The organism is Dactylosporangium sp. NPDC049140 (assembly GCF_040648435.1).
The window spans coordinates 53,473-110,967 of the sequence record NZ_JBEZDS010000030.1 but is presented as its reverse complement, the minus strand read 5'-3'; the positions used below and the strand labels follow the sequence as shown (position 1 = coordinate 110,967).

Below are 57,495 nucleotides of genomic sequence, written 5' to 3'. Positions count from 1 at the left end.
GGAGATCCCGATCACACCCCGGGCCGGCAAGCCCGTCGAGGTGAACGCGCTGTGGATCAACGGGCTCGCCGCGATCGCCGCCCTCGCCGAGCGCGTCGGCGGCCCGGCGGGTGCGGTGCCGGCCCTGCTCGCCGCGGCCCGGGCGAGCTTCGAGCGCCGCTTCCCGATCCCGGCACCGTTGCCGCCCGCAACGGCACTGCAGGATGCAAGGCCCATGTTCGACGTCGTCGACGGGCCCGGCGGGGACGACCCCGCGCTGCGCCCGAACCAGCTGCTGGCGTGGAGCCTGCCCCGCGGCCCGATGCGCGGCCGGCCCGTCCCCGAGGCGGTGTCCGCCCTGCTCACGCCGCTCGGGCCACGCAGCTTGGCGGTGGGGGAACCGGCCTACGTCGGGGTACACGCCGGGGATCCCGCGCGGCGCGACGCCGCCTATCACCAGGGCACGGTGTGGCCCTGGATGATCGGCCCATACGCCGATGCCCACCTGGCTCGATCTGCGAGAAATCACGGTGAGCTACTGCAGGGTATCGAGGCGCATCTGTGGGAGTGGGGTGTAGGTTCCGTCAGCGAGACCGCTGACGGGGATGCCCCGCACCGGGCCACCGGATGTCCGTTCCAGGCCTGGTCGGTGGCAGAGGTGCTGCGCGTTCGAAGGAATGTCGGCTGACCGTTACACCCCAGAAATGAGATTTGCCGCCCCGGTAACCCTGGCCGGGCAGGATGAGTCTCAAACCCACCCAACCGGTCACACGCTGGGGCTAGAAGGCGTGTGTGTCGGTGCTGCGCGTGGGTACTTGGGCGAGCGTTTTGATCAACGATCTGTGGGGGCGGCCACGTGAGCGAGACCATTGGGACCGGCAAACGTCGACCGTTGCGCATTCTGATGTTGTCGTGGGAGTACCCGCCGGTGGTCGTCGGCGGCCTCGGGCGGCACGTCCACGCGCTGGCCACCTCGCTGGTGACGGCGGGCGACGAGGTCACGGTCGTGACGCGGCACGCGCCCGGCGCGCCGCTGGAGGAGTACTCGGAAGGCGTGCGCATCGTGCGGGCGGCCGAGGACCCGCCCCTGTTTCCGCTGAACACGTCGAACCTGCTGGCCTGGACGATGGCGTTCAACCACACGCTGACCCGGGCCGCGCTGCGGGCCGCTTCCACGGGCGAGTACGACGTCATCCACGCCCACGACTGGCTCGTCACGCACACCGCGGTCACCCTCAAGGAGACCCTGGACCTGCCGCTGGTGGCCACCATCCACGCCACCGAGGCCGGCCGGCACCAGGGCTGGCTGCCCGACGAGATGAACAAGTGCATTCACTCGGTCGAGTGGTGGCTCGGGCACGAGGCCTGCCGGGTCATCGTCTGCTCCGAGTACATGCGTTGGGAGGTCACGCGCCTGCTGGACCTCGCGCCCGCGCGGGTGTCGGTGGTCGCCAACGGGGTCGACGCCAGCGTCTGGCGGGCGCCGTCCCGCGCGGTCAACGCGGCCCGTGCGCGGTTCGCCGCCGACGGGCCCCTGCTGGGGTACGCCGGCCGCCTGGTCTACGAGAAGGGCGTCCAGGACCTCATCGCGGCCCTGCCCGAGCTGCGGGCCCGGCACAACGGGCTGCGCGTGGTCATCGCCGGCGACGGCCCGCACCGCGGCGAGCTGCAGGAGGAGGTCCGCCGGCTGCGGCTGCAGCGGGCCGTCAGCTTCGCCGGGTTCATGGGCGAGGGCGAGCTGCCCGCGCTCATGGCCGCCACCGACGCGCTCGTCGTGCCCAGCATCTACGAGCCGTTCGGCATGGTCGCGCTGGAGGGTGCCTCCGCCGGCGCGCCGCTGGCCGTGGCCGCGACCGGCGGCCTCGCCGAGATCGTCGAGCCCGGCGTCACCGGCGTGCAGTTCCCGGCCAAGAACCCCGACGGGCTCGCCGCCTCGGTCGGCACCCTGCTGGAGGACGAGCCGTTCGCCCGCCGGGTCGCCAAGCAGGCCCGCTCCATGGTCGGCGAGCGCTACGGCTGGCCGACGATCGCGGCGAACACCGCCGACGTGTACGGCACCGCCATCAGCGAGGCGCCCGGGTTCGCCGCGAAGCAGGCGGCCGCGATCCTCGAGCACGGGAGGCCGCAGATCGTCGTACCGGACGGTAATCTGCTGACGCTCTGAGAGGCCTCCCGGATACATCGGAAATATGACCGACCCCGGCCTAGGGATTTGCCGGGGTCGGTCATATTTTGGGTCTCGCCAGGGCGTTCCATCCCCGGTACGGTTTGCCAGGTACAACGACCGGAATCGATCAGGACGGCAACTGGGTGAGCGGCAGCGCCGATGAAGTCCTCGGCAACAGGTACCGGCTGATCGCACCCGTCGGCACCGGGGGCATGGCGGTCGTGTGGCGGGCCCGGGACCTCGTGCTCGACCGCGATGTCGCCGTGAAGCTCCTGGCCGGGGCCCTGGCGAGCAAGCCCGGCAACCGTGAGCGGATCCGCTCCGAGGCCCAGGTCGTGGCCCGCCTGCAGCACCCCAACATCACCGCCGTGCACGACTACGGCGAGGCCGGCGACGTCAGCGCCGGGCGCAACGGCCGCCGCCCGTACGTGGTGATGGAGCTGCTCGAGGGCGAGCTGCTCTCCGAGCGGCTGCGCTCCGGGGCGATGTCCTGGCGCCGGGCCACCCAGGTGTGCGCCCAGGTCGCGGCCGGGCTGGCCGCCGCGCACGAGAGCGGGGTCGTGCACCGCGACATCAAGCCCAGCAACGTCATGCTCACCGCGGCCGGCGCGAAGATCCTCGACTTCGGCGTCGCGGGCCTGGCCGGCTCCTACGACCCGGACGACGAGCGCGACGGCACCGTGTTCGGCACCCCCGCGTACCTGGCCCCGGAGCGGCTGCTCGGCGGCGGGGTCGTCGCCGCCACCGACGTGTACACCGTCGGGCTGCTCGCCTACCGCTGCCTCACCGACCGGCTGCCCTGGCACGCGGACACGCCGACGCAGATGATCGCCAACCACGTGTACGAGCCGCCGCACCCGCTGCCGGAGATCCCCGGCATGCCGGCCGAGGTGGCCCGGCTCATCACCCGGTGCCTGGCCAAGGACCCCGACGCCCGCCCGTCCGCGGCCGAGGTCGCCCGCGTGCTCGCCGCCGCCACCGGCATCCACGTCGTGCTGCCCGGCGAGGACGGCTCCACCACCCAGGAGGTGCACGCGCCGCCGCCGAGCGAGGACACCCCGCCGCCCCGGCGCGCGGAGTTACCGGTCCGGCGCGCCGTCGGCGGCAACCACCACCGGGCCACGACGAGCCGCACCGCCCGGCGAACCTGGGTCGCCGTCGTGGCGACGATGGTCGCGGCCGGCGCCACCACCGGGATGATCATCTGGAAGCCGTGGGCGCCCAAGCCCGGCTGCAACATCGACTTCTACATCCACCCGCTGTACACGGCCGGGGTCGACAAGGGCTTCGAGGGCCGCGTTACCGTTGCCAACATCGGCAACCGCACGCTCGACCCATGGCAGCTGGTCTTCCTCTTCCGGGGCGGCCAGCAGGTCGACCGCGTCGAGGGCGCCGGCGCCTACGAGCCCGGCATCGGCGGGCAGAAGGTCACCGGCCAGTCCCCGCTGCTGCCCGGCAAGGCCGTCACCTTCGGCGTCTGGGGCCACGGCGGCAAGCCCTCCCCGCCGAGCGACTTCGTGCTCAACGACACCGCCTGCGACCTGCGCGTCGAGCAGCGCGGCCCCGAGCAGCAGCTGCCGGCGATCAACGGCAACCAGGACGCGCCGCCCGACGCGTCCCGCCCGCCGACCGGGCAGCCGCAGGGGCCCCCGCCCGGCGGCGGCGGTGGCGCCGACCCGAACAACCCGGACCGGCCCGGCCGCGACCAGAACAACTCCGGCCAGGACCCGAGCCGGGGCCCCGGGCAGCCGCAGGGCCAGTCCGGCCCGCCGGCCTACGTGCCGTCGACCCCGGCCGCCCAGCGCGCCCGCCGCAAGCGGCATGCCTGAGCCGGTCGGCCCCGTCGGGTTCGTGTTCGGCGGCGGCGGGGTGCTCGGCGCCTACGAGGTCGGGATGGCCCGCGCGGTCCTGCACCACGGCATCCGCCCCGACCTGATCGTCGGCAGCTCGATCGGCGCGTTCAACGGCGCCGCCGTCGCCGCGGCCCCGGACGAGCACGTCGCCGAGCGGCTCACCGAGCTGTGGGCCTCGCCGCAGGCGCGCACCGTGTACGGCGACTCGCTGCCCCGGCAGCTGAGCCGCTTCGCCCGCCGCACCCACCTGCACTCCCCGGCCCCGCTGCGGCGGATGCTTGAGCGCGAGCTCGGCGAGGACACCACGTTCGCCGACCTCAAGGTGCCGTTCCAGTGCTGCGCGGCCAGCATCGAGCGGGCCGCGGAGCACTGGTTCTCGTCGGGCCGGCTCGTCGACGCGGTGCTCGCGTCGTCGGCGGTGCCGGGGTTGCTGCCCCCGGTACACCTGGGAAATGAGCATTTCATCGACGGAGGCATCGTCAACTCCGTGCCCGTCGGGCGCGCGGTCGCCCTCGGCGCCCGGACCGTCTTCGTGATGCAGGTGGGCCGGGTCGAACGGCCTCTGCGCCCGCCGCGCCGCCCGTGGGACGTCGCCCAGGTCGCCTTCGAGGTCGCCCGCCGCCACCGCTTCGCGCGCGAGCTGCAGGAGACGCCCGAGGACGTGACGGTGCACGTCCTGCCCACCGGAGGCGGTTCCCCGAAGGACGACTCGCCGCTGTCGTACCGCAAGGTCGAGCTCGCCCGCGGCCGCATCCAGCGCGCGTACGAGGCGACCGGCGCCTACCTCGAGGCACTGGGCTAGATGCCGCCCCGCTGGATCCGCCGGCTCGTGCTGACCCCGCTCGCCCTCGTGCTCATCGTCGCCCTGCTGGCCACCATGCCGCTGTGGCTGCTGCTCGCCGGCGCGCTGGGCCCGCTCGGCTCCGGCCGCCTCCGCGCGCTGCGGGTCGGCTGGATGATCGCGGTGTACCTGTTCCTGGAGGCCGTCGCCCTGGTCGTGCTCTTCGCCCTCTGGATGGGCAGCGGCTTCGGCTGGCGGCTGCGCGGCCCCCGCTTCCAGCGCGCCCACTACGTGCTCACCGGCCGGTTCCTGAAGATCCTGTACCACCAGGCCCGCTTCGCCCTCGGCGTCGAAGTGTCCGTTGTCGGCACCGACCCCGACGTGGCCGCGCCGGGCCAGCCCGAGCTCGTCTTCTGCCGCCACGCCGGCCCCGGCGACTCGTTCCTGCTCGTGCACTCCCTGATCAACTGGTTCGACCGCGAGCCGCGCATCGTGCTCAAGCAGAGCCTGCAGTGGGACCCGGTCATCGACGTCATGCTCAACCGCCTGCCGAACCACTTCGTCACCGTCGCCGCGGACAGCGAGGAGCGCATCGGCGAGCTGGCCACCGGCCTCGACGAGAACGACGTGCTCGTGCTCTTCCCGGAGGGCGGCAACTTCACCCCCGGACGGCGGGAGCGCGCCATCCAGCGCCTGCGCGACCTGGGCCTGACGGCGATGGCCGAACGCGCGTCACGCATGCGCCACGTGCTCGCGCCGCGGCCGGGCGGGACGCTGGCGGCGCTGGACGCGGCGCCGGAGGCCGGGGTGATCTGGGTCGCCCACACGGGCGTGGACAAGCTGCTCACGGCCGCGGACGTCTGGCGCCACCTGCCCCTGGACCTGACCATCACCATGCGGTGGTGGTCGGTCGAGCCGTCGGAGATTCCCGCCGGGCGGGATGAGCGCGTCGAGTGGTTGTACGAGTGGTGGGCCAGGATCGACGATTGGATAGGCCAGCACAATCCCTGACCGGCACGTAGGGGACAATGTTCTGATGCGATTCGGTGTGTTGGGCACGGGGCACTGGGCGACGGTCACGCAGGCGGCCGCGCTGGCGACGCACCCCTCGGCGACCCTGGTGGGCGTCTGGGGCCGCAGCCCCGAGAAGGTGGCGGAGATGGGCTCGCGCTACGGCGTGCCCGCGTACACCGACGTCGACGCCCTCCTCAAGGAGGTCGACGCGGTGGCGATCGCCCTCCCGCCGGCCGTGCAGGCCCCGCTGGCCGTCAGGGCGGCCCAGGCCGGCAAGCACCTCCTGCTCGACAAGCCCCTGGCCCTGGACCCGGCCGCGGCCGACGAGGTCGTAGCGGCCGCGAACGCCGCCGGCGTGGCCACGGTCGTCTTCTTCACCAACCGTTTCATCCCGGCGGTCGACGCCTTCCTGCGCACCAACGCGGAGCTCGGCGGCTGGTACGCGGCCCACGGCACCATGTACACCTCGATCTTCCAGCCCGGGAACCCCTACAGCGCCTCGGTCTGGCGCAAGGAGAAGGGCGGCCTGTGGGACCTCGGCCCGCATGGTCTTTCGGTGGTACTCCCACTGCTCGGCCCGGTCGTCGACCTCTCCGCCGCCGAGGGCCCGCGCGACACCGCCCACCTGCTCCTGCGCCACGAGGGCGGGGCGGCGAGCACGCTCTCGCTGACGCTGGACGCGGCGCCCGAGGCGAAGAGCTTCGGCTTCGCGTACTTCGGCGAGCACGGCGCCACGACCCTCCCCGAGTGGGACGCGAACCAGGTCGAGGCCTTCGGCAACGCCGTGAACGCCCTCCTGGACGCGGCCGCAGGACGCCCCCACGCGTGCGACGCGGCCTTCGGCGCCCAGGTGACGCGCATCTTGTCGGCCGCCGAGCGCGCGCGGAGCACGTCGACGATCGTCACCGTCTGACTCTCGCGGCCGGCCTTTCGTTCTTACGGCCTTTCGTTCTTGCGGCCTTTCGTTCTTACGGCCTTTCGTTCTTACGGCCGTTCGTTCTTGCGGCCGTTCGTTCTTACGGCCGTTCGTTCTTACGGCCGTTCGTTCTTACGGCCGTTCGTTCTTACGGCTTTTCGTCCTACGGCCGGCCTTTGTCGCGGGCGCGTCGGCCTGTCCGGCGGTCGTGGTGCCGGTGGGCGTCAGCGCATCCGCCCCATCGCATCCCGGAGACGGGTAAGGTCCCGGATCCGCCGCTCGTACGTCACGGCCAACCCCACCAGCACCGCCCCCGCCATCGCCAGCGGTGCCCACCGCGGCAGATAGTCCCAGAACAGCAGCACCTCATGCCACGCGAGCACCGCGAGGACAACCCCACCGGCCGCGATCGGCGCCTTGAGCCGCAGCCGAGCCCCAGCCAGTACCACCGCGAGCGCCACCGCCCCGAGCACCAGCCGCCGCCCCGGATCCCCCGGCGTCACCGCCACGAGCGCAAGGCTGGGCAGCAGCCCGGCGAGCAGCCCGGGCCCGAACGCCGTCCAGCTGGTGAGCGCGGCATTACGCCGAGCCGCAAACCACCCGGCAACGAGCGCCGCAAACGCAACCGGCCCCGTGTACGCCTCGGCGACCCCCACCTCCCGCGCCACGAGCACCAGCTCATAGGCGACAAGCTCGGCAAACACGGCCCCAGCGACGTACGCGACCCGCCCCGGCCCGCCCCCGGCGACCCACCGTGGCGCGGCCCCCGAGGCGTGCACACCCCGGCCCGAAGCGGGGAGCGCCCGCAACCCCAGCGCAACCCCCCAAAGCCCAGCAACTCCGGCCGCCGCGGCGAGGTCCCCGATCGCAAGCAGGAACGCCACAACGCCCACCGCATGCGCAACGACATCGAGCACCCGCCCCTCAACCCCGCCGCCGGCGGCCCCGGCGGCGTCGATCGCCGGCCCGCCGCCCTCGCGCCCCCGAAGCAGGAACCCACCGGCCAGCGAGAGCACGGCCGCGCCCAGCACCAGGTACGCAATAGTCGCCAACGGCAGCTCCGCCGCCCGCCCGGAGGCGAACGCCAGCCAAGCGGCCGCAATCCCGGCGATCGGCCAGGCCAGCACGCGCGCCGACACCGTACGCCCGGCAACCCCCACCACGATCCCAGCGCCAACAATGAGCGCGAGCCCGAGGATCGTCGACCAGGACGTGGCCAACAGTCCGGACAACCCCGGCACGATCCCGAACCAGCAGGTCATCCCGGCGACAACGGCCCCGGGTGAGGGCCGGCGCAGCGCGGCTCCGAGCGCGGCGACGATCCCGGTAGCGAGCGTCACCGCCGGCACAGCGGGCCACGGCGCCCCGACCGCGACGCACCCGAGCACCGCCGCGAGCAACACCGGCGGCGCCGCAAAACTCCAGCGCGCCAGCGAGAACCGCCCCGCCACGAGCACCGCAAGCAGGGCGAGCACCGCGAGCGTGACCGCGGATGCCCCGGCCCCGAACGCGGGCGGCCGCCCGGCCCACCATTCGGTACCGTCGGGCCCGAGCCCCACCCCCACCGGCGCCCCGCGCCAGATCGCCCCGAGCCACCCGAGCGGCCGGAGCAGCACCTCAGCCACAGCGGGCAGCAACGAGACCATCGCGAACAGCACCGGCACAACCCCGGCCGAGGCATGCGCACCACCGGCCGCACCGTCCTGCCCCCGCCACCCGGCGCTCAAGCGATCCACATCAGCGCGCACCACGCCGGACCAGGCAACGTCAGCGCGCACCACACCCCCTCCGGCCGCGTCGGCGTATGCGGCATCCGGCCCGGGAGAGCCGGCGCGCACCACACCGGCCGCGTCAGCGCGCACCCCTCCCGGCCCGGCTGCCTCAGCGGGCATTCCTCCCGGCCCGGCTGCGTCAGCCCCAGCCCCCGGCGAGCGGAACCCGCGAGCCGCGAACCAAACACAAACAAGCACGGCCGTGGCGTACGTTCCGAACCAAGTAGCGCCATGATTACCCTCAGCAACGAAGGTAGCCCCGACGGTCACAGCGGCGCCGGCCACCGCGGTAGCGACCGTGCCCGCATTCCAAGCCCGATTGCGCAGCACCAGAGCAGCGCCAGTGACCAGTAGATAACCGAACGTAGCGCCGGCCAGGGCGGGTGGAACAACCCCCGATCCAGCGGTACCAACATCAAGCAGCCAGAACCCGGCAGCCCCCGCAACGGGCAGCGTCAACAAGCCCACGACGGCCGCCGGAAGCCCGATCCCGCGCCCGCCGACCCGCGCCGTCACCACCGCGGCCAGCACCCCGAGCACCAGGTACCCCGCCACGGTGACGCCCGGCGTAACGAGCGCGACGACCGCCAAATGCGCAGCAACGAACGGCAAAACGACAAACGCAACCCACTCCCGGGCCCGCAGCACCACGACCGCGACAATCCCGGCGAGCACAACCCCATCGACGAGCGCCGCGAGCACCGGCTCGGGCGCCGTGAACGCGGCCGGCAAAGCAAAGGTCAAGAGCAGAAGAGCCGCCCACGGTACCGCCCGATGCCGCACGAGCAGCCAACCCGCCCCCGCGAGCAGCCCCAACGCCGCCGGCTCCTGCCAGCCGAAGATGGACGCACCACGCTCATCCCAAACGGACAGTCCATTCGCACCACCGCTCAGGTGCCAGACAGGCAGAGCGAGCGCAGCAGTACGCAACGCGGCGTAGACAGCAAACAACGCGTACGGCAAAGCGAACCCGGAGACGACAACAGCCGCCCCGAAACGAGCACCACCCCGCAGCCGTTCGGGCACAACGAGCGCAACTGCAGCAACGAGCAGCGCCAGCCCCCCGAACGCAACGTACCGCTGATCCGGAACCACCTCAGCCACCAGCCGCGCCCCGGCAACACCAACGATGACGACGGCAACCCCGGCCCCGGCCTGGGTGGTAGCCGGATGCATACCCCCAGTGACAACCACCAGCGCCGCCAGCAACGCCATGACCCCAGCAATCCGCAGCGCAGCCGGAACCCCGTCAACTGTGGCGAGCGAATGCAACGCAGGCGGCAGCGCAGACAGGACGGCAACCCCAGCAGCAACAGCGGCAACCCAGGCAACCGGCCCAAACCCCGCCCGGCCCGGTGCACGCCCCCCGCCCCGGCCCCCAGAACCAGCGCCACTGAGCGAGTCGTGTCCAAAGCCCCCACCCACAACGCCACCACTGCGCACGCCACGTTCATTCAGCCCGCCGGCAACGCCACCACCGCGCACGCCATGTTCGTTCGGCCCGTTGGCAACGCCACCACTGCGCGGGTCATGTTCGTTCGGCCCGTTGGCAACGCCACCACTGCGCGGGTCATGTTCGTTCGGCCCGTTGGCAACGCCACCACCGCGCACGCCATGTTCGTTCGGCCCGCCGGCAACGCCACCACCGCGCACGCCATGTTCGTTCGGCCCGTTCGCAACGGCACCACTGCGCGGGCCATGTTCGTTCGGCCCGTTCGCAACGGCGTCGGTGAGCGAGTCCTGCACGCTCTGACCGTTCACGGCGACGCCGCCGAGCGAATCCTGCCCAGTCCAGTTGCGCGATACGACAGTGGCCAGAGCAACATCAAGCGCCGCAACAACAACGAACACGAACGTCCAACCGGTCGCCCCGAACCCACGGTGGAGCGCAAGCAACGGAAGAACCGGCTGCAAGGCGAGCACAGCCGCCAGCCCAGGAGCCCGCAGCCGGGTAAGCACTGCATACCCACCGCCGACTGCCGCCGTGACCGCAAACGTGATGCCCGCGTACGTGGTGGGGATCGTCCCAGTGGCAAGCCCGACAAGGTCGACATACCAAGCGGCGTACCCATCGAGCACAACCAACAACAACCCGAGCGCGGCGAACGTCTCGCCAGTGGCGCGCAGCCCGCGACGCAAAACCAACGGCGGCACGGAAAGCGTGAGCAGCGTGACAACGGCAAGAATGGCCGCGCGTCCGAGCACCCCAAAGCTGGCCCAGGCCACCGCCGCGAACACAATCGCCGCCGCCCCGAGCAGCAACCCGCCAAGAACGAACAGCAGATTCTGCACAGTCCGCGGCGCCGCCTCGGGCCGCCGCTCAAACCCTCCGACCGCCCCAGCCCCCGAAACGGCGGCCCCGGACCCGTACGGCGGAGAAGCAAGCCCGGCAAAGCCCGCCCCAGACATAACCGCCGGCGAAGCAACCCCCGGCCCAGCCGGCGCGCCAGCCGGAAGACCCGGACCAGAAACGTAGGGAGGCGTGACGCCACCGACCCCGTCCGGAGCGTGCAACGGTGCGGCAGCATCGGGGTTAACCGGAGCGTGCGACGGTGGGACGGCATCGGGGTTAGCCGGAGCGTGCGACCGTGCGGCGGCGTCCGGGTTAGCCGGAGCGTGCGACGAGGCGGCGGCATCCGGGCGGCCTGGAGCATCCGACGGAATGGCGGCATTCGAGCCGTCGGGAGCATGCCACGAGGAAACCGGCGCTGAAGTCTGCAGGGAGGAGGCGGTGGCCGGTTCGCTCAGAGTCGGCGCCGAAGTGGCAGCGGCCGAACCATGCGGCGGAGAAGCATGCGGCGGAGAAGCCGGGCCACGCAGAGCCCGCGCGCTGGCGACAGCACCCTTGACGCGCGCCGCCAGCAGATTGCGTTGCGACACCACCGAGTTGTAGGCGAGCACCGCGGACCCGAGACGCCCGCGCGCGGCTTCCACCTCGGCGTACAGCTCGCGCGTCTGCGCATTGAGGCGCACAACCTCGGCCGCGTCGGGGAAGGGCGGCCGCCCGCAGCCGCCACATCCGGACTCCAGCCCGGCCGACGCGCCGCAGAACGGGCACGGATAGCTCACCATGCCCCTCAGGGTGCGGCCAACTCCGCCCCTGGCGTATCGGTGCGCCTACTCAACCGCACCTGAGTACTCAGCGAGAGACAGGAGTGCGCACCGCAAAGCGAGACGCGCAATCCAATCGGCCGCCGGCCGCGCAACTCCGCGCGACGCGGAGTGAGAGATTCTGCGCGGGGCCGGCCGTGCAAGTTCGCGCGGACGATGGTGCGAGCTGGGTGCATGAGTCTGCACGGTCCGGATGCATGAGTACGTGCAAGCAGGGTGCGCGAGTCTGCGCGGACCACGGCGCGTAACTCTGCGGTCCCGGATGCATGAGCGCGGGCCAGGGTGCGAGTCTGCACGGACCACGGTGGCACTGGGCACACGATTCTGCTCGGACTATGGTGCGTGAGTCTGCGCGAGGCTGGGTGCAGCAGTCTGCGGGGAATCAGGTGTGAGCGGAGCTGCGCGGGGCAGGGCGTGCACGTTTGCGCTGACCACGGTGGGAGTCGTGCGTGGCAGGCGTACAGGTGTGCGTGGCAGGTGTGCAGGTGTGCGCGGAGCACGGTGCGCGAATTTGCGCGGGGCAGGGATGCACGAGTGCACCAACCGTGGTGCAAGCAAGAGTTGTGTGGCAGGCGTGCAGGTGTGCGCGGACCACGATGCGCGAGTCTGCGCGGACCGCGCTGCGGGGACTACGGTGCGCGAGTTTGCCTAGGTTCGTGGACGAGTCTGCGCGTGGTGCGTTTGGCGTGTGGCGCAGGGGTGCGCGAGTGTGCACGCGGGACAGGACGAGCGTTAAGGGGCATGCTGTCGTGATGCGGTTGCTGACCGAGGCCGAGTACAAGGCCACGATGGAGCCCGAGCCGGTTCCCATCGGGCCGGACGACGAGCCGCCGTTCGACTTTTGGCCCTACTTTGATGTGATACCCGAGGCCGATCTCCAGGGGCATGACTTCTCCGGGGGCACGGTCACCTACGCCTGGCACATGCCGCAGGGGAACCTGCAGCATGTTCTGGTCAATTGTGAGCGCAACAACGTGTTCCTCGTGGTCGTGCTCGATCTGACCCGTAACACGGTGCTCGGTCACTACCTGCTGGACATCATGGCGGTTTAGCAGCGGACCGGTCCGAGGGAAGGGATCAGGCCGGCACTCGGAGCCGTCGAGCAAAGGGTTCGGATCACTCCAGCGAACGGATCGGTCCAGCGTGCAGAGTTGTGCAGCGTAGGGGAGCGGTGCAGCGTGCGGAGTGGTGGCGGTGCGCGTCGGTGGCGGTGTTGGTGCGCGTTATGGCTGGGTCAGGCGTCCAGGCCGCGTTCGATCGCGTAGCGCACCAGGTCCACTCGGCTGTGTAGCTGCAGTTTGCCCAGTGTGTTCTGCACGTGGTTCTGCACCGTGCGGTGCGACAGCACCAGGCGCTCGGCGATTTCCTTGTACGTCACGCCCTTGGCGACAAGCCTCAGGACCTCCGTCTCCCGCTCGGTCAGTCGCGGCGCGTCCGGGTCCTCGGCGCGGGTCACGCTCGCCAGCCGGCGGAACTCGCCCAGTACCAGCCCGGCCAGCCCCGGCGTGAACACCGGGTCACCCAGGGCCGTGCGCCGCACGGCCGCCAGGAACTCCTCGCGGGCCGCGGACTTCACGAGGTACCCGGTCGCCCCCGCCTTCACGGCGTCGAGCACGTCCTGCTGCTCCCCGCTCGCCGACAGCATGAGGATGCGCGCCTCGGGGCAGGACGCCAGTATGCCCTGGATGACCTCGACGCCCGAGCGGTCGGGCAGCTGCAGGTCGAGGACCACGACGTCCGGCCGTACCGATCCGGCGATGCGCACCGCCTGGGCGCCCTCGCCGACCGCGGCGACCACCTCGTACCCGGCCTCGGCGAGATCCCGGGCCACCCCCTCGCGCCACATGGGATGGTCATCGACCACCATCACCCGCAAATTCGCCCCGCTGTCCACCCAAGCACCATAAACGCTGAGCGTTGCCGGCAAAGTTCCACCTCGGTACCGTTTCCGCCGCCCGATCCGCCCGCCCAGGTCAGAGACGGACCAGGAGGGAGGATCGGCAAGGAGGAAAGGAGGAACCAGCGCCGGGAGCGGATCGCGCGGCCGGAGCTGGCGGCCAGGCGGCGCCTCAGCGAGGTCAGCGCGGCACGGTCAGCTCGACCTCGGTACCGTTCCCCGCCACCGAAGAAACGCTGACCGACCCGCCCAGATCACGAATGCGCCCCCGGATCGACTGGGCCACCCCCAGCCGCCCGTCGCGCTCAGCCTCCGCCAGCCGCCCCTCCGCGATCCCGTCCCCGTCGTCGCGGATCGACACCGTCACGCGCTCGGCGAGCTCCTCCAGCAGAATCCAGGCCCGCGCCTGCGGCCCCGCGTGCCGGGAGACGTTGTCGAGCGCGGCCCCCACCGCCGCCGCCACCTCGTCGGCCACCGACGCCGGTAGGAGGACGGGCGTGGCCGGAGCGGCGATCGTCACGCCGGCCGAGGCGTACGCGTTCAGCAGCGGCCGCAGGTCGGTCGCGGCGTCGGCGGGCGGGACCGGCGACGCGGCCGCGATCAGCGAGCGCAGCACCGACTCCTGCGCCCCGGCGAGGCGCCCGAGCTCGGCCGCCTCGCCGCCGAGCTCGGCCCCGCGGCGCTGGACGAGGGCGAGCACCTGCAGGACGGAGTCGTGGATGCCGCGGGCCAGGCGTTCGCGCTCCCGGGTGGCCGCCTCCAGCTCCGAGGCCCGCTGCAGGCGCGCCTCGGCGTCGATGGCCAGCCGCGCGATGTGCCCGACCCCGATGCCGGCGAGGATCATGAGCACCGGGCCGTTGAGGGTGGCCTGGCTGACGCCGTTGCGCACGATCACGTCGGCGACGCTGAGCAGGATGGCGGCGATCGCGCCGCGGCGGCGGCCGCCGGCGATGGCCCACGCGACGACCGGGCCCGCGACCCAGGCCATGGGCAGGGTCGGGGCGCCGACGCCGAGGCCGGCCGGGTGCACGATCCAGCGCGACGCGAGCAGGCACGCCGCGGCGACCGCGAGGTCGGCGATGAGCAGGGGCCAGCCGCGCCGCTCGGGGCGGGCGTAGGCGAGGCTGCTCACCGCCGTCCAGACGGCCATCACCACGATGATCACGAAGCCGCCGGGCGGCCAGGCGTAGTGGCGGAAGTTGTTGACCATGAGCACGGCGGCGTAGCCGAGCGCGGCGATCCGGAAGACGAGCAGCGCGCGCCACAGCGGCCCCTCCAGGCCGGGTAGCCGGCGCCGCTCGTCCCCGCCGGTGGTCATGTCAGGCCCAGTGCACCGGCGGCAGCCCGGCCTCGGCCAGCGCCGCGTCGATCTTGCTGAACGGCCGCGACCCGAGGAACCCGGCGGGGTTCATCGGCGAGGGGTGCCCGGCCTCGATGACCACGTGCTGCGGGTTGGTGACGAGCACGGCCTTCTTGCGCGCGTAGGCGCCCCAGAGCACGAACACCACGCGCCGGTCGAACGCGTTGAGCGCCTGGATCGCCGCGTCGGTGAAGTGCTCCCAGCCGTGCCCGGCGTGCGTGGCGGCCTTCCCGGCGCGGACGGTCAGCACCGCGTTGAGCAGCAGCACGCCGTCGGCGGCCCAGGGAGTGAGGTCGCCGTTGGCCGGCGGGGTCACGCCGAGGTCCTCGCGCATCTCCTTGTACACGTTGCGCAGCGAGGCCGGCACGGCCACCCCCGGGCGCACCGAGAAGCTCAGGCCGTGGGCCTGGCCCTGCTTGAAATACGGGTCCTGGCCGAGGATGAGCACCCGCGCCTGATCGGGCGGGCACAGCCGGAACGCGGTGAAGAGGTCTTCCAGCGGCGGGTACACGGGCCCGGCCGCATACTCGGCCTCCACGAACGCCTGCAAGCGCTGCACAACCTCGAGGTCGAGGTGCGGCTTCATCACGTCCCGCCAGCCGGCGGGGAGGAGCTCCAGCAGATCCAACGACATGCACGGCACTCTACGGATAGGGTGCGACATTTTTGGTACCGGCAGTAAAGCGGATTTATCCGGATAAAATTGGACTATGACGCAGGTGGGACCCGTGGGTGGCGGCGGTGAGCCGCTCACGGTGCTGTGGTCGTGGCGGCAACGGCTCGAACAGGCGGACGAACCGCCGAAAGACCATGAACCGCCACTAGGACGCCGATCCCGGGAGCCAAAGGATAGTTTTGCACAAGACGGGCTGAAAGCGGGCGATCAGGGTTATCTGCCGCAGCTGCAGGGCCGCCTGCGGGCCGCGCTCGGGGACGTCGGCGGGATCGTCCGGCGCCTGTCCGAGGTACCACCGCAGCAGCGCACTGTTCTTCACACAGCGATCGCCGACGATCCGGCGGCGGCCTCGCGATCGAGGCCGGCGCGTCCGGGGCGATCCTCATGTCGCCGAGGACGTGCACGTCACCCCGGTCAAGGCGCTGCTGAGCGAGCTGGCCGAGCACCACGGCGAGCGGGTCGTGCACCTGTTCTGGGGCGTGTCGACCCGCGAAGACCTCTACGACCTCGAGTCGCTGCGCGAGCACGCGGCCCGCTGCTCGCACGCGTTCGTGCACGCGGTGGTGGCCCGGGGCCCGGCCCACCCGTACACCAGCGGCTCACTCCCCCCGGTGGTCGTGGACTTCGGCGAGTGGACGTCGCACGACGTGTACCTCAGCGGCAGCCCCCCTCGCCGTCGGCGTCATGCGGAACATGCTGCTGCAACGCGGGTCGACCCGTGGCGGGTTCACACGGTGACGCTGGAGCCGGTCGGCACGCGCTGAGGCAAAGTGCATAAGAAGGCCGTGCGGGAAAGATGGTTCGGTCGCGGCCACGATGCGACGATTGATTTCCGGGCGCAACCGGATGTCACGAGTAGGAAATATCGCAGTGACGCGCCCCGCCGCAGGGTGGGCCGGGTACATCTGTAATCCTGCGCGGAGGCGCCATAAGCGCCGGTCGCGGGCAATGGCGGCCGCGGCCAGGAGCCGGACTGCGGGACGAGACGGGAACGACGCGCATGAGTGAGTACAACATCACATACCCCGACGGCGAGCTCGAGCTCAAGGTACGCAAGGCGACCGAGGGCCCAGGCGGGCTGGAGGTCGGCTCGCTGCTGAAGCAGACCGGCCAGGTCACCCTCGACACCGGCTTCGTCAACACGGCCTCGTGCGTCTCGTCGATCACCTACATCGACGGCGACGAGGGCATCCTGCGCTACCGCGGCTACCCGATCGAGCAGCTCGCCGAGGGCTCGACCTTCCTGGAGTCGTCCTACCTGCTCATCCACGGCGAACTGCCGAGCACCTCCCAGCTGGAGGAGTTCACCAACCGTATCCAGCACCACACGCTGCTGCACGAGGAGATGCGCCGCTTCTTCGACGGCTTCCCGCGCGACGCTCACCCGATGGCGGTGCTGTCCTCCGCGGTCAGCGCGCTGTCCACGTTCTACCAGGACAGCCTGAACCCGTTCGACAAGGAGCAGGTGGAGATCTCCACCATCCGGCTGCTGGCCAAGGTGCCCACGATCGCGTCGTACGCGTACAAGAAGGCCATCGGCCAGCCGATGCTGTACCCGGACAACTCCCTGGGCTACGTCGAGAACTTCCTGCGCATGACGTTCGGCGTCCCGTCCACGCCGTACGAGGTCGACCCGGTCGCGGTCAAGGTCCTCGACATGCTCCTGCTGCTGCACGCCGACCACGAGCAGAACTGCTCCACCTCCACGGTTCGCCTCGTCGGCTCCAGCCAGGCCAACCTCTTCGCGTCGGTCTCGGCCGGTGTCAACGCGCTCTTCGGCCCGCTGCACGGCGGCGCCAACCAGGCCGTGCTGGAGATGCTGCAGCAGATCCACGCCGACGGCGGCGACATCCAGTCGTTCGTACGCAAGGTCAAGAACAAGGAGGCGGGCGTCCGCCTCATGGGCTTCGGCCACCGCGTGTACAAGAACTACGACCCCCGCGCGGCCCTGGTCAAGAAGGCCGCCCAGGAGGTCCTCGGCCGGATGGCGACGCCCGACCCGCTCCTCGACCTGGCCATGCAGCTCGAGGAGATCGCGCTGGCCGACGACTTCTTCGTCTCGCGCAAGCTGTACCCGAACGTCGACTTCTACACCGGCCTGATCTACAAGGCCATGGGCTTCCCGACCACGATGTTCACGGTGCTGTTCGCGCTCGGCCGCCTGCCGGGCTGGATCGCCCAGTGGCGCGAGATGATCAACGATCCGGAGACCAAGATCGGTCGCCCACGCCAGGTGTACACCGGCTACGGCTCCCGGGATTACACCCCGATTGCCGCCCGGTAAAGACCCGCAGCGCCGAGTGCTTCTTGCTCGGTTGTCTACTTGACGGAGATCGACCCCGGCTGTCTCATACATGGGTTGTCTGGGGTCGATGTCCGTTTTGGACATGTGAGCAAACGGAGCCAGCATGAGCGCGCCAACGTTGTCGCCGCTACTGACCGCGGCAGTGCAGGACCGGACGTCGGGGGCCACCGGAGTGGCCCGGCAGGTGCTCGACGGTCTCGCCGAGTTCGTGGGCGATCCGGCGACCCTGCGTGCGATGGTGGCGCCCCTGCCGGGTCTGCTTCCGGGGTACGCGTCGATGTGGCACATCGCCCGGGCGGCCAACGGGGCCGAGCCGGGCCCCGCCCTGCGCGCGATCCGCGAGCAGCTCGACCGCGACGTCGAGCGCTCGGTCGCGGTCGCCACCAGGCTGCTCCGGCAACGGGGCGGCTGGGTTCGTACCGCACCGAGCAGCGCCCTGGTCAAGGCCGCCGTCGCCGCCCTGCCCGCCGGCACCGTCGACGCTCCGGGCACCGAAGGCCTGGCGCCCGTCACGGGCGTCGCCGGCGCCGACGCGATCAGCCCGACCCGGGTGCTCAACATCAAGGGCACGCTGGAGCTGGCCCGCGCCGTGCCCACGATCGTGGTGACCACCTCGCTGAAGCTGGTACCCGAGGACGTCTTCGAGGGCCTGGGCTCCCCCCTGTTCGAGCGGATCCCGCTCGACGCTTTCTGGGCCGTGGTGCTCGACGGGGAGTTGCTGACCCCGGCCGAGGCCGGGCGCCGCGCCGCCCAGCTGTCCTGAGGCTGTCCTGGTCGACGGAATCCCAGGCCGGTCCAGGGGAGCGACGCATAGGTGTTGGTCGATTTCTGGGAGCGCTTCTAAGCAGCCCGCGTATCTGCGATCAAGTCAATAGTCGTCCGTAAATGCGTGCCGACCAGCAACGGGAAACAATCCTTCCAAATCATGGGCGACGGAATCCGTGGCCTGGCAACGGATTGCCCCGGACTGCTCCACATTGGACAGTCGGGAAGACGGCACGATTTAGGGCTGTGCAGAGGCGCGTCCGCGGAGTACATTTCCTGCAACCCAAGGACAGCCGGGGCCGCCGCTTCCCCCGTGGCGGCGGCCCCGGTCTTGGGTTTCATCCGTTGCGGGTTTGCTCCGCGACGCGCCGGGACACCACAACGGCATGACTGCCGTCGATACGCGACCCCCGGAGACCCCGGCGCCTTCGGGCCCGCCGCCCCGCACGGTGTACCTCATCGGCGGCCTCATCCTCGTCGCGCTGATCGTCATCGCCGTCGTCACGGTCGCGGCCCGGCCCCGGCTGACCGGCGGGCGCACCGGCGAGGCGGCGCACACCGTCACCGGCGGCGTCGACGGCCGCGACCACGCCACCCTCGACCTCGTCACCGGCGCCACCTCGGTGACGGTCGAGGCCGCCGACCTCGGCGACACGCTGTACCGCGTCGACAGCGCACGCGGCCCCTCGGTCGACGAGTCCGGCGACCGCATCGAGGTCCATGTCACCGGCGGTGATGCCTCGGTCACGATCCGGCTCAACCGCGACGTGCGCTGGGACGTCCGCTTCACCGGCGGGGCCCAGAGCAACCACGCCGACCTGCGTGACCTGCGCCACCTCGCGGGCGTCGAGTACGTCGGCGGCGTCTCCGCCATCGAGCTCACGCTCCCGGCCCCGGCCGGCACCGTCCCGGTCCGCATCGACGGCGGGGCGAGCGCCGTGCGCATCCACGCGCCCGCGTCCGTGCCGGTGCGGGTGAAGGCCGGCGGGGGAGCGGGCCGGGTCGGCATCGACGGCGACGAGCACAACGGCGTCACCGCCGGGGCCACGTTCGCCTCCGGCGGATGGGACGCCGCGGCGGACCGCTACGACGCCGACGCCGCGGGCGGCGTCTCGACGATCACCGTCGACCGCGGCTGAGCGGAGGATCGTGCTAGTGCGGGTCGGCCGGCAGTTCGACGGGCGCGCCCGACACCGGCGCGTCCTCGGGCAGGTCGGGCAGGCCGAACAGCTCGGTCAGGCCGGTGATCTGCAACAGCCGGTGCACGAACGGTGACGGGCTGCGTACCTCGATGTCGCCGCCGACCTCGCGTACCTTGTTGTTCGCCGCCACCAGCGCCCCGATGCCGATCGAGTCCATGAACGGCACCCGGCGCAGGTCGATGGCGAGCAGCCGGGGACGGTACGTCTCCACGGTGTCCAGCACGACGGAGCGCAGCGCGCTCACGGTGGCCGCCTCGAGCGGGCCGAGCACCTCCACCACGACCGTGCCGCCGGGTACCTCGCCGGACTGGTGGGTCCGGACCATTGCGTCGCCCATTCAGGTCGCGTACCCAGCCCGCCGGAGCGGAAACGTCACGGGTTGGCGGAGATCAACAGCGGGAGCATCAGGCCGTACGCGCACAGCAGCACGCAAGCCTCCGGCCGGGTGATGCGATTACCCCTTTTGAGCAGCAGCCATGCGAGGAGGCCGGCCACGACCATCGCGGTCACCGCCGCGAACCCGAACGGCGCGATGGTGTGGCGGCCGGCCGCGATCCCCACGACCGCCCCGCCGATGAGGCTGTTGAACAGGTTGGAGCCCAGCAGGTTGCCCACCATCAGATCGCCCCAGCCGCGCCGCTGCGCCTGCACCGACGTCATCAGCTCCGGCAGCGACGTGCCGACCGCGACGAGCGTGAAGCCGATCACCGCGTCGCTGAGGCCCCAGCGGTGCGCGAGCGTGGAGGCGTTGGCCACGAGCAGCTGCGCGCCGCCCAGGGTCGCGGCCAGACCCACCGCGCACCGCGCCGCCTCGACCCACCAACGGCCGGGCGCGGGGGGCGGCTCGACGAACGCGGCGACGTCATCGGGCAGGGAGTCATCCGGTGGTACCCGTGACAGCCGCACCAGCAGCATTAGCGCCCCGATGCTGAGGACGGCCAGCAGTACACCCGCCACGAACTTCAGCCCGACGAGCGCGAACGCCCCGAAGACCGTGACCCCGGCGACCATGAGCGGCGCCTCGCGCACCGGCACGGACGAGCGCACCACCACCGGCGAGACCACCGCGACCACGCCCAGGATCAGCGTCACGTTGAGCATGTTCGAGCCGACCAGGTTGCCCAGCGCGAGGGCGGCGTTCCCCCGCACCGCGGCGGTGCCCGAGACCACGAACTCCGGCGTGCTGGTGCCCAGCCCGATGATCACGACGCCGACGATCACGGGCGCGACCCGCAGCACCGTCGCGAGCCGGCCCGCGCCGACGACGAGCTGGTCGGCGCCGACGGTGAGCAGCACCAGGCCCACGATGCCGAGCCCGGCGACGAACAGGGTCGACATCGGCCTCCTCCAGCACCCGCGCCTGGCTCGACACCCTACCGGTCCGGGCGCGCCGGCCCCGACCCGGTGAAAATCCGAAACCGGTTCCGGTGGATTGACCACTTCCCACCGCTGGCGCAAAGGCGCGCCGCGCTCTACAGTTTTCAACGAGACCGGCGTCTTCCCCCGTGGATGCCGGTCTCACCATTTTCTCCGGGCGTTGTGGGGCTGCCTCCACTTTGGACCGCCACGGTAGATTGGCTCCCGGCGGAGGGAGTGATCAGGTGCGTTGTCCACGTTGCGGAACTGAAGCCATTGACCCGGCCGGATACTGCGTCGGGTGCCGCCTGTACCGCGGCCAGACCCCTCCGGTGCCGCAAACCCCCGCGGTGCCCCAGCCGGCCCCACCCGTCCAACCTCCGGCCGCGCCGCAGTGGGTTCCGCCGGCCGGGCCCCAGCCGGGCCCGCCGCCCCCGCCCCGCGCGGTGCCTCAGCCGGCCCCTCCGGCCCCGGCCGGTTTCTACCCGCCGCCGCCCCCGCCGCCTTCCCGCAACCCGCTGCTGATCCCCGGGATCATCTTCGGCATCGTCGCCCTGCTGCTCGTCGGCGGCGTGATCGTCTACGCGTTCGCCCGCGGTGACGACAAGCCGGAGGACCAGGGCCTGACCGGCGGTACCAACCCCGTCGTGGCCGCGAGCGACTCCGCGACCGCCGACGAACCGAGCCCGACGCCGACCGGCCCCCTCGGCGGCCTGCCCGGCCCGAGCGCCTCCGCCTCCGGCACCGCGAGCCCCAGCGCGACCGCCGTGCCGTGCATCCTCGGCGTGTTCCTCGAGGAGCAGCACAACGAGCAGGTGACGGTGCTCAACACGGGCACGTTCCCGTTCACCGGCAGCGGGGCCTACCACCGGTACAACGAGAGCGGCCGGGTCGTGATCGACTACGGCGACGGCATGCACCTGCGCGGCAGCAACGGTTCGACCCAGTTCGAGTACATCTTCGAAGGCTTCATCTCGTACCAGTTCAAGTACGACGGCTCGACGGTGACGTACTCCTCGCCCCGCCCCGACGGCACCGAGACCTTCATCCGCAACGGCCACGTCGACTACAAGGGCAAGCTCGAGGCCCGCGTGCCCCAGCCGATGAAGGTCAACTGCGGCCCGGTCGCCATGAGCCTGTCCAACCAGATCTACACGCTGCAGCTCAAGCGTACGAGCAAGGCGCCCTGACAATTGCTCAAGTGCCCCCCTCCGGTGCCGATCAAGGTCGCGGAGGAGGAGCCTGCATGGACAACACGCTCGCCATGGTCATCGACGATTCGCGCGCGATGAGGGGGCATCCTGAGAAGGATCCTGCTGCCCCTCGGCTTCGAGGTCCGCGAGGCGGCCCACGGCAAGGACGCGCTCGACCAGATCTGGAACGACGACCTCAAGCCGGCGCTGGCGCTGATCGACTGGAACAGGCCGGAGATGAACGGGCTGGAGTTCGTCATGGCGGTACGCAAACAGAAACATCTCCGCCAGATGACCCTCATGATGGTCACCGCCGAGGCGATCATCGACAAGCTCACCTACCTGGGACTCGTCCCCCTCGCCGGCGCCGGGACAGCGGTCAGTGCCTGATCGGCCACGGACGGCGAAAGGCACAACGCTCGGTCCGATAGGCGACGGAAGAACCCCTGTCGCCGAACTACCGTGCGACACATGACGATCGACTTCCCGCACGGCTGGTGGGGCACGGACCTGGGCGCCGCCCGGGCGAGCATCGGAACCTACGAGCTCTACTCCACCGAGAGCCTGCCGGCGGTGGACGAGTCACGCTGCGACGGCACGTTCTCCTGGCTCGTGCCCGACGCCCCGCACGACCCGCTGCGGGCCATGGAGGTCGCGGCCCTCGCCGAGCACATCGCGCTGCCGGAGCCGTTCACCCGCTTCATGAGCAGCCAGGTGCTGATGGACGCCATCCCCTCGTGCACGGGCTGCGACTTCGACCTGGCCCCGCGCCCGGTCCCCAGCCCCGTGGAGCCCACCGCCCAGCTCGTGCGCTTCCTGCGTGACCAGCAGGATGCGGTCATCTGGTACCTGTACCTGCGCCCCGGCGCCGAGCCGTTCGTGATCGCCTCGCCGTGGCTGCTGGAGATCGTCGGCCTCGAGGAGGTCGACCGCTCGACCCTCATCGCCAACATGGTGCACGTCGCCGGATCCTTCGAGCGGTTCATCCACCGGTTCTGGCTGGAGAACGCACTGTGGTTCAGCGTGAACGAGGGCGACGAGTCCACCGACGAGATGAACCTGTACCTCGCGCATTACACCGCCGCTATTTAATCTCTTGCGCCACCCCGCCCGCGCGCCTATCTTTGAATACGTCAAGGCGTCAACAAGCAGAGGAGACCGACGATGAGCGAGCGACTGGCCGCGTCTTCGCTGCTCAGCGCCTTGTCAACAGGTGCGGGCCGGTGGTGTGACTAGGGGTACGACCCGACGTCACGTCAGCCGCTCGGGCCGGTTCCGGGCGGTTTTTTCGTGCCATTTTACATTTACTAATATCGATTAATAATGCCGTGGTGGCCCAAGGGTAGAGGCGTCCTCCTCAAAAGGGGACAGGTGCGGGTTCGAATCCCGCCCGCGGTACGCAAGGTCGTTTGGTTGCGCAGTGCAGATGAAGGGAGGAGGCCCGGTGACCGCGGTTCTCGTACTCAACGCCGACCTCGGACCCCTGCACCGGGTCTCACTCCGCCACGCCATCCGCATGCTCCTGCGCGAGGTGGCCGTGATCCACGAGGCGGAGCCGGACCGGGTGATCGGGGTCTACCCGCTCCCGCGGGTCGTGCGGCTCGTGTCCTACGTCGTCACCCGCTGGCGTTTCACCGGCGGCCCGGCCTGGTCGCGCGCCGGCGTCCACGCCCGCGACGGCCGCCGCTGCGGCTACTGCGGCACCGAGGCGACCACGATCGACCACATCCAGCCCCGCTCCCGCGGCGGCCGGAACACCTGGAAGAACACCGTTGCGGCCTGCACGGGCTGCAACCAGCGCAAGGGCGATCGCACCCCCGCCGAAGCGGGCATGGTGCTGCGCGTGAGGCCGTCGATTCCGACGTGGCACGCGCTGGTCCAGCGCTGACGCAAGGCCCCGGCCGGTCGGCCCTGTCGCTACCGCCGACCGCCCGGGGCCGCACGGGCTCGTAGCTCATCAGGAAGAGCGCCGCTCTTGCAAAGCGGAGGTGACCGGTTCGAGTCCGGTCGGGTCCACGCCCGGGTAGCCCAACGGGAAGAGGCGTCTGGTTCAGGGCCAGAAGGTTGGAGGTTCGAATCCTCTTCCGGGTACTGCGTTTTTCGCGCGAGGAAGGTTGGCCGAGAGGTAAGGCTGCGGCTTGCTAAGCCGTCGACGGGGGCGACCCCGCGGGGGTTCGATCCCCTCACTTTCCGCTGCACAGCACCCTTGGGAAGGCCAGCCGATTGGTGCCGGCACCCGTCTCGAAAACGGCGTTGGGTTAACGCCCGTGTGGGTTCGACTCCCACCCTTCCCGCTGTATTTTTATTTCCAGCTCGCTGCGCTCGCGGTGGGGGAGCTTCGCTCCACCCACACCCCCTCAAGATCTACGCCAGGGCGCTCTGGCGACGGCCAGGTGCGCCGGACGAGGCTCAAGATCTGCGCCAAGGCGCTCTCGCGACGGCGAAGTGTCTGGAAAGAGGCTCAACATCTGCGTCCGGGCGCTCTGGCGGCGGCCAGGTGCGCGGGACGGGGCTCTTTGCGGCGTCTTCGGTGAGCGCATCCGCGTCGTGTGCCGGCTGCACGACGTGGTCACTCGCCCGATCGCCGCCATCTTCCTCTAGACCGGGCCGCCTTTCGGGTGGGCCGCCCGCAACGTCCGCGTGCGGAGGCCCCTTCCGAGCCCTCTGAGGGCCCGCTGAGCGTTCTTGGCGAGCTGTCCGAGGTTCGCATCAGCCTCGGCACGCTCAGAGCCGTACACGGCCATCTCCCGCCACACCGGCAACATCTCTGCGCGCTCCTTCGTCTCGTTTCGTCGCTTCATCAGTACGACGAACAAGCCGAACGGAACCGGACACACTCGCCCCGAGCTTTCTGCACGACATTTCTTGCGCCACGCGCTCGTCGCCGGCCAAGCCCCGGGACGCGCGCTCAGCCCGGCCCGCGCGAACCTGCACCGTTCTGTGCGCGCAGTCCTGCACGGTCTGTCTGCGCGTTCGGTGCGTGCAGGTTGAGCGTTCTGTCTGCGCACATCTGCACGGTCTGTCTGTGCGCGGTCCTGCACGGTCTGTCTGCGCGTTTCGTGCACGTGAGTGAGCGTCCGCCGTCTGCGCGGACGCTCACTCACATGCGTGCGGGTCGAGCGTTCTGTGCGCGCGTGAGCGTCCGCGGACGCGTTTCTGTGCGTGTGTGAGCGTCTGCTGCCTGCGCGGGCGCGCGTTCTGTGCGTGGGTGAGCGTCCGCGGACGCGTTTCTGTGCGTGTGTGAGCGTCTGCTGCTGCGCGGGCGCGCGTTCTGTGCGTGCGGGTCGCGCGTTCTGTGCGCGCGTGAGCGTCTTCCGTCTGCGCGGACCTGCACGTTTCTGTGCGTGTGCGCGTTAGCGCGGTTTGCCGAACGCGTACTTCGTCAGCACTCGAACACTTCCGGCGCTGCGCTGCTTGGCGGCGGCGGGCAGCATGGTGAGCGCATGGATGCGTGAGGACAGGTGCCAGCGCGCGGCCTTGGCCGCCCGGCGCCATCCGTGGGCGTCCATGGCCTCCGCCGCCGAGAGGAAGAATGCCCGCGCCTCGCTGAACCGGCCGCCCGTCACCGCCGATGAGGATGACACGCTCTCGTTGTGCCGCCGGTACTGGAACACGACATCGGAATCGGCCACTAGCGCCCCGCCGCGCGTCACGAGCGCCAGGATGAGCTTGAGATCCTGGATGACCTTGAGGTCGAGGTCGAACCCGACCGCCTGCATCTCGCTCGTGCGCCAGGTCAGCGACGGGAAGTACAGCCAGTTGCCGCGCAGGAGGCTCGCCGCGAGATCCTCGCCGACCATGCGGACGGTGCCGTCGATCTTCGGCGCGTACACCCGCCGCTTCGTCGTGTCCGCCAGTGTGCGCACGACGGTGCCGTCGGTGCCGATGACCTCGACCCCGGGCTGGACGAGCACGGCGTCGGGGTGCTGCTCGATCAGTGCGTGAACGCGTTCGACGTACCGCGGCAGCATGACGTCGTCGCAGCCCATCATGTTCAGGAACGGCGCCTCGGCGCGGTCCACGCACTGCTGGAAGTTGCGCGTGATGCCCAGGTTCGCGGGATTGCGCTCGTACCGCACGCGCGGATGGTCGAGCGCCGCGAAGTACTCGGGAACGCCAGTCACCCGCTCGACCGGGTTGTCATCGAACACGGTGAGCCGCCACCGCTCATCAGTCTGCGCGAGGACGCTCTCCACGGCGATCTTGAGCAACGGCAGCTCACCGTAGTGCGGCAGCATGATGTCGAGCACCGTGCGATCGTAGCGGCCCGCCGGCACGACGAGCCGGGCGCTCCGTCTCGGGCGATCGGGCCAACCCGAACGAGGGGCACGAAAAAGCCGGCCCATCCGTGACAACGGATGGGCCGGCTCGGTGCGTCTGGATCAGTGCCGGGCTCGCCGCGGACCGGCCGGGGGCTGGCCCGCCGCGGCGCGCTTGGCGGCCTGCTGGTCCGGGGAGCTCGGGTCTTCGTCCCAGGCCTTCGCCCGGCGGATCTCGTCGAAGAAGCCGAGCAGCCGGTCGAGTTCCTGCGTGCTCGTCTTGTCGTCGGCCCGCTGGACCTTGCCCTTTTTGTTGTGCGAACGGATCTCCCGGCCGGTGTTGGTCGAGGAGGTGTCGTCCGCCGGGTCGGCCTGCTCGTCCGGCCTCGGGGCCCGCTGCGCCGGCATGCGACCGGTCGGGTCCTCGTGGTGGCGGGTGGGCGGCGTGACCGGGTCGAAGTGGTGCTCGTCGTAGTCGGGGGCGTCGAAGCTGTACCCGTGCGGCGCTCCCGGGCCCGACGGGTGCAACGGCTGGTCCTCGCGGTGGAACGCGCGCGGCGGGGCCACGTGCAGGTCCGGGTGCGCCGGAGCCGGGGCGGCCCCGTTGAAGCCGTTGTACTGCCCGTTGCCGTGGAAGCCGTTCGGAGCCTGCGGCGCCGCGCCGTACGTGCCCCCGGGACCGTGCCCGTTGACCGGAGCGGGACCAGGGCCGTGGCCGTGGCCGTTGACGGGAGCCGCGCCGTGGCCGTTCATCGGACCGTGCCCGTTGACCGGGGCCGGGCCGTGGCCGTTCATCGGAGCGGGGCCGTGGCCGTGGCCGTTGGCCGGAGCCGACGGGCCCGGGGCGATCGGCACGATCGGGGCCGTCGAGTCCGGGGTGCCGTTGCGGAACGCCGCGGTCGGGAACGAACCCGTCGTCTCGCCCGGACGCGGGCGGGGCTGCTGCGCCGGGGGCTCGGCCGGGTACCCACCGGGGCGTCCGGGACGCTGCGACCCATTCGGCGTCAGCGGCGCGAACGAGCCGGTCGGCGACTCAGGCACCGCCGGGAACGCGCCCGTCGCCGGCGAGGCGCCGTTGCGGGGCATCCGCTGGGCGTCGAACGAGGTGGTGGGCGGGTCGGCGGGCGGGAACGCGGGGAACGAGCCCGTGCGCGGGCCGCGGTCGGCGTCCGCCGGGGGGAAGGAGCCGTTGCGCGGGCCGCGGTCGGCGGGCGCGTCGGCGGCCGGGAAAGCGGGGAACGAACCGGTGCGTGAGCCGCGGTCGGCGTCGACCGGCGGGAACGAGCCGGTGCGGGAGCCGCGGTCGGCGTCGACCGGGGGGAAGGCGCCGGTGCGTGAGCCGCGGTCCGAGTCGACCGGGGGGAAGGCGCCGGTGCGGGAGCCGCGGTCCGAGTCGGACGCCGGGAACGAGCCCGGGCGCGAGCCGCGGTCGGCGTCCACCGCCGGGAACGAACCGGTGAGCGAGCCGCGGTCGGTGTCCGACGGGGAGAAGGCCGGGAAGGAGCCGGTGTGTGAGCTGTACCCGCGCTCGTAGTCCTGCTCGTGCGCGGCCGAGCGGTTCACCGTCGGGTGCGCGCCGGACGGGTGGCCGTTGGCGGGCCGACCGTCGACGAGGAACGGGCCGTTCGCGTCGCCGTGGCGGCCGGTCGCGTGCCGGGGCGCGTCGGGCGTGACGGCCGGGAAGGAGCCGCTGTTGGTCGGCGTGGCCGGGGACACCAGCTCGACCTCGCCCGGCTCGGGCAGCGACTCGAGCAGCCCGGTCGCCAGGATGAACACGTTCGGGGCGGCGCCGCGCGGTACCGCGATGTAGGCCCGCTTCCGCGCGTCGATCGGCAGCTTCTCGAGGATCTCGGCGATCGTGTGCGCCGGCGGCGGGATCTCGGCGGCGTTGGGCGCCCCGACGAGCACCGCGCAGCGGTTGACGTCGACGGGCAGCTCGCGCACCCAGTCGGCCGGGTCGTTGAGGTGCTCCGGGCGCACCCACAGGCCGGCCTGCACGACCTCGAGCACCCAGCCGGAGCCGAGCGAGAAGGTGGCCTGCCCGGCCGGGGTGCCGAGCACGTCCGGGCACGGGTTGATCCAGTCGACCGGCCGCGGCGCGCCCGTGCGGGGCGCGTGCCAGAGCTCGCGGGCGAAGGTACGCCAGCGGGGAAGACCTTTGTTGTCAATGGTGACGACGGCGCGCTGGCCGGCGGGCGCGCACAACGGCAGGCCGGTGCGCACGTGCACGGCGCGGCCGAGCACGTCGGCGACGACCGGGCCGACCGGGCCTTCGGCGATCGGGTTCTGCCCGTACGGCGTGAAGACGCACCGGTCCGCGGCGAGCGTGGGCACGGCCGTGACGGCGCGGGCGAGCTCGTCGCGGTGCAGCGGCTCGTCGCCGGGGTGGCCGAGGATCATCGCGGGGTTCTCGGGATCGGTCGGCACCGAGTACGCCAGGTCGGTCACGCTGCCCACGCGGCGGCGGTGGAGCCACAGGCCTGCCGGGATCTGGTCGAGCACGAGGTCGCCGGGCAGTTCCGGCATCTCGGTGCACAGGTCCGACTCCCACGCCGGGGCGGGGAAGCGCCAGCCCACCCGGACCGCGGGCGTGCCGGTGCGGAAGCGCCAGAAGCCGCCGGGCCGCTGCTCGCCGCGCCCGACAGGGGCGAAGAGCGAGCCGCCGGGTACCCCCAGCAGCGGGCCGGCCGCGGCGATGACGTCGATGCCGAGCCGCATCGCGATCATGTGCGCGGCGGCGGGGCGGTCGTTGGTGGCGCAGGCGCCGTCCCAGGCGACGAAGCGCATGGCGGTGAACCCGCGGGGCAGGCCGTTGGCGAGGACCTCGGCGAGCTCCTCGATCATTGCCGGCTGCAGCTTCACCGTATGGGAGCTGATCACCACCGCGCATTCGGTGGAGCCGTGGGGGGAGACGACAAGCGCCGCCGAACCCGCGCTGGGCTCCTCACCGGAGTGGACGACCGCACCGGCACCGAGCCAGGACACCTTCATCCCGGGCCAGTGACGCAGCCGCACCTGCATCGCCGTGCTCATGCGGACCTCTCAGCACTATGGAGCCGTGCCCCGCCGAAGGCGGCTGCCGTCCGCGGCATCACCGTCCCGGCGCCTGGCCGCGTACGGCCTGGCTCGTCCGGTGTGCGGGCTGCGAGCGGGCAGCAACGAGTCAAGATCGCCCTCCGTCGGGTGTGCCACGAGCGGTGCGGTGCGGAGGGGGTTCCACACCGATCACCGCAGGGCGGCTCTGCCGGATCGTACCGCGCTGAGTGACGGACGCAACCATCCCGTTTGTCGGCGGACCCGCTAGGAAACGCCAACCGGCCGGTCGATTGCACCCGATTTGGTGGCCTTGATGGTGACTTCTCCGGAGAGTTGCTCATGCTTCGAGCTGCAGTCCGCCGAATACTGGCTGTCACCTTCGGGCCCGTCCGGCGCCGTGCCGTCATGGTCATCGGGATCGTGCTGTTCATCGTCGCCGCGTCGTCGCTGAGCGCCTGCAAAACCTCTCCAATCGGTACTTCCGGGGCGGGCCCGTCACCGGGCCGTTCTCCTGCATACCCGCCGAGCGGGGTGCTCGTCCTGTATGACACGGGCGGGCAATACGGCTCGCTGGGCGAGCTGTATGCCGTCCAAGCAGGGAACTTGGCCTCTCACTTCGATGCCTGGCAGTCGATGCCAGTGACGAACTACACGTCGGGAACGGCCCGGAAGTACCAGTTGACGATCTATATCGGATCGACGTATGACGAGCCGCTGCCCGAAGCCTTCCTCGCCGACGTGGCCACCGGGTTGAGCGTGCTGTGGCTCGGGGGAACGTGTGGCAGTTGATCAGGAAGTACCCCTAAATCGGTTTTCAGACAGCGATGATCGACGATGCCGTGCCGACCGGGATCCGTTACCGGGGCGTCGGGCTGACCCGCAACGCGAACGCCGGGGGACTGGTCCACGCCGTGCTTTCCCAGGGTGTGTACTCCACGACGCCGGCCGCGGCCGCGATGCCCGACGGCACGTCACGGCCCTGGGCGGTGCGGGTCGGCGGCCTGACGTACGTGGCCGAGGTGCCCTTCACCTACGTCAGCTTCGACGACCGGTACCTCGTCATCGCCGGCCTGCTCTTCGACCTGCTGGCCCCGAAGACGCCGGCGCGGCACCGCGCCCTGGTGCGCATCGAGGACGTCGGCCCGCACTCCGACCCGGCCCAGCTGCGCCAGATCGCGGATTATCTGCATTCTCGCAATGTTCCGTTTGCCGTGGCGGTATTCCCCGTTTACGACGACGCGGCCGGCCTCTATTCCGGCGGCGTGCCCGTGCACCGGACGCTGAGCGGAACTCCGCAGGTCGTGGACGCTTTGCGGTACATGGTGCAGCTGGGCGGAACGCTGATCATGCACGGATTCGCCGGCCCCCCGAATCCGTACGGTGTCAGCGCCGAGGATTACGAGTTCTACCGCGCTCACGTCGACGCCGCGGGGGCCGTGGTTCTCGACGGCGCGGTGCCGGACGACTCCGCGGCCTGGACCCTGGGCCGCCTGGACGCGGCCCGCCAGGAATGGGCCAAGGCGGGCCTGGCACCGCCGGACATCTGGGAGTTTCCGCACTACACGGCCAGCGCGACCGACTACCGGGCGATCGCCGCGGCGCCGGGCATACGCGCCCGATACGAGCGGTCCTGTACTTCAACGGCATTCTCGGCGGCGCCGGTACACGCTCAGTGAGCCGGTACCTCCCATATCTCGTAAAAGACGCATACGGAACGCCGGTGATCCCGGAATCTCTTGGAAACGTGGCAACACAAAGATTTAACCGGCACGGCGTCCGGCTGACCCCCGACCTGCTGGCCTCGGCGCGGCGCCAGCTCGTGGTCCGTTCCTGGCCCTGCAGTACCTCCCGCAGTTGGTCGAGGGCATGCAGCAGATGGGCTACACCTTCGTGGCCGCCCCCCTCCCTCCTGTGAGTGCACAATCCGAAGATTGGAACCTATCCAATCTTTCACTCTTAACTGACAAGCATAGTTTTCTGTTGAACGTTTGAGCACTTCACCGCCTCGGAGGGCGGTTTGAACACGGTCGACCGTCGCCCGGCGACAGTTCCCAGCCGGATCGGGCCGTGCGGAGGGCGTGGAAAGTGGCGAATCGGGTTTGGGGTCGGCCGGGGTATAAATCCGATAAGTCGTGGCGCGGAGCGCCCGACTTATCGCTGGACCGGCGAGTGCCGGAAGCGCAGTTGGACGGCCGAGACGTGGGTTGACCCTCGCGGCGCGTGCCACCGGGGAAGCAGAGGTGCTGATTGCCAGGCCGGCTGGCCGGGGAGCCCGGCGAAGCTCGAGTGGGTCGGCGCCGACCGATCGCCCGGCCGGTCGGGATGCGTCGCGTGGGCCAATGGTGGGAGTGCGTGGGGCTGTGGTGGGCTCGACGGTGCAGCGCTGAGTGCGGGGGACGCCCGGCGATGGTCGGTGGGGCGTCGGCCGCTCCGGCAGCGGTGCCGAATGGGCCGCTGAGAGCGGGCGTGCGCCGCGGCGTCAGTGCGGGGCGGAACTGCCGGCGTGGCGGTTGGAGCGCGTGGCGGGCCGGGTTGTGCCGATTGCCTGGCTGGTGGGATGCACCGCGTGGCCAACGAGGTCGGGGGGTGTGGAGCTCCGGCGGGCCACCTGGCTGCCGGACCAGCTGACTGAGGCGCCGCGTCAGCCCCCTTGAAGCGTTCGACCGGTCCGGCCTCGGCGGGCGTCAGTGCGGAAACCGGAGTCGTGGCGACTGGTGTTGGTGCCTCGGCCGTGAGCAGGGGCCGCCGTGCTCAGCGTCGTGAAGGGGTGCCCAAACCGTCCGTCAGGGCGGCGGCGACCGCTGGGGCCGGGTTGAGTGGCGGAGCTGGAGGCGCGGTGGGCGTCGGTGTGGCGGGAGCCAGCGGGGGTGTGGGCGGCGCTGTGGTGTTGTGGCGGTGGACCAGCAGTAGGCCGGTGGCGGCCACGGCGCCCACCGCGCCCACCGCGGCGAAGCCCCAAGCCGGGCCGCCCTGGTCGATGGCCCAGCCGGCCAGCGGGGAGCCGATGGCCAGGCCCACGGTCAAGGATGAGCCGTGCCAGCCCATGGCCTCGCCGCGGGCCGACGGGGGGACCAGGCGGCTCACCAGGTCGGTGCTCGTGGTCAGGGTCGGGGCGCACAAGGCGCCCGCCGGCAGCAGGGTCAGGAACAGCAGGGGCCAGGCGTGGCCGACCAGGCCCGCCGGGATGGTGCACACGGCCAGCGCGGCCAGCAGGGCGGCCAGCGGCACCGCGCGCGGCAGGGCGCCGTAGATGAAGGCGCCCACCAGGGAGTAGACGGCCCAGGCGGCCAGCAGGATGCCGACCAGGCCCACCTCGCCGGCCGCGCGCAGCAGGGCCACGATGCCCAGGTCGGTGCCGGCCAGGACCATGGTCGTGGCGGACGCGGCGGCCAGGACGGCCACGAAGCGCGGGGTCAGCCAGTCGCCGCGGCGGGTGGGGGCGGTGGGGGCCGGGTCGTCGGACTCGGCGGACGTGTGCACGGGCGGGTTGGCGACGTACAGGGCCAGGCCCGCCAGGACCAGGGCGCCGCCGATCGACCACATCGCGGCGCGGCCGGACAGGGTGCTCGTGAGCAGGACGGCCAGGGGCGGGCCGGCCATGAAGGACAGCTCGACCGACATCGAGTCGAGCGCGTAGGCCTGGCGGCGCTGCTCGGTGGGGACCAGGGCGGCGATCGACTGGCGGATGACGGAGAAGACCGGCAGCGAGAACAGGCCGGCGACGAAGGCGCCGGCCAGGAGCACCGGAAAAGCCAGGAAGGGCGCGACGACCCAGAAGAGGGCCTCGGCCACGGTGGTGACCACGAGCATCGGGCGCAGGCCGCGGCGGTCCACGAAGCGGCCGTTGAGCGGGCCGCCGATCGCCGTGCCGACCGTCAGGGCCGCCCCCACCAGGCCCGCCGCGCCCCAGCCCCGGTGGAGGTCCTGGGCGACGTGCAGGGTCATCGTCACGCCGATCGCCGTGATCGGGATGCGGGCCAGCGGGGCCAGCAGCATGAGGGGCCGGACGCCCGGCAGGGCGAGAACGCGACGGTAGGGGTGGAGGTGCATGGGGACATCATGTCGTGGGGGTACGACAAAATTTGGATGGAACCGCTCGCACCGCGCGGCGGTCCAATGAGCAAGACCTATGGATGGAGCTGAACCACGATGAAGTCCCGGATCATCGCCGCCGCCCTGCTCACGCTCGCGTTCGGGCTCGCCGCCTGCTCGGACGGCACCGACCAGGCGGGCGCGGGATCCAGCGGCGCCGCGTCCAACGGCGCCCCGGTGTCCAGCGGCAGCGCGGGCACGGGCTCCAGCACGGGCGCCGGGGCGGGGACGACCGCGGGCCCGAACACCGACCCGAGCTCCAAGGCCAACACCGGCGGTAACGTGACCGCCACGGACAGTCTGGTGACGTTCACCCGCACCGGGGGCCTGGCCGGCAACAACGACTCGCTGACCGTGCGCCCCGACGGCTCGTACACCATCCAGACCAAGCAGGGCACGAAGAGCGGCAAGCTGACCGCCGAGGAGCTGGCCGCGCTCAAGACCGCGCTGGAGTCGGCGGACTTCAACAAGCTGCCGACCACGAACGACAACGGCGGGATCGCCGACGCGTACACGTACACCGTCACCTATGCCGGGAAGCAGATCACGGCGAAGGACGGGTCCATCCCGCCCGCCCTCCAGCCGGTGATCAGCGCGCTAGGCGCGTTCCTGAGCAAGTAGCCCGTCGATCCGGGCCAGCTCGTCGGGGGAGAGGGCCAGGTTCTCCAGGGCACCGAGGTTGTCGAGCAGCTGCTTCACGCTCGACGCCCCGATGATCAGCGAGGTGACCCGCGAGTCGCGCAGCGCCCAGGCCAGCGCCAGCTGGGCCAGGGTCTGGCCGCGCTCGCGGGCCACCTGGTCCAGCGCCCGGACGAGCTGCAGCCGGGACGCGCTCAGGTCGCTCTCGTCGAGGAAGCGGCTGGTGCGCACCCGGGAGTCGTCGGGAATGCCGTCGAGGTACCGGTTGGTCAGCAGCCCCTGCGCCAGCGGCGAGAACGGGATGCAGCCGGCGCCCGCCTCCTCCAGCGCGTCCAGCAGCCCGTCCTCGATCCAGCGGTCCAGCATCGAGTACCGCGGCTGGTGGATCAGCAGCGGCGTGCCCAGCTCGCGCAGGATCCGGGCGGCCGCGAGGGTCTGCTCGGGGCTGTAGTTGGAGATGCCGACGTACAGCGCCTTGCCCGCCCGCACCGCCGCGTCCAGCGCGCCCATGGTCTCTTCCAGCGGCGTGTCCGGGTCGGGGCGGTGGGAGTAGAAGATGTCGACGTACTCCAGGCCCATCCGCCGCAGCGACTGGTCGAGCGAGGACAGCACGTACTTGCGCGAGCCCCACTCCCCGTACGGGCCCGGCCACATGTCGTAGCCGGCCTTCGTGGAGATGATGAGCTCGTCGCGGTACGGGCGCAGGTCCTCGGCCAGGATGCGCCCGAAGTTCTCCTCGGCCGAACCCGGCGGCGGCCCGTAGTTGTTGGCCAGGTCGAAGTGGGTCACGCCCGCGTCGAAGGCGCGCCGGACGATCGAGCGCTGGGTCTCGAACGGCCGCTCGCGCCCGAAGTTGTGCCACAGGCCCAGCGAGATGGCCGGCAGCTTGAGCCCGCTGCGGCCGCTGCGCCGGTAGAGCATGTCCTGGTATCGGCCCGAAGCCGCCTCGTACACCACAACCATGATCCTAAACTGGTCTCGTGGAGGAGGCGCCCGCCGAGAAGCCGCCGCCTGTCGCATCCATCCTGGTCGCCGAGGACGACCCGGACATCCGCGACCTGTTCACCATGGCGCTGGAGAACGCCGGGGTGGACGTCACGGCGGTGGAGAACGGCGAGGCGGCCCTCGCGGCGCTGCACGAGCAGCGGTTCGACATGCTCGTGACCGACATGTGGATGCCCCGCGTCTCCGGCCTCGACCTGTGCAAGCGGGTGCGGGCCGAGCCGGCGACGAGCCTGATGCCCGTGCTCATGCTGAGCGCCCACGTGATGCGGGGCTGAAAAGCGAGGTCAGGCGTTCCTGACGAGGGCCTCCACCGCGGCCTTGGCCTCGGCCAGCCCGACGCCGGTCACCTGGCGGTAGATCTTGATGGCGGCGATGAGGTTGTTCTGCCGCAGCGCCTCCGTGAACTCCGGCGGCATCGCGGCCGTGCCCGGGAACGCGTCGGCGAGCTGCGGGTCGAGCCCGAAGTGGCGGTACAGGAAGTTGACCTGGCGCTCGAGGCGGGCCAGTCGCATGCTGTGGTCGGCGTCCATGCGGCCACCGTAGATCGTCCGGCCCCGAAACAAAGTCGGGGAGCCGCCAGAAGGCGACTCCCCGAACCAGAAAAACCGGCCTCAGGCGATCGGCTCCGCGAACGGGTCCTCGGCGGTGTCGACCGGGATCTCCGCCGCCGCGGCCCGCGCCGCCTGGGCGCCGCGCGCCGAGCGCTCCTCGTCGGTGATCGGGAAGTGGCAGGCGACCGTCTGGCCCGGCGCGAGCTCGCGCAGCAGCGGCTCCTCCTGGGCGCACAGGTCCTGCGCCTTCCAGCACCGCGTGCGGAAGCGGCAGCCCGAGGGCGGGTCGATCGGGCTGGGCACGTCGCCGGTGAGCAGGATCCGCTCGCGCTGCGCCTTGTCGCGCCGGCCCGGGTCGGGCACCGGCACCGCGGAGAGCAGGGCGAAGGTGTACGGGTGCAGCGGGTTCACGTACAGCCCGTCGCGCCCGCCGATCTCGACGACCTTGCCCAGGTACATCACCGCGATGCGGTCGGAGATGTGCCGGACCACCGACAGGTCGTGCGCGATGAAGACGTACGTCAGGTTGAACTCGCGCTGCAGGTCGTCGAGCAGGTTCACGACCTGGGCCTGGATCGACACGTCCAGGGCCGAGACCGGCTCGTCGGCGATGATGAGCTTCGGCTGCAGGGCGAGCGCCCGGGCGATGCCGATGCGCTGGCGCTGACCGCCGGAGAACTCGTGCGGGTACCGGTTGTAGTGCTCGGGGTTGAGCCCGACCAGCTCCAGCAGCCGCTGCACCTCGCGCTTCTGCCCGTGCGCGGTCTTGATGTTCTGCACCTGCAGCGGGGCCCCGACGATCGAGCCGACCGTGTGGCGCGGGTTCAGCGACGAGTACGGGTCCTGGAAGATCATCTGGACCTCGCGCCGCAGCGGCCGCATCTTCGCCACGTTGAAGTGGGAGATGTCCTGCCCCTCCAGCAGCACCTGCCCGCCGGTCGGCTCCAGCAGCCGGGTCATCAGCCGCCCGGTGGTGGACTTGCCACAGCCGGACTCGCCCACCAGGCCGAGCGTCTCGCCGGTCTTGACGGCCAGGTCGATGCCGTCGACCGCGCGGACCGCGCCGGTCTTTCGCTTGATGAAGGCGCCCCGCATGATCGGGAAGTGCTTCTCCAGGCCACGTACCTCGAGGAGGTTCTCGCCGCCGCGCTCGGGCGCCGCCGCCGGCTGGGGTTGGGTCGTCGTCGACACTGTCGTGCTCCTCAGAGGTTCGGGGCGATGTCCGACTTGAAGATGGCCAGCCGTTCCGCGGGCGGAATGTGGCAGGCGACGCCGTGTGTGGGCGTCCCCTCCGCCAGGGACGGTTCGACCGTCTTGCAAGGGATGCCGTTGCGCTCCACGTACGGGCAGCGCGGGTGGAAGGAGCATCCGCTCGGGAGGTTGATCAGCGACGGCGGGCTGCCCTTGATCGGCACCAGCCGGTCGCGCACCTCCCGGTCGACGCGGGGCATCGACGAGAGCAGGCCCCAGGCGTACGGGTGCTCGGGGCGGCGGAAGATGTCCTGCGCGGTGGCGTGTTCGACGCACTTGCCGCCGTACATCACCAGGATGTCGTCGGCCAGCTCGGCGACGACGCCCAGGTCGTGGGTGATGATGATGACCGCGGAGTTGAACTCCGACTGCAGGTCGCGGATCAGGTCCAGGATCTGCGCCTGGACCGTCACGTCGAGCGCCGTGGTGGGCTCGTCGGCGATGAGCAGCTGCGGGTTGTTCACCAGCGACATGGCGATCATGGCGCGCTGGCGCATGCCGCCGGAGAACTGGTGCGGGTAGTCGTCCACGCGCCGCTGCGGCTGCGGGATGCCGACCCGGTCGAGCATCTCGATCGCGCGCTTGCGGCCCTCGCTCTTGGAGACCTTGTGGTGCACCCGGTACGCCTCGATGATCTGGGCGCCGACCGTGTAGTACGGGTGCATCGCGGTCAGCGGGTCCTGGAAGATCATCGACATCTTCGCGCCGCGCAGCAGGCGGACCCGCTCGGGCGAGGCGCCGATGAGCTCCTCGCCGTCGAGCCAGACCTCGCCGGAGATCTTCGCCGAGCCCCGCCGGTGCAGACCCAGGATGCCCAGGCTGGTGACGCTCTTGCCGGAGCCGGACTCGCCCACGATGCCGAGGGTCTCGCCGCGCTCGAGCTGGAACGTCAGGCCGTCGACGGCCCGGACCACGCCGTCGTCGGTGTTGAAGTGGATCCGCAGGTCCCGCACGTCGAGGAACGACTGCGCGACCTGGGGCCCGGACCCGCTGGGGCTCGGGGTGCCATCGGTGAGCAGGCTGCTGGACATGCTCACTCCTTTCCTGGGGTGCCGTGACGCGGGGAACGGGACGGGGAACGGGTCATCCGAGCCGCACCCGCGGGTCGATCACGGCGTAGAGCACGTCCACGACCAGGTTGGCCATGACGATGAAGAACGAGGCGAAGAGCGTCGCGCCGAGGATGATCGGCAGGTCCTTCTGGGTCACCGCGTCGACGCTGAGCTTGCCGATACCGGGCAGGCTGAACACCCGCTCGGTGAGGATCGCGCCGCCGAGCAGCGTGCCGAGGTCGAGGCCGAAGATCGTCACGATCGGCGTGAGCACCGCGCGCATGGCGTGCTTGCCGATGACGACCCGTTCCTTCAGGCCCTTGGCCCGGGCGGTGCGGATGTAGTCCTCGCCGAGGGTCTCGAGCATCTGCGCCCGCGTCAGCCGCGCGTAGGTGGCGGCGAACAGCAGGGCGAGGCTCACCCAGGCGAGGAAGAGCTTGTTGGCCCAGCCCAGCGGGTTGTCCACGAAGTTGATGTATTCGCCACCCTGGAAGATCTTCCACTGGTGGACGAACAGCGACTGGAAGACCAGACCGGTGAAGTAGACCGGTAGCGAGACGCCGGCGAGAGCCAGGAACATCACCGCCCGGTCGGCGAGTTTGCCGCGTTTCAGCGCGGATATGATGCCGCCCGCCACACCGCCGAACAGCCAGAGGATGGCCGCGCCGATGGCGAGGGAGATCGTGACCGGCAGGCGGTCCAGCAGCAGGGGCCAGACCTCGCGGTCGGTGCGGAACGAGTACCCGAAGCACGGGGCGGAGCAGTGGGTGACCGACGGGCCGCTGTCGTAGTCGCGCCCGACGACCAGGCCCTTCACGAACCGGCCGTACTGGATGTAGATCGGCTTGTCGAGCCCGAGCTTGATTCTCGTCGCGTCGACGTCGCGCGGGGTCGCCGACTTACCGACGTACATCTCCGCCGGATCGGCGTGCGCCGCCTTCGGGATCAGGAAGAAGATCGCGAAGGTGACCATGGAGACGGCCACGATGAGCAATGCCGCGGTGACCAGGCGGCGCAGGATGTAATTGATCACGTGTGCGGCCTGACGCCGGCCGGCTCGACGGGGTTCCCGTCTCGCCGGCCGGCGCCGTGGCCCTCACCTGCCTTCTGTACTCGTGAAGGGCGGGTTACCGGCTGTTCAGGCTGGCTGCTTCGTCAGCAGGACTGGCGTGACCCGAGGGTCACTGCACGCCCAGGCTGCCGAAGTCGTACATGCCGTAGTACTCCGTCACGAACACGTTCGTGACGCGGGGGTTGCGGTAGTTGAGCGCCTTGTCGTAGACGAACGGCACCATGACCGCGGCGTCCATGACCTTGTGGTTGATGGTCGTCCAGATTCCGGCGGCCTTGGCCGGGTCCTTCTCCGCCTTCGCCTGGTCGATCAGGGAGTTGATCTCCGGGTCGTTGAGCTCGGCGTAGTTGTTGTTACCCGACGGCAGGATGTTGCGGCCGTCGACCAGCACGGACAGGAAGCCGTACGCGGTCGGGAAGTCGGCACCCCAGCCGGCCATCATGAGGCCGTAGCCCTTCGCCGCGACGTTGGACGGCGCGCCGATGGTCGAGCGGAAGTACAGCGACGGCTCGGTCGGGTCGAGGCGGGCGTTGATGCCCACGTTCTTCAGAGCCGCCTGCAGCGCCTCGGCCGTCTTGGGCTCCTTGCCGGAGCTGCGGGTCGCGATCACGGTGTCGAAGCCGTTCGGCTTGCCACAGGCCGCGAGCTCTTCCTTGGCCTTGTCGATCTGCGGCTTGCCCGACTTGGTGTTGTACGGGTCGTACTCGTCGTGACCCGCGATGTTCGGGGGCAGCATGTTGGTGGCGATGTCACCACCGGCGTCGGCGCCACCACGAGCGGTCTGCATCGTGATCTTGTCGGTCGCGTACTGCACGGCCTTGCGGCAGTGGATGTTGTCGAACGGCGCGACCTTGGTGCTGATCGAGAAGTAGCGGATGAAGCCCGTGTTCGGCGTGTCCGCGTTCTTCTTCTTCTCGGGGTCGAGCAGGATCTTCGGCTGCGAGCCCTGCTGGACACCGGTCTGCGCGGTGTCGATGTCGACCTCGCCGCTCAGCAGCTGGTTGTCGATCTCCTCGACGGCCGTGCCGATGGTCAGGTCGACCTCGTCCGGCAGCGCCGCGCGCACGGTGTCGGTCTTCGGGTCCCACTGGTCGTTGCGGACCCAGACGACCTTCTTGCCCTGGTCGTACGACTGGAACTTGTACGGGCCGGTCGAGACGGGCTTCTCACCGTACTTGTCGCCGGTGTCCTTGGCCTGCGGGATGGGGCTGGCCGAGGGGGTGGCGAGCAGGTACAGGAAGTCCGACAGCGGGTCGGCGAGCTTGAAGACGATCGTGTTGTCGTCCGGCGTCTCGACGGACTTCAGACCCATCTTGTTCGGGTCGGTGTCCTTGTACGGGCCGGGGTACTTCTGGCCCTGGTCGAGCACGTCGATCAGGTAGGTCGGGCCACCGGACAGCACGTCCTGCGCGAAGACGCGCTCGATGCCGTACTTGATGTCCTTCGAGGTGATCGGCGAGCCGTCCTCGAACTTCACGCCCGACTTGAGCTTGAAGGTGTAGGTCTTGCCGTCGGCGGAGACCTCCGGCATGGCCTGGGCCAGGTCGGGAACCAGCTTCAGCCCGTCCTCACCCGGCTTCGACTCGTTGGTGAGCAGCGTACGGACGTAGTAACCCTTCATCAGGTTCCACACGTACGCGTAGTAGGCCCGCGCCGGGTCGTAAGAGTCCGCGTCGGCGTTGTTGACGAGCTTGAGCGTGCCGCCCTTCTTGGTAGAAGGGTTCACGATGCCCTTGGTGGCGGCGTTGAAGCCGGACACACCCGAGCCACCGCTCGCGTCGGCCTTGGGCGTGTTGCCGCCGCCGCCGCAGGCGGACAACGCCAGGGCGAGAGTGACCGACCCGGCCACCAATGCCCCTGTCCTCATTCTCACTGGGATTCCCTCCTTGTTTGGCGCGACCCGCCGAGGGACGGGCCGTCCGAGCTGTGCTGCTGTGCGCGTGAAGCCGGGGTTTTGCGCAGGGTCGACCGGGCTGGCGGGCATGGTCGAGCGAGGTGGTGCCGGGTGTGCGTGACGGCCGGAGGCCCCCGGTGGCCCTTGCGGGCTACCGGTTGGCCTTCGGGTCCAGGGCGTCACGCAGGCCGTCGCCGAAGAGGTTGAAGGCGAGGACCATGAGGAAGATCGCGAAGCCGGGCACGAACATGTACATCGGGTCGTACTCGTAGTACTGCACGGCGTCCGAGAGCAGCCGGCCCCACGAGGGGGTGGGCGGCAGCACACCGACGCCGAGGAACGACAGTGCGGCCTCGAAGAGGATGTTCGTGGGGATGATCAGCGTCGCGTACACCAGGATCGGCGCGACGAGGTTGGGCAGCAGCTCCCGGAAGAGGATGCGGGGGGACCCCGCGCCGATGCTGCGCGCCGCCTCGACGAACTCGCGTTCCCGCAGGGAGAGAGTCTGGCCGCGGACGATACGCCCGATGTACGGCCAGCTGAAGAACGCGATGACCGAGATGACCACGCCGATGCGCCAGCCGGTGCTGGCCGGCACGACGGAGATCAGCGCGATCGAGAACAGCAGGTACGGGAAGGCCAGGATCAGGTCCATCAGGCGGCTGATGAGGCTGTCGATCGCGCCACCGAAGTATCCGGAGACGACGCCCAGCACCACGCCGATGGCAACCGCGATGATCGTGGCGGCCAGCGCCACGAGCAGCGACACCTGGGCGCCGTAGATGATCTGCGAGAACAGGTCGCGGCCGGTGACGGGCTGGACGCCGAGCAGGTAGTCCTTGCTCACGCCGCCCCACGTGCCGACGGGCGGGATGCCGCCCAGCGATGGATCGATCAGATCTTGGTGGAACTCGTTGACCGGATGCCCGAACGCCTTGTTGATCAAGGATGCGAACACCGCGACCAGCACCAGGAAAATGATGAACCCGCCTCCAATGAGCGCGACTTTGTCGCGCTTGAGCCGGGTCCACGCAATCTGACTGAGCGAGCGACCTTCGATGGCCTTCGCGGGAACACCGGCAGGTGTGGCGGTCGCCTCTTCGACCGTCGGCACCTGCTCGTCGCTCTTCGACGTGACGGGTCCCATAGTCATGGGCGTGGTGCCCCTCTCCCCGGCCGTCTGCCCGCCTGATAGCCGCCAGCGTTGACCGTCGCACCGTGCAGCGAGCATGCGTCGGCCAGACCGGGGCCCGTGGCAGTCAGCAGCCGATCGGCTGTGTCTTCGTGGACTCCTGGTGCCCTATCCGCAGGTTCGGGCCACGGGCAGAGCGTGCACGAAGCCGACTTGGTGTCGTCGCCTTCGTTGGACGAACCCTGTCTCCCGTTTGGCCGATCGTCAAGGGTCACCCCCTGTCCTGTAACCAAGTCCACGCCGCGCCGTGATGAGGGCGTGATCCAAGCACAACGACTTTTGGATCATAAACCCCCTAAACGGGCGATTTACCGGTGAATCGTAACGGTGTGATCACGCAACGTGCCGGAAACATGGCGCCAAGAACGGCGAGAACGGGCTATCCAGGACGATCGTTGATCGTTTCACACTTAACAGTACGGTCCGGGCGGCGTCCATGGTGACACAGTGTGTTCAAATATCGAAATCGATCACGACCGGCGCGTGGTCGGAGGGCCCTTTGCCCTTCCTGGCCTCCCGGTCGATGTAGGCACCCTTGACCGCACCCGCGATCGTTGGGCTGGCGCAGACCAGGTCGATGCGCATGCCCTTGTCCTGGTGGAACATTCCCGCCCGATAGTCCCAATACGTGAACGGGTTGGGGCCTTTCATCGGCTTCGGGACGATGTCGGACAGGCCGGCGTCAAGCAGCGCGGCGACCGCGTCCCGCTCGGGCCGGGTCACGTGCGTGGCGCCGGCGAAGGCCTTGATGTCGAAGACGTCGGAGTCGGCCGGGGCCACGTTGAAGTCGCCGCAGACGGCGACCGGCGCGCCGGTGGCGAGGTCCGCGGCCACCGCCAGGCGGAGGGCGGCCAGCCAGTTCAGCTTGTACCCGTAGTGCGCCGACTCCGGCGTACGGCCGTTTGGCACATAGACCGACCAGACCCGCACGCCGCCGCAGACGGCCGAGATGGCGCGGGCCTCCCGCCGGGGCTCATCGAGCAGCGGCTCCTCGCCGCCGGGCTCGCCGCTCCAGCCCGGATCGCCGTCGAAGCCGCGGCGGACGTCGTCCAGCCCGGCCCGGGACAGGAGCGCGACGCCGTTCCAGCGCCCCTCGCCGTGGTGGGCGGTGTCGTACCCGAGCGCCTTGACCTCGCCCGCGGGGAACGCGTCGGCGGCGAGCTTCGTCTCCTGCAGGCAGAGCACGTCGGGCCCGGCCAGCTCCAGCCACTCGAGCAGGCGGGGCAGCCGGGCCTTGACGGAGTTCACGTTCCAGGTGGCGAGCCTCACCTGTGTCACATTGCCATGCTCAGGCCGACTCGCGCTTCACCAATTCCGTAGGCAGCAGCAGAACGGGCTCGATCTTCTCGCCGCCCGCCATCCGCAGCACCTGCCGGGCCGCCATCCGGCCCAGGTCGGTGATCGGCTGGCGCACGGTGGTCAGCGGCGGCTCGGTGTCGCGGGCGAAGTCCATGTCGTCGAAGCCCACCACGGCCACGTCGTCGGGGACCCGCCGCCCGGCCTGCCGCAGCGCCCGCAGCGCACCCTCGGCCATCGCGTCGGAGGCGGCGAAGACGGCGTCGAGCTCAGGGTCGTCGCCGAGCAGCTGGCTCATGGCCAGCGCGCCGGACTGCCGGGTGAAGTCGCCGACGGCCACCAGCGAGCGGCGGCCGCTGTCCTGCATCGCCGCGCGGTACCCCTTGAGCCGGTCGATCCCCGCGCTCATGTCCTGCGGCCCGGCGATCGTGGCGACCCGCCGGCGTCCGGTGTCGAGCAGGTGGCGCACCGCGGCCCGGGCCGCGTCCTCGTTGTCGACGTCGACGTACGGCACCGAGGCCTGGATCAGCAGCCGCCCGTTGCACACGACCGGCACCCCGGCCCGGCTCAGCCGCTCCGGCAGCGGGTCGGCGCCGTGCATGGAGAAGATGATGGCCCCGTCGACGTGCCCGCCGGTGCAGTAGCGCTCCACCCGGTCGTGGCTCGGCCCGCTGGGCCCGACCATCATGAGCACGAGCTGCTTGTCCACGGCCTCGAGCTCGAGGCTGACCCCGCGGATGATGCTGGAGAAGAAGGGGTCGTCGGAGAAGACCCGGCTCGCGGTCTCCGACGCGACGAGCGCGATGGAGTCCGTCCGCTGGGTGACGAGGCTGCGGGCGGCCTGGTTCGGCACGTAGCCGAGCGCCTCGACCGCGCTGAGCACCTTGTCGCGGATGTGGGGCGCGACGGAGGTCGACCCGTTCACCACGCGCGAGGCGGTGGCGCGCGACACCCCGGCGCGCTGCGCGACGTTTTCCAGAGTGGGCCGGTCCCGCCCCGACATCACCATTGTGGCGTCCCCCATATCTGTTCTGCCGGACCATCATGACTGAAGCTCAGCAATGTGTAGCGCACAAACAATGACGGGCGATGGAGCATGTCGCTCCATCGCCCGTCGCACCCTCACACCGGTTACACCCTGATCACGATTCGCCGGGACGTGATACGCCGGTCACCCAAGCCGCCGTATCGGCCGGAGAGCGCTCTCAAGACTGGAATCAGACTGGCCCATGACTAGCCCAATGTCAATCACAGAAACGGTTGAGAGCGCTCTCTGGAATATGTTGTGGGAAACGCCAAACCCCGTTATGCCGCCTGGCGCCGCCGGCAGGCCTCGAGGTGGGCGGCGATGACCGCGGCGGTCGACGAGCGCACGCAGGCGTCGGCGCCGGCCTCGAGCACGTCGACCACGGCCTGGTGGTCGCTGTACGGGTTGAGCACGGCCACGATCGAGGCGGCCGGGTGGCGCAGGCAGGCGGCGGTGACCGAGCGGGAACCGGGGTCGTCGAGCACCACGATGTCGGGCTCCCGGCATCCGGCCGGCATCTCGGCCCGCCGGGTCACCACCCAGCCCTGGGGCAGGTGCCGATCCAGCTCCGGCAGGCGGTGTGCGGGGGCTATGAGCAGCACCTCGATGCGCTCCTGGTCGACTGCGGACGGGGTGCGCGGCGGAAGGGTCAGGATCGTCATGCCTTATTTATCCCGTGCGGGGCTGGCATCCCCCTCGGTTCCACCTGCGAGAATCCTGGAAGCCGCGAAGCCGTGGGAGGCTCCCGTGATCGTCTGGCTCAACGGCCCGTCGGGCGTCGGCAAGGCCACCGTGACCGCCGAGCTGTGCCGCCGCGAGCCACGGGCCCGGGCCTTCGACGCCGAGCGCATCGGCTGGGTTCTGCAGCGCACCGCCGGGCTGGTCCGGCCCGGGGTCCGCCACGGCGACTACCGGGAGCTGCCCGCCTGGCGCGCGGCCACCGTCGTGGCCGCGGCCCGCCAGGCCCGGGGCGCCGACCCGCTGCTGGTGCCCATGACGATGCTGCGCCGCAAGCACATCGAGGAGGTCCTGGGCGCGTTGCGCGACCGGGGGCACGAGGTGCGCCACGTGCTGCTGGACGTCTCGGCGCCGGCGCTGGTCGAGCGGGTCGAGGCCGACGACGGCGCGGACGCGCGCGGATGGCGGCTGGACGACCTCGGGGCGTACCTCACCGCCCGCCGCGACCTGCGCCCGCTGGGGGAGGTCGTGGACACCGACGACCTGCTCCCGGAGGAGGTCGCCGACAAGGTCCAGGACCTGATCAACGCCTGGCGGAATTGACCCGGCGTCCGGGGTGCGCGAGTCTGGGCGCCATGCTCTCGTGGGGGCGCTTCCGGCGTTCGGCGCCGGACCTCGCCGCGGCCGGTCGCACGCTGCTCTACCGCAGCGGCGTGGGCCTCGCCTACCTGGGCACCGTGCGCGCCGACGGCGGCCCGCGGGTGCACCCGGTCAGCCCCCTGCTCGTCGAGGAGGGCCTCTACACGCTGCTCATGGTCTCGCCGAAGCTCGAGGACCTGCTGCGCGACAGCCGCTTCGCGCTGCACACCTTCCCGATGGACTCCGGCGAGGAGGCGTTCTACCTCACCGGCCGGGCCGTGTTCCCGCGCGATCCGGCGCTGCGCCGGTCGGTGGCGGCCGCCTTCGTCGCCGAGCGGGCCCTGGCCGCGCCGCCGCCCGGCTTCGGCCAGCACGTGCTCGTGGAGCTGCTGGTGAGCACGTGTGTCCTGAGCCGGGCGGGGCAGTACGTCACCTGGGCGGCGGCCGAGGTGCCCGCACGTGAGCTGCGGGCCGGCCGCCACCGCGCGGCGCTCTGACTAGCGGTTGTAGATCTCGAACTCCCACAGCGAGTAGCCGTAGCCGGTGCCCCGGGCCACCCCGGCCATGCGCACGTACCGGGCGCTGACCGGCGCGAACGTGACGTTGTCGATCCCGCCGTTGCCGGCGTCGATCGTCGCCGCGGTCGTCCACGTGCTGTTGTTCGTGGAAACCTCGATGCGGTACCGCGACCCGTACGCGGCCTCCCAGCGCAGGATCACCCGCCGGACCGGCTTGGCCGCGCCGAGGTCGACGGTGATCGACTGGTTGTCGCTCCACCAGCTGGCCCAGCGGCTGGTCGGGTCGCCGTCGACCGCGGCCCCGGCGGAGAAGCCGAGGAACGTGCCGTTGGCGCTGACGCCGCGGCCCTGGGCCAGGTTCGTGATGTCGTCGCCGCGCTTGGCCGGGAAGGACACCACCTGCTGGTACGTCGGGCGGTTCTGCCACGAGATCTTGTCGTGCGTGATCCCGCCCAGCGGCGACTGGATGATCGTGTCCGCGCACCACTGGTCGCCGGCCGAGCAGCTGCTGTCGCCCGGGTAGGTGGTCGTCGCGGGCTCGGCGGCGGCCGTGCCGAGCGTCGTGACCAGCACCTGGCGGCATCCGGCCAGGGTCCCGCCGCCGCAGTAGGTCTTGCCCAGGCCGCTGCGCACCGGGTCGCCGAGGACCGAGCGCAGGTCCTTGTCGAGGTACCCCCACCAGCCGTACTGGAACGAGGACCCCTTGTGGGCCTGGGTCTGGTTCAGGGAGCCGGCGTTCGTCGGCCCGGTGTAGCCCGAGGGCGACTCGTCGATCTGCAGCGCCCCGGTCAGGGCCGCGTACACGTCGTCGCCGAGCCCGGGCCGGAACGCGCCCTCGACGAGCTTGGGCCACCAGGCGTCGAACGTGCGGATGGCGGCCGCGTGCTGGTAGACGTGCGAGCCGGGGGTCGTCTCCACCCGCTTGCCCCCGGCCGTCAGCCAGGCCCGCAGCGCCGCCACGTTCGGGTCGGTGCTCGTCCCGCCCGGATCGAGGATGCGCAGCAGCTCGGGCAGGAGGTTCTCCGCACGCAGGTCGGTGACGGCGGCGTCCTCGACGATCCGCACGACCCCGGCCCGGTCGACCTTTCCGCCGCTCAGTGCCGATTTCACCCGCCGGTCGAGCAGATCCGCGCGCTGCACGGCCCCGAAACTGAAGTTTCCGTCGGCCGCCGAGAAGTCCTTACTTTGCTTGTTATTCCAAGAGGCGAAATAATCCTGCCCGGTCGACTGCGGATGCTGGTTCACCGGAATGTAGTCGGCCGTATTCGTGTCCGCATTCCAGCCGGACCATTCATATGCCGCGTCGGCCTTCGTCGGCAGGTTCGGGTTCGCGCCCGTCTTGCGCACCGGGTCGTCGCCCGAGTTGAAGTACGCGGTGTCGGTGGCGTTGACGTAGAACCAGTTGAAGGCGTATCCGACGCTGCTCGCCGAGGCGATGAACTGGGCCGGGTTCGCCATGGCGGCCGGGTCGTTGAACGCCTGGAACCCGATGGCGGAGTCGGCCTCGTGGCGGTACGTCGAGCGCAGCTGGGTGAAGGCGACGGGCTGCCCGCCGACCGTCCCGCGCCACGCGACCAGGCCGTACTTCGTCCGGTACGTGATGAGCTGGTAGGACCCGGCGGCCGTGCCGTCCGCGACGGTCGGCGTCCAGGCGTTGGTCTGGGTCAGCGCCTCCATCGGCGTGCACGTGCCGTGGAAGCGGTACGCGCTGGACTGCGTGGTGGCGGGGGAGCCGTCGGTGTTGCACAGCGGCACCGCGTAGGTGTCGGTGATGTCCTGCTCCGACGACGTGGCGCTCCACGCGTAGTCCTGGCCGCGGCCGAGCAGCACGTAGAGGTTGAGCCCGGCGAAGGCGACCCCGTGCGCGCTGATGCCCGGGCCCTGCAGCTCCTGCAGCATGAGCAGCTGCGGCGAGAAGTACCCGGTCTGCGGCCCGAACGCCGCGATCGGGTGCCCGGTGCCCGAGTGGGCCGCGTCGACGACCACCGCGTTTGACATGCCCCGCTTGGTCGCCGAGCCCGGCGCCAGCCCGGCCGTCGTGCCCGCCGAGCCGCTCGGGTTGAACACGACCGGCTGCGCGGTGACGCTGCCCTGGTCCGGCAGCGCGACCCCGGCGGCGTCCGGGTCGGCCGCGCCGTACGGGAAGGACTGCCCGTTGTGCAGGGTGAGCACGGCCTCCTCGTCGTTCTGGGAGCGGAAGGCGGCCCACAGCCGGTCGCCCTCGGCCGCGCCGTAGCGGGCCCGGGCGGTGACGCGGACCAGCGCCGACTCGACCTCGCCGCCCCCGCCGCCGCCGAAGAGCCCGCCGACCACGCCGGCGATGGCGATCAGGTCGGTCATCTGGAACGGCTCCGGCCCGCCCGCGTTGGTGATCGCGTCGAGGTGGCCGGTGAGCACGTACTCGCCGGGGCAGTTGCGCCCGGACATGCACGCGGCGATGTAGGCGTTGATCCCGGCGACGTAGCTCTGCACGTCGTCGTAGAGCTGCGCCCCGCGGGTGCCCTTGGTGCGCAGCGCGGCGACCTGGGCCTGCAGGTCGGCCTCGGTGTACGGGGCCTGCCGCCAGATGCTCTGCTCCAGCTCCCGGTTGCCCGGCGCGCCGCCCGCGAACGGGGTCAGCTTGCCGCGGCCGACCCGGCGCAGCAGGTCCATCACGAAGAGCCGGTCCTCGGCCCCGGCGTACCCGGCGCCGAACATCGTCCCGGACCGGGTCGTGCCGGTCACGTGCGGCACGCCGAGCGCCTTGTCGCGCACGATCGTCACGTCGGAGCGGGGGCTGTAGCTGCGGTCGACCTGGCCGGCCGGCACCCCGAACGACGCGTCGTTGTAGAAGGACGAGATCTGCTCGTCGGTGAGGCCGGTGTAGGCCGAGACGAGGTTCGCGTACGGGCCGAGCTGGTCGGCCGAGTGCGCCGGGCGGAAGCCCAGGGCCTTGTGGGCCAGGATGTCGGCGAGCGTGGCGTTGCCGTTCTGGCCCGGCGGCAGGATGTCGTTGCACTGGTCGAGGCAGTAGTCGTTCGGGGCGAGGACGGCGGCCTCGGCCGGCGCGGCGAGGGCGGGGGCGACGAGCACCGCGGCGGTGAGCAGCAACGCCCCCAGGGCGCGTTTCACGGCAGGCAGGGACATGGCGGATCCCTCCGGGGGTTGCGAGCCAATATGAAAATGACTCGGATTACCGGATGGTAACAACGACACCTGTCACTGAACAGAGGTTCAGGCCGTCGATACGCTGCGGCTCCACTACGCTGCACCGGTGCTCGTGGTCCATGCGCTCTGGGTCGAAGGCCGGGTCGGCATGTGGGCCGAAGACGCCGGCACGGCGCTCGCGGGCCTGAATCTCGACGGCGACGCCGGCGTCGCCGTCGAACGCTCGCTGGTGCTGCCGACCCGCAACCGGCGGCCCGAGCCCTGGCCGGCCGTCACCGAAAAGGCTGAACTGCGGCCCTGCCTGGTGGCCACCGTCGAGTACGAGCCCGACGACGCGCTCGAGCTGCTGCGCGGGCTCCCGGGTCTGGCCGGGGCGGACATCGCGCTGGCCCAGTCCACCGAGTGGTTCCTGAGCGTGGCCGAGTTCGCCGCCACCCTCGTCGCCCGCGGCCGGATGCTGCCGACGATCGCCGGCGCGCAGGCCCGCTGGGCCCCGGTGCTCACCGGCCGTGACGCCGCCTACGCCCGGTCCCTGGCCCTGGCCCTGCCCTCCGCCGCCCTCGCCGCCACCCCGTCCGCGACCCGGGCCGGGGTCACCGCCGAGGCCCTCGACGCGTTCGTCGACGCCGCGGCCCGCGCCGCGCTGCCGGACGAGGCGGCCGATGGCTGGCTGGGCGCGCTCACCGGACGGGACCGCGACATTCCGGGTGTACTCCCGGAAGCGCTCGGCCGCCGCCTGGCCGCCTGGGAGGCCGACGCCGTCGGCGGGTCGGTGCGGGCCTGCTTCCGGCTGGTCGAGCCGCCCGAGCCGGAGGCCGGCGAGGAGCCGGCGCCCGACCCGCACTGGACGCTCGAGTTCGCGCTGCAGGCCGCCGACGAGCCGACCCTCGTCGTCGACGCCGAGCGCGTGTGGCGCTCCCGCGGTGCGCTCAAGGCCCTCCAGCGGCACATCCCGGCCCCGCAGGAGACGCTGCTGGCCGAGCTCGGGCGGGCCAGCCGGCTGTACCCGGCGCTCGAGGACGCCCTGCGCGAGGCCCGCCCGGTCGCGCTGCGCCTGGACACCGACGGCGCCCATCGCCTGCTCAGCGAGAACGCCCCGCTGCTGGCCGCGGCCGGCTTCGGCGTCGTGCTTCCCGGCTGGTGGCGCAAGGCGTCGGCCCGGCTGGGGGCCCGGCTCAAGATCAAAGACGGATCCGGCGGTACCGCACCGGGCACCGTCGCCACCGACAGCGGCCTCGGCCTCGGCGCCCTGGTCGACTACCGCTGGGAGCTCGCGATCGGCGACGAGCCGCTGAGCGAGGACGAGCTGCGCCGGCTCAGCGAGCTCAAGGCCCCGCTGGTCCGGCTGCGCGGCCAGTGGGTCGAGCTCGACCCCCGCCGGCTCGCCGAGGGCCTGTCGTTCATCGAGCGCCACCGCGAGCAGGAGGCGCTCACCGTTGCCGACCTGCTGCACCTGGCCGGCGGCGCCGCCGAGGGCCCCGGCGGGCTGCCCGTGGTCGAGGTTGCCGCCGACGGCTGGCTCGGCGACCTGCTCAGCGGCGAGGCCGAGATGCGCATCGACGACGGCGACGTGCCGCTGTCGTTCCGGGGCGAGCTGCGGCCGTACCAGCGAAGGGGCCTCAACTGGCTGCGCTTCCTGGAACGGGCCGGGCTCGGCGGCATCCTGGCCGACGACATGGGCCTCGGCAAGACCGTCCAGCTGCTCGCCCTGCTGGCCGGCGACGCGCCCGGCCCGACGCTGCTGATCTGCCCGATGTCCCTGGTCGGCAACTGGCAGCGGGAGGCGGCCAAGTTCGCACCGCAGCTGCGGGTGCACGTCCACCACGGCGCCGACCGCGCGCGGGCGCTGGACCCGGCCGGCTTCGACGTCGTCGTCACCACGTACTCGGTGGCCGGCCGCGACACCGACGCCCTCGCCGCCGTGCCCTGGCACCGGGTCGTGCTCGACGAGGCCCAGGCCGTCAAGAACGCCGCCACCAAACAGGCGGCCGCGGTACGCCGGCTGCCCGCCCGGCACCGCATCGCCGTCACCGGCACCCCGGTCGAGAACCGCCTCGCCGACCTGTGGTCGATCATGGAGTTCGCCAACCCGGGCCTGCTGGGCAGCGCGACGAAGTTCAAGGAGCGCTTCGCCGAGCCCATCGAGCGCGACGGCGACGCCGACGCCGCCGCCCGGCTGCGGCGCATCACCCAGCCGTTCGTGCTGCGCCGGGTCAAGACCGACCGCACGATCATCACCGACCTGCCGGAGAAGCTGGAGATGGACGTCGTCTGCAGCCTGACCCCCGAGCAGGCCAGCCTCTACCAGGCCGTGGTCGACGACATGCTGGCCCGCATCGACAGCAGCCAGGGCATCGAGCGCCGCGGCCTGGTGCTGGCGACCATGACCCGGCTCAAGCAGATCTGCAACCACCCGGCCCTGGCCCTGCGCGACGGCAGCCGCCTGCCCGGCCGCAGCGGCAAGCTCGACCGGCTCGAGGAGCTCACCGAGGAGATCCTGGCCGCGGGGGAGCGGGCGCTGATCTTCACCCAGTACGCCGAGTTCGGGGGCATGCTGCGCGCCGAGCTCTCCGCCCGCTTCGGCCGCGAGGTCGCGTTCCTGCACGGCGGCGTGCCCAAGGCCGGCCGCGACGCGCTCGTGGCCCGCTTCCAGGAGGCCACGCCGTCCTCGCCGCCGCTGTTCGTGCTCTCCCTCAAGGCCGGCGGCACCGGCCTGACCCTCACCGCGGCCAACCACGTCATCCACGTGGACCGCTGGTGGAACCCGGCGGTCGAGGACCAGGCGACCGACCGCGCCTTCCGCATCGGCCAGCGCCGCGCGGTCCAGGTGCGCAAGTTCGTCACCGCCGGCACGGTCGAGGAGAAGATCGCCGCGCTCATCACCGACAAGCGGGGCCTGGCCCAGAAGATCGTCGGCACCGGCGAGGGCTGGCTGACCGACCTGTCCACCGCCGACCTGCGCGAGCTGCTCACGCTCGACCCGGCCGCGGCGGTGGCGGCGTGAACGAGCGATTATGCGCGTTCGTGCTGCTGGTGGGCGCCCCGGTGCTGCCCTCGCGGGAGGAGCTGCACTGGCGCCTGCACGACGCGGTCGAGCGGGCGGCGGCGCGGGCCGGGATCGCCTTTCCCGAGGTACAACTGCAGATGCTCGGTGACGGGGCCCTCGTGGTCTTTCCGGCCGACGTCAACGAGCCGCGGGCCTTCGCCGCGCTCTGCCGGGTGTTCCGGTCCGGTCTGCCGCCCGCGGACCAGGCGCCCGTGCGCATCCGGCTGGCCGTCGCCTTCGGGCCGCCCGAGACCGCGACGCTCGAGGTGACCCGCCTGGTCGACGGCGCCGACCCGGGCGTGGCCCTGCACGTGCTGCTAGGCCGGGAGGGGCTGGGGGCCTAGGCCCTTGAGCGAGGCGTGCAGCGGCTTGGCGGTGGAGACGTTGAGGAAGCAGTGCGCGGTGCGGTCGCCCAGCTGCCACTGCGACCTGGTGAGGCCGTCCCAGAAGGTGTAGACGTCTTTGCGCTGGTACAGCTGCAGCTCGGTCAATCCCATGAACGCCGCCACCTCCGCGAAGCAGGCCTTGCTGACGGTCGCGTTGAGCGCCTGCGCGTCGGCCGGGAACCCGCCCGCCGGGGCCGCCCACACCCCGACGAACTCGGTGTCGTGCGGCTCGGTGCAGGCCACGGGGCTGACGGCGTCGACGCTGCGGTAGAACCCGTCCGGCGTGAGGTCCCCGCCGTCGAGGTCGACGCACGTGAGCGCGAGCGCCGGCAGCGCGTTCTTCAGGCTCCCGGTGCGCGGCTTCGGCGCGAACAGGTCGTCGGCGGCCTCGGCGAGCCCGCACACGTAGGTGCGCACGCCGCCCGCCCACGCGCGCTCGCTCGGCAGGGACAGGAACGGGAACAGCCGCCCGGTGTGCCAGTCCCCGCCGGCGTACGCGCTCGCCGCCTGGTCGCACGCGGCGTACGCGGCGCGGGCCGGGTCGGAGTCCCACGCCGGGAGGCTGTCGCCCGGCACCGTGCCGGTCGCGACGACCTCGACGCTGTGCTCCTGCGCGCAGCCGATCTCGGTGAGCACGGCGGCGCTGGGCTGCTCGAACGCGCTGAACGGCCCGCCGGCGAGGCACTGCCCGACCGCGGGCGGCACGTACTCGGCCGCGGGCAGCATCGGCCACCCGTTCACGAGGTCGCCGTCGGTGCCCGCGGGTGCGCTGCAGGCCGCCGTCGCGAGGACGGCGGCCAGGAGTAACGGCAGCCCTCTACTCCGTCGTGCCATTGCTGCAGGGGGTTCCGGGCTCGAGGCTGGCGGTCTCACGGAACCGCCGGATGAACTTGTCCACGCGCGGGTCGTCGGCCTTGTCGACCCGCAGCTGGTACCCCCACGCCTGCAGCGAGATCGCGCCGGGCTGCCCCTCGTACGGGCTCATGAGCATGAAATCGTTGTTGCGCACCTTGCCGGCGAGCTTGTCGACGTCGGCCTTGGCCAGCCCCGGCTGGTACGTGATCCAGACCGCCCCGTGCTCGAGGCTGTGCACCGCGCGGCCCTCGACCACCGGCTTGTCGTACACGTCCCCGGCGCACCGCTGCCAGATCCCGAAGTGCCTGCCCCCCGCGGCCGGGACCATCTTGTACACCGGCTGCTCCGTATCCTGCAGGTGGTCCCGCTCCAGCCAGTCCGGGTGGGTCAGCCGATAGTCGATGAGCCCGGCGATCTCGTCGCTGTCATCGTGCCCACCACCGTTCTCGCGGTTGACGAGCCACACCGCGGCGACGATCCCGGCCGCGCACAGGACCGCCAGCACGCCGACGATGCTCACGACCGCGATGACGATGCCGCGGTTGCTCTTCGGCGGCGTCGGCCCGGGCGCGTACGGCGGTTGCCCGGGCGCGTACGGCGGTTGCCCCGGCGCATACGGCGGCGGCGGCCCGTACTGCTGGGGCGGCGGGCCGTACTGCGGCGGCGGCTCGGGGTAGGGGCCGGTCATGGTCCGAGATTACCGGAATGCCGCCTGTGCCCCGACGGCGCCGCCGCCCAATCGTTTCGTGCACGATCCATGACCCACGAGCGGGCTTTCGGTTTCTCCGGCGGAATGCACAATGCGGCGGCCGATCGATTGTTCCCGGCGGCGGCGCGCTTTGTGGTGGCGCGGGATCGTCGTTACCGTTGGTCAGGGCATGTTCCGCGGTGTCCTCATCCGGCGGCGCCGGGCATTCCGCCGGCTCGACGGGGCAATCGGCCTGTTCACCCGGCGGTTCCGTCGGAGCCGGCGCGAGGGCGGCCTGGGCCCGCCGCGCGAAGTGGGCCTCGGCCGCCTCGACACTGCCGTACTGGTCGCAGAGCTTCTTCCGGTGCCGCTGCTCAAGCCCCAGTCCCGATGCCGCTGGTGTTCCTTCCGAAACTTCTCACCCGCCGGCGATCCCGTTTCAAATAGCGCGAGACAGGGACCACCGAATGATGACCCGCACGACCCCGGCAGCAATACGCGGCCAAGAGGCATAACCGTAGGCAACAACGAAAAGGGACCACGCTTACACGTTGCGGGGCCGAAGGCTCCGCGCACCATCGGCCGAGCGTCGTTTGTCAGCCCCCCGTCCCAGTAAAAGACCCGTCGGGGTATAAATCCGACATATCCGAGGCCGCGCGGCGCCCGACATGCCGGCGATCAACACACCGCGATAGGGTCGGCCCCATGGCGGCCGAGTGTGCGATCGATCGATGCGCCGTGCTAGCGATCGGCCGGTGCCGGGAGTGCGGCCGCGCCTTCTGCATGTCGCACCAGGCGCACAACGAGGTCACCGGCGAGGGGTACGCGGCGCTGTGCATCCAGTGCCTGGAGCGCCGCACCCGCGTGGCCGGCGGCGGCGATGCCCGGTCCGACGCGCGCGCGGCGACCGAGCGCACCTGGGTCACGTCCGGGCAGGCGGCCATGGACCTCTACGCGGCCGGGATCGCGCCGCTGCCCGTGGTCGAGCGGCACTCGCGCTTCGTCAAGCAGCGGCTGGGCCGGGCCCGGGAGGAGATCGACGAGATCGAGGTCGGGGCGCTGTGGGTGATCGGCCGCTTCGAGTGGACCGAGATGCAGGAGATCCCCGAGACCCGCGAGTGGACGACGGGGCTGCTCGCGCGGCCCGCCGGTGGGTACCCGGTCGCGATGGTCGCGCGGGCCGTCGCGCGCTGCAAGGTGACTGACGGGCTGGCGACGGTGATCCGCGACGCGCCGTACGGGGACAGCTACACCCAGCTGGAGCGCCGCGAGATCCCGCGCATCATCGCCGCGATCCGCAAGCAGATCAGCGGGTAGCGGGTCAGCTCGGCGGGTAGTGCGTCAGCGCGGCGAGCCCAGGGCGTTGAGCGCCTCGAGGTAGCGCGGCGGCACCACGTTCGGGGCGTCGCCCTTGAAGGCCGCCTCGACCTCGGCGTCGGAGGGCAGCGACGGCAACTCCGCGGCGAGGGCGGCCACGATCGGCGCGTCGTGCCAGTCGGGGTGCTCGGTCAGCAGCCGCAGGGCGACCAGCGACTCCTCGATCTCGCCGACACATTCGAACGGCTTGTGCGCGGTGAGGCCCATCAGCTCGCGGTACCCCTCCAGCTGCGACATGTCCGTGAACACGTCGGCGCCGAAGATGTGGACCAGGCGCTCGCGGCCGGTGAACGGGGCGAGGGCCAGGAAGACGAAGCGGCACTTCGGGCAGTGCCCGCACCAGCGGTCGCTCGCGTCGCGCAGCTTGAACGCCGCGTTGCAGCTCGTCACCACCTCGTCGTAGGCGGTGAACTTGGCGAACAGGCCGGCGATGTGCAGCTCCGAGAGGCCGCGCAGCAGGGAGAAGTACGCGTCGCGCAGGCCGGCGTGGGCGAGCAGGGCGTCGCGGAGGTGCCGCTCGGCGGGCAGGCCCTTGGACCACTGGTGGTTGATGTCGCGGCCGAGCCAGCTCAGGTTCGGGACCGAGGCCGAGCTCTCGTTGGACATCACGACCGGGCCGAGGCCGTGCATGAGCGACGCGGCGACGGCGATCAGCGAGTTGATCGCGGTCACCGGGATGTGGCCGTTGTACGCCCCGGACTCGTTCAGCTCCCGCATGCGCGGGTCGAGCCGGCGCTGCACCGTGCGCACCGGCTGCGGCGAGACGGCCATGACGCTCTTGATGATCGCGTTCGGGTTCACCGAGAACAGGACCGGGTCGAGCCCGGCCAGGTGCAGCGCCTCCATCGACACGATCGAGTCCTTGCCCCCGCCGACGGCGGCGAGCGGCGGCCCGGACGGCACGTGCTCCCAGCCGGGCGCGGCCGCCGTGGACGGGGCGTCGATCGGGAGGTCGAGCACGTACTCGAGCTTGTTGCGGTACGCGAACTCGCCCAGGCCGTCGTGGTACAACGCGCGCACCCAGGGCAGCGCGCCCTCGGCGAGCGCGAGGTCCCCGAGCTCGACCCGGCGCGGCGCGGCGATCTTGTAGTAGGAGGTCGACGCGGCCACGTAGAGCAGGTCGAGCACGCGGCCGAGCGCCTCGGGCTCGCCGGCCGGGGGCCCGAAGTCGATCGTCTCGGTCAGGACGAGGTCACCGAGCGCATAGTGGAAGCGCGCCACCCCGGTCGCGGAGTCGAACTCCCGCCCGGGAAACCGCAGCGCCTCGACCTGGTCCCACGCGTTCACTGGTGCCGTCACTCCCCATTCGGTACCGCCGCCGACGCGCAATGGTAGCCCCAGCGCGCCGGTTGCATCCGGTACTCGGGTACGGGCTTACCGTCGGAGGATGACGCACCCGCCCGCGGGCCTGCGCACCGGCGAGCTCGCCGGGCGGGCCGGTGTCAACA

The 57,495-nt window shown here is 71.2% G+C and carries 48 protein-coding genes and 5 tRNA genes (2 of these 53 cut by a window edge); 30 read left to right on the top strand and 23 right to left on the bottom strand.

Annotation, left to right across the window (positions count from 1 at the left end; translation table 11 throughout):
* The 6 genes from AB0B76_RS36905 to AB0B76_RS36880 form a co-directional block, all read left to right on the top strand.
* Positions 1-667, top strand: the 3' portion of a protein-coding gene (locus AB0B76_RS36905) for an amylo-alpha-1,6-glucosidase (RefSeq protein WP_360384330.1). It extends 1,268 nt beyond the left edge of the window; only the last 667 of its 1,935 coding nucleotides appear in the window; its start codon lies off the left edge, out of view; the stop codon is at positions 665-667.
* Between the two features lie 216 nt (positions 668-883).
* Positions 884-2,143, top strand: coding sequence for a glycosyltransferase family 4 protein (locus AB0B76_RS36900; protein ID WP_360384372.1), 1,260 nt, complete (start codon positions 884-886; stop codon positions 2,141-2,143).
* Between the two features lie 146 nt (positions 2,144-2,289).
* Entirely contained in the window at positions 2,290-3,975 is a 1,686-nt protein-coding gene (locus AB0B76_RS36895) for a protein kinase (protein WP_360384328.1), read from the top strand.
* Complete coding sequence (locus AB0B76_RS36890) at positions 3,968-4,801, top strand: patatin-like phospholipase family protein (protein ID WP_360384326.1); 834 nt, start codon at positions 3,968-3,970, stop codon at positions 4,799-4,801. The genes AB0B76_RS36895 and AB0B76_RS36890 overlap by 8 nt, the downstream gene beginning before the upstream one ends.
* Entirely contained in the window at positions 4,802-5,791 is a 990-nt protein-coding gene (locus tag AB0B76_RS36885; RefSeq protein WP_360384324.1) for a lysophospholipid acyltransferase family protein, read from the top strand.
* A gap of 22 nt (positions 5,792-5,813) precedes the next feature.
* Positions 5,814-6,707 carry a Gfo/Idh/MocA family oxidoreductase gene (locus AB0B76_RS36880; protein WP_360384370.1) on the top strand — a complete coding sequence of 298 codons (894 nt, stop codon included), beginning with the start codon at positions 5,814-5,816 and terminating at the stop codon, positions 6,705-6,707.
* 227 nt (positions 6,708-6,934) lie between these two features.
* On the opposite strand, the gene AB0B76_RS36875 is transcribed toward AB0B76_RS36880, so the two are convergent.
* A complete protein-coding gene (locus AB0B76_RS36875) occupies positions 6,935-10,774 on the bottom strand; it encodes a hypothetical protein (RefSeq protein ID WP_360384322.1) in 3,840 nt (1,279 codons plus the stop codon).
* Between the two features lie 1,571 nt (positions 10,775-12,345).
* Between AB0B76_RS36875 and AB0B76_RS36870 the strand changes: the two genes are divergently transcribed.
* Entirely contained in the window at positions 12,346-12,645 is a 300-nt protein-coding gene (locus tag AB0B76_RS36870) for a hypothetical protein (RefSeq protein WP_360384320.1), read from the top strand.
* A gap of 182 nt (positions 12,646-12,827) precedes the next feature.
* On the opposite strand, the gene AB0B76_RS36865 is transcribed toward AB0B76_RS36870, so the two are convergent.
* From AB0B76_RS36865 to AB0B76_RS36855, 3 genes are all read right to left on the bottom strand, one after another.
* Positions 12,828-13,460, bottom strand: a complete 633-nt coding sequence (locus tag AB0B76_RS36865) for a response regulator transcription factor (RefSeq protein WP_360384368.1) — start codon at positions 13,458-13,460, stop codon at positions 12,828-12,830.
* Between the two features lie 211 nt (positions 13,461-13,671).
* Complete coding sequence (locus tag AB0B76_RS36860) at positions 13,672-14,808, bottom strand: DUF5931 domain-containing protein (RefSeq protein ID WP_360384318.1); 1,137 nt, start codon at positions 14,806-14,808, stop codon at positions 13,672-13,674.
* Between the two features lies 1 nt (position 14,809).
* A complete protein-coding gene (locus AB0B76_RS36855) occupies positions 14,810-15,484 on the bottom strand; it encodes a uracil-DNA glycosylase (RefSeq protein ID WP_360384316.1) in 675 nt (224 codons plus the stop codon).
* A gap of 440 nt (positions 15,485-15,924) precedes the next feature.
* Between AB0B76_RS36855 and AB0B76_RS36850 the strand changes: the two genes are divergently transcribed.
* The 4 genes from AB0B76_RS36850 to AB0B76_RS36835 all read left to right on the top strand — a co-directional run bounded on the left by AB0B76_RS36850 (position 15,925) and on the right by AB0B76_RS36835 (position 19,735).
* Positions 15,925-16,290 carry a hypothetical protein gene (locus AB0B76_RS36850; protein ID WP_360384314.1) on the top strand — a complete coding sequence of 122 codons (366 nt, stop codon included), beginning with the start codon at positions 15,925-15,927 and terminating at the stop codon, positions 16,288-16,290.
* Positions 16,291-16,526: 236 nt separating this feature from the next.
* Positions 16,527-17,810, top strand: coding sequence for a citrate synthase (locus AB0B76_RS36845; protein WP_360384312.1), 1,284 nt, complete (start codon positions 16,527-16,529; stop codon positions 17,808-17,810).
* A gap of 124 nt (positions 17,811-17,934) precedes the next feature.
* Complete coding sequence (locus tag AB0B76_RS36840) at positions 17,935-18,594, top strand: hypothetical protein (RefSeq protein WP_360384310.1); 660 nt, start codon at positions 17,935-17,937, stop codon at positions 18,592-18,594.
* A gap of 388 nt (positions 18,595-18,982) precedes the next feature.
* On the top strand, positions 18,983-19,735 hold the full coding sequence (locus AB0B76_RS36835) for a hypothetical protein (protein WP_360384308.1): 753 nt from the start codon (positions 18,983-18,985) through the stop codon (positions 19,733-19,735).
* Between the two features lie 13 nt (positions 19,736-19,748).
* On the opposite strand, the gene AB0B76_RS36830 is transcribed toward AB0B76_RS36835, so the two are convergent.
* Together AB0B76_RS36830 and AB0B76_RS36825 are read right to left on the bottom strand one after the other, a co-directional pair.
* The gene (locus AB0B76_RS36830; protein WP_360384306.1) at positions 19,749-20,135 is read right to left on the bottom strand and encodes an STAS domain-containing protein; all 387 of its coding nucleotides are present in this window, start codon (positions 20,133-20,135) and stop codon (positions 19,749-19,751) included.
* A 35-nt stretch (positions 20,136-20,170) separates the two neighbouring features.
* The gene (locus tag AB0B76_RS36825; RefSeq protein WP_360384304.1) at positions 20,171-21,136 is read right to left on the bottom strand and encodes a sodium:calcium antiporter; all 966 of its coding nucleotides are present in this window, start codon (positions 21,134-21,136) and stop codon (positions 20,171-20,173) included.
* A 464-nt stretch (positions 21,137-21,600) separates the two neighbouring features.
* Between AB0B76_RS36825 and AB0B76_RS36820 the strand changes: the two genes are divergently transcribed.
* The 9 genes from AB0B76_RS36820 to AB0B76_RS36780 all read left to right on the top strand — a co-directional run bounded on the left by AB0B76_RS36820 (position 21,601) and on the right by AB0B76_RS36780 (position 24,641).
* Positions 21,601-22,344, top strand: a complete 744-nt coding sequence (locus AB0B76_RS36820) for a hypothetical protein (RefSeq protein ID WP_360384302.1) — start codon at positions 21,601-21,603, stop codon at positions 22,342-22,344.
* A 108-nt stretch (positions 22,345-22,452) separates the two neighbouring features.
* Positions 22,453-22,737, top strand: a complete 285-nt coding sequence (locus AB0B76_RS36815) for a response regulator (RefSeq protein WP_360384366.1) — start codon at positions 22,453-22,455, stop codon at positions 22,735-22,737.
* Between the two features lie 81 nt (positions 22,738-22,818).
* A complete protein-coding gene (locus tag AB0B76_RS36810; RefSeq protein WP_360384300.1) occupies positions 22,819-23,439 on the top strand; it encodes a hypothetical protein in 621 nt (206 codons plus the stop codon).
* A 233-nt stretch (positions 23,440-23,672) separates the two neighbouring features.
* A tRNA-Leu gene (locus AB0B76_RS36805) sits at positions 23,673-23,745 on the top strand.
* A 46-nt stretch (positions 23,746-23,791) separates the two neighbouring features.
* Complete coding sequence (locus AB0B76_RS36800; RefSeq protein WP_360384298.1) at positions 23,792-24,235, top strand: HNH endonuclease; 444 nt, start codon at positions 23,792-23,794, stop codon at positions 24,233-24,235.
* Between the two features lie 55 nt (positions 24,236-24,290).
* Positions 24,291-24,363 (top strand) — tRNA-Ala (locus AB0B76_RS36795).
* A gap of 1 nt (position 24,364) precedes the next feature.
* A tRNA-Leu gene (locus tag AB0B76_RS36790) sits at positions 24,365-24,438 on the top strand.
* A 17-nt stretch (positions 24,439-24,455) separates the two neighbouring features.
* Positions 24,456-24,540: transfer RNA gene (locus tag AB0B76_RS36785), tRNA-Ser, on the top strand.
* 15 nt (positions 24,541-24,555) lie between these two features.
* Positions 24,556-24,641, top strand: a tRNA-Ser gene (locus AB0B76_RS36780).
* Between the two features lie 1,059 nt (positions 24,642-25,700).
* On the opposite strand, the gene AB0B76_RS36775 is transcribed toward AB0B76_RS36780, so the two are convergent.
* Both AB0B76_RS36775 and AB0B76_RS36770 read right to left on the bottom strand, forming a co-directional pair.
* Positions 25,701-26,597, bottom strand: coding sequence for a glycosyltransferase family 2 protein (locus AB0B76_RS36775; protein WP_360384296.1), 897 nt, complete (start codon positions 26,595-26,597; stop codon positions 25,701-25,703).
* Positions 26,598-26,729: 132 nt separating this feature from the next.
* Positions 26,730-29,639 (bottom strand): hypothetical protein, encoded by a 2,910-nt coding sequence (locus AB0B76_RS36770; RefSeq protein WP_360384295.1) that lies wholly within the window; start codon positions 29,637-29,639, stop codon positions 26,730-26,732.
* A 408-nt stretch (positions 29,640-30,047) separates the two neighbouring features.
* Between AB0B76_RS36770 and AB0B76_RS36765 the strand changes: the two genes are divergently transcribed.
* Together AB0B76_RS36765 and AB0B76_RS36760 are read left to right on the top strand one after the other, a co-directional pair.
* Complete coding sequence (locus AB0B76_RS36765; RefSeq protein ID WP_360384293.1) at positions 30,048-30,431, top strand: hypothetical protein; 384 nt, start codon at positions 30,048-30,050, stop codon at positions 30,429-30,431.
* A 35-nt stretch (positions 30,432-30,466) separates the two neighbouring features.
* Positions 30,467-31,318 (top strand): DUF2334 domain-containing protein, encoded by an 852-nt coding sequence (locus AB0B76_RS36760; protein WP_360384291.1) that lies wholly within the window; start codon positions 30,467-30,469, stop codon positions 31,316-31,318.
* 1,075 nt (positions 31,319-32,393) lie between these two features.
* On the opposite strand, the gene AB0B76_RS36755 is transcribed toward AB0B76_RS36760, so the two are convergent.
* Positions 32,394-33,692, bottom strand: a complete 1,299-nt coding sequence (locus AB0B76_RS36755; protein WP_360384289.1) for an MFS transporter — start codon at positions 33,690-33,692, stop codon at positions 32,394-32,396.
* 99 nt (positions 33,693-33,791) lie between these two features.
* Here AB0B76_RS36755 and AB0B76_RS36750 point away from each other — a divergent pair, with 99 nt between their 5' ends.
* Positions 33,792-34,355, top strand: coding sequence for a hypothetical protein (locus AB0B76_RS36750; RefSeq protein ID WP_360384287.1), 564 nt, complete (start codon positions 33,792-33,794; stop codon positions 34,353-34,355).
* Here AB0B76_RS36750 and mgrA read toward each other — a convergent pair.
* Positions 34,332-35,336 (bottom strand): L-glyceraldehyde 3-phosphate reductase, encoded by a 1,005-nt coding sequence (gene mgrA / locus AB0B76_RS36745; RefSeq protein WP_360384285.1) that lies wholly within the window; start codon positions 35,334-35,336, stop codon positions 34,332-34,334. The genes AB0B76_RS36750 and mgrA overlap by 24 nt on opposite strands.
* A 17-nt stretch (positions 35,337-35,353) precedes the next feature.
* Here mgrA and AB0B76_RS36740 point away from each other — a divergent pair, with 17 nt between their 5' ends.
* Positions 35,354-35,653: a response regulator gene (locus AB0B76_RS36740; RefSeq protein ID WP_360384283.1), complete on the top strand. Its 300-nt coding sequence runs from the start codon at positions 35,354-35,356 to the stop codon at positions 35,651-35,653.
* Between the two features lie 9 nt (positions 35,654-35,662).
* Here the strand turns inward: AB0B76_RS36740 and AB0B76_RS36735 are convergent, their stop codons facing one another.
* The 9 genes from AB0B76_RS36735 to AB0B76_RS36695 form a co-directional block, all read right to left on the bottom strand.
* Entirely contained in the window at positions 35,663-35,908 is a 246-nt protein-coding gene (locus AB0B76_RS36735; RefSeq protein WP_360384281.1) for a hypothetical protein, read from the bottom strand.
* A gap of 81 nt (positions 35,909-35,989) precedes the next feature.
* On the bottom strand, positions 35,990-37,120 hold the full coding sequence (locus AB0B76_RS36730) for a dipeptide ABC transporter ATP-binding protein (protein WP_360384279.1): 1,131 nt from the start codon (positions 37,118-37,120) through the stop codon (positions 35,990-35,992).
* Positions 37,121-37,131: 11 nt separating this feature from the next.
* Positions 37,132-38,211 (bottom strand): ABC transporter ATP-binding protein, encoded by a 1,080-nt coding sequence (locus AB0B76_RS36725; RefSeq protein ID WP_360384277.1) that lies wholly within the window; start codon positions 38,209-38,211, stop codon positions 37,132-37,134.
* 52 nt (positions 38,212-38,263) lie between these two features.
* The gene (locus AB0B76_RS36720) at positions 38,264-39,265 is read right to left on the bottom strand and encodes an ABC transporter permease (RefSeq protein ID WP_360384275.1); all 1,002 of its coding nucleotides are present in this window, start codon (positions 39,263-39,265) and stop codon (positions 38,264-38,266) included.
* Between the two features lie 148 nt (positions 39,266-39,413).
* Positions 39,414-41,171: an ABC transporter substrate-binding protein gene (locus AB0B76_RS36715; protein WP_360384364.1), complete on the bottom strand. Its 1,758-nt coding sequence runs from the start codon at positions 41,169-41,171 to the stop codon at positions 39,414-39,416.
* A gap of 178 nt (positions 41,172-41,349) precedes the next feature.
* Entirely contained in the window at positions 41,350-42,351 is a 1,002-nt protein-coding gene (locus AB0B76_RS36710; RefSeq protein WP_360384273.1) for an ABC transporter permease, read from the bottom strand.
* A gap of 492 nt (positions 42,352-42,843) precedes the next feature.
* Positions 42,844-43,659 carry an exodeoxyribonuclease III gene (locus AB0B76_RS36705; RefSeq protein WP_360384362.1) on the bottom strand — a complete coding sequence of 272 codons (816 nt, stop codon included), beginning with the start codon at positions 43,657-43,659 and terminating at the stop codon, positions 42,844-42,846.
* Between the two features lie 19 nt (positions 43,660-43,678).
* On the bottom strand, positions 43,679-44,689 hold the full coding sequence (locus tag AB0B76_RS36700) for a LacI family DNA-binding transcriptional regulator (protein ID WP_360384271.1): 1,011 nt from the start codon (positions 44,687-44,689) through the stop codon (positions 43,679-43,681).
* Positions 44,690-44,991: 302 nt separating this feature from the next.
* A complete protein-coding gene (locus AB0B76_RS36695; protein WP_360384269.1) occupies positions 44,992-45,375 on the bottom strand; it encodes a hypothetical protein in 384 nt (127 codons plus the stop codon).
* Positions 45,376-45,460: 85 nt separating this feature from the next.
* Here AB0B76_RS36695 and AB0B76_RS36690 point away from each other — a divergent pair, with 85 nt between their 5' ends.
* Both AB0B76_RS36690 and AB0B76_RS36685 read left to right on the top strand, forming a co-directional pair.
* Positions 45,461-45,994, top strand: coding sequence for an AAA family ATPase (locus AB0B76_RS36690; protein ID WP_360384267.1), 534 nt, complete (start codon positions 45,461-45,463; stop codon positions 45,992-45,994).
* A 32-nt stretch (positions 45,995-46,026) separates the two neighbouring features.
* Positions 46,027-46,527, top strand: coding sequence for a pyridoxamine 5'-phosphate oxidase (locus AB0B76_RS36685; protein ID WP_360384265.1), 501 nt, complete (start codon positions 46,027-46,029; stop codon positions 46,525-46,527).
* Here AB0B76_RS36685 and AB0B76_RS36680 read toward each other — a convergent pair whose 3' ends face one another.
* Positions 46,528-49,674, bottom strand: a complete 3,147-nt coding sequence (locus AB0B76_RS36680; protein WP_360384263.1) for a penicillin acylase family protein — start codon at positions 49,672-49,674, stop codon at positions 46,528-46,530.
* 127 nt (positions 49,675-49,801) lie between these two features.
* Between AB0B76_RS36680 and AB0B76_RS36675 the strand changes: the two genes are divergently transcribed.
* On the top strand, positions 49,802-52,699 hold the full coding sequence (locus tag AB0B76_RS36675; RefSeq protein WP_360384261.1) for a DEAD/DEAH box helicase: 2,898 nt from the start codon (positions 49,802-49,804) through the stop codon (positions 52,697-52,699).
* On the top strand, positions 52,696-53,085 hold the full coding sequence (locus tag AB0B76_RS36670) for a hypothetical protein (protein ID WP_360384259.1): 390 nt from the start codon (positions 52,696-52,698) through the stop codon (positions 53,083-53,085). The genes AB0B76_RS36675 and AB0B76_RS36670 overlap by 4 nt, the downstream gene beginning before the upstream one ends.
* Here the strand turns inward: AB0B76_RS36670 and AB0B76_RS36665 are convergent.
* Positions 53,059-53,961 carry a septum formation family protein gene (locus AB0B76_RS36665; RefSeq protein ID WP_360384257.1) on the bottom strand — a complete coding sequence of 301 codons (903 nt, stop codon included), beginning with the start codon at positions 53,959-53,961 and terminating at the stop codon, positions 53,059-53,061. The genes AB0B76_RS36670 and AB0B76_RS36665 overlap by 27 nt on opposite strands.
* Entirely contained in the window at positions 53,945-54,670 is a 726-nt protein-coding gene (locus AB0B76_RS36660) for a DUF3105 domain-containing protein (RefSeq protein ID WP_360384255.1), read from the bottom strand. The genes AB0B76_RS36665 and AB0B76_RS36660 overlap by 17 nt, the downstream gene beginning before the upstream one ends.
* A 738-nt stretch (positions 54,671-55,408) precedes the next feature.
* Here AB0B76_RS36660 and AB0B76_RS36655 point away from each other — a divergent pair.
* A complete protein-coding gene (locus AB0B76_RS36655) occupies positions 55,409-55,987 on the top strand; it encodes a hypothetical protein (RefSeq protein ID WP_360384253.1) in 579 nt (192 codons plus the stop codon).
* Between the two features lie 24 nt (positions 55,988-56,011).
* On the opposite strand, the gene AB0B76_RS36650 is transcribed toward AB0B76_RS36655, so the two are convergent.
* The gene (locus tag AB0B76_RS36650) at positions 56,012-57,346 is read right to left on the bottom strand and encodes a hypothetical protein (RefSeq protein WP_360384251.1); all 1,335 of its coding nucleotides are present in this window, start codon (positions 57,344-57,346) and stop codon (positions 56,012-56,014) included.
* An 88-nt stretch (positions 57,347-57,434) separates the two neighbouring features.
* On the opposite strand from AB0B76_RS36650, the gene AB0B76_RS36645 reads away from it, so the two are divergent.
* A protein-coding gene (locus AB0B76_RS36645; RefSeq protein WP_360384249.1) for a MerR family transcriptional regulator crosses the window boundary here: on the top strand, positions 57,435-57,495 show its beginning. The gene runs 374 nt beyond the window's last position; 61 of the gene's 435 nt are visible here — the first part of the coding sequence; it begins with the start codon at positions 57,435-57,437; the stop codon falls past the right edge of the window.

What these genes read in the sequence shown, in the direction of transcription:
- AB0B76_RS36900 (WP_360384372.1), top strand. Translation starts at nt 884, where the DNA reads ATGTTGTCGTGGGAGTACCCGCCGGTGGTCGTCGGCGGCCTCGGGCGG.
- AB0B76_RS36890 (WP_360384326.1), top strand. Translation starts at nt 3,968, where the DNA reads ATGCCTGAGCCGGTCGGCCCCGTCGGGTTCGTGTTCGGCGGCGGCGGG.
- AB0B76_RS36885 (WP_360384324.1), top strand. Translation starts at nt 4,802, where the DNA reads ATGCCGCCCCGCTGGATCCGCCGGCTCGTGCTGACCCCGCTCGCCCTC.
- AB0B76_RS36870 (WP_360384320.1), top strand. Translation starts at nt 12,346, where the DNA reads ATGCGGTTGCTGACCGAGGCCGAGTACAAGGCCACGATGGAGCCCGAG.
- AB0B76_RS36865 (WP_360384368.1), bottom strand. Translation starts at nt 13,460, where the DNA reads ATGGTGGTCGATGACCATCCCATGTGGCGCGAGGGGGTGGCCCGGGAT.
- AB0B76_RS36860 (WP_360384318.1), bottom strand. Translation starts at nt 14,808, where the DNA reads ATGACCACCGGCGGGGACGAGCGGCGCCGGCTACCCGGCCTGGAGGGG.
- AB0B76_RS36855 (WP_360384316.1), bottom strand. Translation starts at nt 15,484, where the DNA reads ATGTCGTTGGATCTGCTGGAGCTCCTCCCCGCCGGCTGGCGGGACGTG.
- AB0B76_RS36845 (WP_360384312.1), top strand. Translation starts at nt 16,527, where the DNA reads ATGAGTGAGTACAACATCACATACCCCGACGGCGAGCTCGAGCTCAAG.
- AB0B76_RS36840 (WP_360384310.1), top strand. Translation starts at nt 17,935, where the DNA reads ATGAGCGCGCCAACGTTGTCGCCGCTACTGACCGCGGCAGTGCAGGAC.
- AB0B76_RS36835 (WP_360384308.1), top strand. Translation starts at nt 18,983, where the DNA reads ATGACTGCCGTCGATACGCGACCCCCGGAGACCCCGGCGCCTTCGGGC.
- AB0B76_RS36830 (WP_360384306.1), bottom strand. Translation starts at nt 20,135, where the DNA reads ATGGGCGACGCAATGGTCCGGACCCACCAGTCCGGCGAGGTACCCGGC.
- AB0B76_RS36825 (WP_360384304.1), bottom strand. Translation starts at nt 21,136, where the DNA reads ATGTCGACCCTGTTCGTCGCCGGGCTCGGCATCGTGGGCCTGGTGCTG.
- AB0B76_RS36810 (WP_360384300.1), top strand. Translation starts at nt 22,819, where the DNA reads ATGACGATCGACTTCCCGCACGGCTGGTGGGGCACGGACCTGGGCGCC.
- AB0B76_RS36770 (WP_360384295.1), bottom strand. Translation starts at nt 29,639, where the DNA reads ATGAGCACGGCGATGCAGGTGCGGCTGCGTCACTGGCCCGGGATGAAG.
- AB0B76_RS36765 (WP_360384293.1), top strand. Translation starts at nt 30,048, where the DNA reads ATGGTCATCGGGATCGTGCTGTTCATCGTCGCCGCGTCGTCGCTGAGC.
- AB0B76_RS36760 (WP_360384291.1), top strand. Translation starts at nt 30,467, where the DNA reads ATGATCGACGATGCCGTGCCGACCGGGATCCGTTACCGGGGCGTCGGG.
- AB0B76_RS36755 (WP_360384289.1), bottom strand. Translation starts at nt 33,692, where the DNA reads ATGCACCTCCACCCCTACCGTCGCGTTCTCGCCCTGCCGGGCGTCCGG.
- AB0B76_RS36750 (WP_360384287.1), top strand. Translation starts at nt 33,792, where the DNA reads ATGAAGTCCCGGATCATCGCCGCCGCCCTGCTCACGCTCGCGTTCGGG.
- mgrA (WP_360384285.1), bottom strand. Translation starts at nt 35,336, where the DNA reads ATGGTTGTGGTGTACGAGGCGGCTTCGGGCCGATACCAGGACATGCTC.
- AB0B76_RS36735 (WP_360384281.1), bottom strand. Translation starts at nt 35,908, where the DNA reads ATGGACGCCGACCACAGCATGCGACTGGCCCGCCTCGAGCGCCAGGTC.
- AB0B76_RS36725 (WP_360384277.1), bottom strand. Translation starts at nt 38,211, where the DNA reads ATGTCCAGCAGCCTGCTCACCGATGGCACCCCGAGCCCCAGCGGGTCC.
- AB0B76_RS36715 (WP_360384364.1), bottom strand. Translation starts at nt 41,171, where the DNA reads ATGAGGACAGGGGCATTGGTGGCCGGGTCGGTCACTCTCGCCCTGGCG.
- AB0B76_RS36710 (WP_360384273.1), bottom strand. Translation starts at nt 42,351, where the DNA reads ATGACTATGGGACCCGTCACGTCGAAGAGCGACGAGCAGGTGCCGACG.
- AB0B76_RS36700 (WP_360384271.1), bottom strand. Translation starts at nt 44,689, where the DNA reads ATGTCGGGGCGGGACCGGCCCACTCTGGAAAACGTCGCGCAGCGCGCC.
- AB0B76_RS36695 (WP_360384269.1), bottom strand. Translation starts at nt 45,375, where the DNA reads ATGACGATCCTGACCCTTCCGCCGCGCACCCCGTCCGCAGTCGACCAG.
- AB0B76_RS36685 (WP_360384265.1), top strand. Translation starts at nt 46,027, where the DNA reads ATGCTCTCGTGGGGGCGCTTCCGGCGTTCGGCGCCGGACCTCGCCGCG.
- AB0B76_RS36680 (WP_360384263.1), bottom strand. Translation starts at nt 49,674, where the DNA reads ATGTCCCTGCCTGCCGTGAAACGCGCCCTGGGGGCGTTGCTGCTCACC.
- AB0B76_RS36665 (WP_360384257.1), bottom strand. Translation starts at nt 53,961, where the DNA reads ATGGCACGACGGAGTAGAGGGCTGCCGTTACTCCTGGCCGCCGTCCTC.
- AB0B76_RS36660 (WP_360384255.1), bottom strand. Translation starts at nt 54,670, where the DNA reads ATGACCGGCCCCTACCCCGAGCCGCCGCCGCAGTACGGCCCGCCGCCC.